Here is a 57671-nt window from a genome sequence, read left to right on the forward strand (position 1 = left end):
GCTATCGGGAAGCCCTCTTTCCCATCGTTTTATGCCCCGCACCGTCGGCAGCTGTGGATTCGCCCTCTGGGTGGGCGGGGCCGGGTTCATCAGGAAAGGCTTCATCAAACCCGCGTTTTTTAGCTGGTTGCGGTTCAGGGAGTTTTTTCAGGTTTTCCATGGCCGAGGTATCTCCCAGTCCAGCCGCTTTGAGAAACCAGGCCCTCGCCTGGTGCAGGTCTACCTCAAAACCCACGCCACCGTCCCGGTACAGGCAGCCCAGGTTGTACATGGCAGAAGTGTTCCCAAGCCCAGCCGCCTTTAACAACAAGCGCTTTCCTTGCTCCGGATTCGCTGGCAGGCCCTCTCCACCATGCTCATACAGGGTGGCCAGGTTGTACATGGCCATAGAAGACTCCAGCTCAACCGCCTCCAGGTACCAGTGCTCCGCTTTACGCAGGTCTACCGGAAAGCCCTCGCCACCATGATGATAGAGGTAACCCAGGTTGTTCATGGCCATCTCATCCCCCATTTCAGCCGCCTCTAGATACCATTGTTCTGCTTCATGGAGATCTTTCCCAAAGCCCTCGCTACCATCTTGATAGTGGGAGCCCAGATTGTACATGGCGCAAACATCCCCCAGCCCAGCCGCCTTGAGCAACAGGAACTTCCCTTGCTCCGGATCCGCTGGCAAGCCCTCGCCACCTTTCAAATTCAGAAGGCCCAGGTTGTTCATGGCACCAGTATGCCCATGCACAACCGCCTTCAGGTACCAGCTCTCAGCTTTGCGCAGATTGACCGGAAAGTCCTTGCCGCCATACTCATACAAGCTGCCCAGGTTGTACATGGATATGACATCTCCCAATCCAACCGCTTTAATGTACCATCGCTCCGCTTCACAAAGATCTACCGGAAAGTCCGCTCCACCATGCTCATACAGGCAGCTCAGGTTACGCATGGCAGAAGCGTTACCCAGATCAGCCGCCTTGAGCAGCCAGTATTTTGCCTTGTGCAGGTCTGCCGGAAAGCCCTCGCCACCATTGTTATACAGGAGGCCCAGGCTCATCATGGCTAAAGCATCCCCCAGCATGGCCGCCTTCATATACCAGCGCTCTGCTTCATGCAGATCTACCGGAATGCCCTCACCACCATCCTGGAAAAGCTCCCCCAGGTCGCTCAGACCGATCGGGTCGGATGCTCCCCGTCTGGCCAGCTGCAGGGCAGCATCGAGGTGCTTATTGGCAACGGCCAGGGCCAGGGGAGTTTCACCCGCAGTTCGACCCGCATCCACCTTCGCCCCCCGTTGCAGCAGGGCCTGGATGATCTTGATATCACCCTCCTCTGCCGCGTTGACCATCTGATTCTGCCAGTCCCGGGGCAGGGGCAGGTTTTTCACCACCATATGTTTAATGACTCCCCGCCCGTAAGGGCAGGTCAGATGGTCTTTTGTCCAGCGGGAAAGGCACTTAAAGTGAAACTTATGCCCACAGGGCCTGGCAATAGCGACGCGCCTGCCCACAAACTTCCGATTTTTGGGTGAGTAGAGGCCATCATGGCAGATCGGGCAGATTGGGGGCTCAGTGGGTACAACAACGGCTGCACTGGAGGGAACGCTGTTCATGCCAGGTAACTCCCTTACGTTTTTGGGATTGTTACTCTGACTGTGTTGATCTCAAAAATATCCCGTATCAGGTTCTGGAAATATCAAAAAACAGCTTTATGGATTTCATGAATTCCAGAACAGGTCAAAATATCCGAAAAGAGGGCGGTTATACGGTTATAACGTACACAATTTTATGGATGCAGGAGGTATATAGATACAGATTTATTGTCGTTTAAGTCGACCTGAACTTTAACAGGCCAGCATTGGTTACCGGATTCATGGCCCCTTTGATGATCCCGGGATAATCCTGAAATAACCCTGAACAGCCTCCCGGGGGACGCAAAATATTGTCACGTGCCATGGGCATTTGGTGGATCTATCGGGAAGCCCTCTTTCCCATCGTTTTATGCCCCGCACAGCCGGCAGCCATGGATTCTCCCTCTGTACGGATGTGGTCGGGTTTATAAGGAAAGGCTTCATCAAACCCGCGTTTTTTAGCTGGTTGTGGTTTAGAGACTTTTGCCAGTTTTTTGATGGCCAGGTCATTCCTCAACTCAGCCGCCTTGAGCAAAAGGCGTTTTCCCTTGTACCGATCTGCCGGAAAGTTCTTGCCACCACGCAGATACAGATGACCCAAGGTACTCATGGCCAAAGGAGACCCCAGCTCAATGGCTTTCAGGTACCAGCGCTCCGCTTCACGCAAATCTACCTCAACGCCCACGCCACCATACTGATATAGGCGACCCAGGTTGTACATGGCTAAAACATCCCCCAGCCCAGCCGCCTTCAGGTACCATCGCTCTGCTTCATGCAGATCTACCCCAAAGTCATCGTCAGCGTAGTGATGAAGGTAACCCAGATTGTACATGGCTAAAGCTATAGTGGCTGGATCTTTCCCCAACTCATCCACCTTGAGCCACCAGGATTTCGCCTGGTGCAGATCTTTCGGAAAGCCATTGTTACCATTGAGGTACTGCCAGCCCAGATTGGTCATGGCTTCAACATCCCCCAGTCCGGCCGCCTTGAACAACAGGGACTTTCCCTGATCCTGATGATCTGCCGGTAAGCCCTCGCCGCCATCCAGATACAGTAGGGCCAGGTTATTCATGGCGCAGACATTCTCCAATTCAGCCGCCTTCAGGTACCAGTGCTCCGCTTTGCGCAGATCTGCCGCGAAGTCCTTGCCACCATCATGATACAGGTAGCCCAGGTTATTCATGGCTGTAGTATCCCCCAGCTCAGCCGCCTTCAGGTACCAGCTCTCGGCTTTGTGCAGATCGGCTGGAAAGCCCTCGCCACCGTCTTCATACACGATGCCCAGGTTGCACATGGAATCAATATCCCCCAGTTCAGCTGCCTTAAGGTACCAGCTCTCGGCTTTGTGCAGATCGGCTGGAAAGTCCTCGCCACCATCTGCATACACGATGCCCAAGTTGCACATGGCATCAATATCCCCCAGTTCAGCTGCCTTAAGGTACCAGCTCTCGGCTTTGTGCAGATCGATTGGAAAGCCCTCGCCACCATACTGATACAGGTAGCCCAGATGCCACATGCCTTCAATATCCCCCAACTCAGCTGCCTTGAGATACCAATGCTCCGCTTCATGCAGATCTACCGGAATGCCCTCACCACCATCCTGGAAAAGCTCCCCCAGGTTGCTCAGACCGATCGGGTCGGATGCTCCCCGTCTGGCCAGCAGCAGGGCAGCATCGAGGTGCTTATTGGCAACGGCCAGGGCCAGGGGAGTTTCACCCGCAGTTCGACCCGCATCCACCTTCGCCCCCCGTTGCAGCAGGGCCTGGATGATCTTGATATCACCCTCCTCTGCCGCGTTGACCATCTGATTCTGCCAGTCCCGGGGCAGGGGCAGGTTTTTCACCACCATATGTTTAATGACTCCCCGCCCGTAAGGGCAGGTCAGATGGTCTTTTGTCCAGCGGGAAAGGCACTTAAAGTGAAACTTATGCCCACAGGGCCTGGCAATAGCGACGCGCCTGCCCACAAACTTCCGATTTTTGGGTGAGTAGAGGTCATCATGGCAGATTGGGCAGATTGGGGGCTCGGTGGGTACAACAACGGCTGCACTGGAGGGAACGCTGTTCATGCCAGGTAACTCCCTTACGTTTTTGGGATTGTTACTCTGACTGTGTTGATTTCAAAAATATCCCGTATCAGGTTCTGAGAATATCAAAAAAACAGCTTTGAAGATTTACTGAATTCCAGAACATATCAAATTATCCGAAAAGAAGGCGGTTATACGGTTATAACGTACACAATTTTATCGATGCAGGAGGTATAGATATATATATTCATTGTCGTTTAAGTCGACCTGAACTTTAACAGGCGAGCATTGGTTACCGGATTCATGGCCCCTTTGATGATCCCGGGATAATCCTGAAATAACCCTGGACAGCCTCCCGGGGGACGCAAAATATTGTCACGTGCCATGGGCATTTGGTGGATCTATCGGGAAGCTCTCTTTCCCATCGTTTTATGCCCCGCACAGCCGGCAGCCATGGATTCGCCCTCTGTACGGATGTGGTCGGGTTCATCAGGAAAGGCTTCATCAAACCCGCGTTTTTTAGCTGGTTGCGGTTTAGAAGCTTTTTCCAGTTTTTTGATGGCCAGGTCATTCCCCAACTCAGCCGCCTTGCGCAACCAGGCCTTCGCCTGGTCCAGATCTACCGGGAAGTCCGCCCCACCATGCTCATACAGATGACTCAGGTGGAACATGGCCTCAGCGTTACCCAGGTCAGCCGCCTTGAGCAACCAGATTTTCGCCTGGTGCAGATCTACCGGAAAGTTCTCGCCACCATTCAGATACAGGGAACCCAGGTAAAGCATGGCTTCAGCATATCCCAGCTCAACCGCCATGAGCCACCAGGATTTCGCCTGGTGCAGATCTTTCGGAAAGCCCTTGACACCTTCCTCGTACAGGTTGCCAAGGTTGACTGTGGCTCCAATATCCCCTAGCCCAGCCGCCTTGAACAACAGGAACTTTCCCTGATCCGGATCTGCCGGTAAGCCCTCGCCACCCTCCAGATACAGCAGGCCCAGGTTGCTCATGGCGCAAGCATCCCCCTGTTCAGCCGCCTCCAGGTACCAACGCTCAGCTTTGCGCAGATCTACCGTAAAGTCCTCGCCACCATAATGATACAGTTGGCCCAGGTTATTCATGGCTACAACATTCCCCAGCTCAGCCGCCTTCAGGTACCAGCTCTCGGCTTTGTGCAGATCGGCTGGAAAGCCCTCGCCACCATCTGCATAGACGACGCCCAGGCCGCACATGGCTTTAATATCCCCCAGCTCAGCCGCCTTAAGGTTCCAGCGCTCCGCTTTGTGCAGATCTATCGGAAAGCTCTTGCCACCATACACATACAGGTAGCCCAGACTGCTCATGGCTGAAATATCCCCTAACTCAGCCGCCTTGAGATACCAGTGCTCCGCTTTGTGCAGATCTACCGGAATGCCCTCGTTACCATTCTGGAACAGCCCCCCCAGGTTTCTCAGACCGATCGGGTCGGATCCTCCCCTTCCGGCCAGCAGCAGGGCAGCATCAAGTTGCTTATTGGCAACGGCCAGGGCCAGGGGAGTTTTACCCGCAGTTTGGCCCGCATCCACCTTCGCCCCCCGTTGCAGAAGGGCCTGGATGATCTTGATATCACCCTCCTTTGCCGCGTTGACCATCTGCTTCTTCCAGCCCCGGGGCAGGGGCAGGTTTTTCACCACCACCATATGTTTAATGACTTCCCGCCCGTAAGGGCAGGTCAGATGGTCTTTTGTCCAGCGGGAAAGGCACTTAAAGTGAAACTTATGCCTGCAGGGCTTGGCAATAGCGACGCTTCTGCCCACAAACTTCCGCTTTTTGGATGAGTAGAGGCCATCATGGCAGATCGGGCAGATTGGGGGCTCGGTGGGTACAACAACGGGTGCACTGGAGGGAACGCTGTTCATGCCAGGTAACGCCCTTACGTTTTTGGGATTGTTACTCTGACTGTGTTGATCTCAAAAATATCCCGCACCAGGTTCTGAAAATATCAAAAAACAGCTTTATAGATTTCATGAATTCCAGAACAGGTCAAAATATCCGAAAAAAAGCGGTTATACAGTTATAAAGTACACAATTTTATCGATGCAGGAGGTTTATAGATACAGATTCATTCAGGAAAGGCTTCATCAAACCCGCGTTTTTTAGCTGGTTGCGGTTCAGGGAGTTTTTTCAGGTTTCTCATGGCCGAGGCATCTCCCAGCCCAGCCGCCTTGAGAAACAAGGCTCTCGCCCGGGGCAGATCTACCTCAAAGCCCACGCCACCTTCCCTGTAAAGGGAGCCCAGGTTGTTCATGGCTGAAACGTTTCCCAGCCCGACCGCCTTGAACAACAAGTGTTTCCCTTGCTCCGGATTCGCTGGCAAGCCCTCACCACCGGACAAATACAGGAGGCCCAGGTTGTTCATGGCCACAGAATACTCCAGCCGAACCGCTTCCAGGTACCAGTGTTCCGCTTTGCACAGATCTACCGCAAAGTCCTTGCTGCCATGCTCATACAGGTAGCCCAGGTTGTTCATGGCCATAACATCCCCCAGCTCAGCCGCATTTAGGTACCATCGCTCTGCTTCATGCAGATCTACCTCAAAGCCCACGCCACCATGCTGATACAGTAAGCCCAGGTTGTACATGGCTGACTCGTCATCCAGCCTGGCCGCCTTGAACAACAGGAACTTCCCTTGCTCCGGATTCGCTGGCAAGCCCTCGCCACCTTCCAAATACAGGAAGCCCAGGTTGTTCATGGCACCAGTATGCCCATGCTCAATCGCCTTTAAGTACCAGAGCTCAGCTTCGTGCAGATTGACCGGAAAGTCCTTGCCACCATGCTCATTAAGGTAGCCCAGGTTGTACATGGATATGGCATCATCCAGCCTGGCCGCTTTAATGTACCATCGTTCTGCCTCACGGAGATCTACCGGAAAGTCCGCTCCACCTTGCTCATAGAGTTCGCCCAGGTTGTACATGGCAACAGTGTTATCCAGATCAGCCGCCTTTTGCAGCCAGTATTTTGCCTTGTGCAGATCTGCCGGAAAGCCCTCGCCACCATTGTTATAAAGGAGGCCCAGGTTGTTCATGGCTAAATCATTCCCCAGCATGGCCGCCTTCATATACCAGCGCTCCGTTTCATGCAGATCCACCTCAATGTCCTCGCCACCATCCTGGAACAGATCCCCCAGCTTGCACAGACCGATCGGGTCGGGTCCTCCCCTGCTGGCCAGCAGCAGGGCAACCTCAAGATGCTTGTTGGTAGCGGCCCAGGCCAGGGGGGAAGGCTCACCTGGCTGGCCTGCACACACGTCCGCCCCCCGGTTCAGCAGGGCACGGATGGTCCTGATATCGCCCTCCTTTGCTGCCGTGATCATCTGTTGCCGCCAGTCCGGGGGCAGGGTGAGGATTTCCACCTCTACATTCTCAATGACTCTGCGCCCCACGGGGCACGTCAGGTGACCATCGGTCCAGGGGGTAAGGCAGTTAAGGTGGAATTTATGTCCGCAAGGCCTGGCTATGGTGACGTGCCTGCCCGCAAATTCCGGGTCTTCAGATCGGTAGAGATCATCGTGGCATATCGGGCAGATTGCATTCTCAGTGGATATGGCTTCTGCCGGACTGGAAGGAACGCTGTCCATGTAAGAGACTTTTTCACTTACGTTTTCTGGGTTGCTTACTCAGACCGGGGAAACGCCAAAAAGATCCAATAACCAAGCGCTAAAAACTCAAAAAAAGGCCTACAGTTTACGATACCTGTCGTGTTTTTTAACGACCGTGATGAGCATGAAGATTTGTACCTTGAGAAAAGACGACGATCACCAACTAAAGCGCCAATCTTCAGCGCACTAGGGCGTCAGAAACACAGGAGTTGCCAGGGGTGCGGGTGCATGCCAGTGAGTCCACCGCCCCCTGACCGCTATGGACCCCACCTTCAGAGGCTGTTGCAGGTTTGCTGCGTACCAGGTAACCGGCGTACCCCATATCACTGGTCAGGGAGTGGCCGTCCAGGTGCAGGGTGAACATGCCGATCTCACTGATCAGGTTATCTACCGGTTGTGCTTCACCATTTCGAACCACCAGTGCTTCATGAGAACGGTGTCGTGGATGCAGACGACGCATCAGTGACCAGGCCGAATACTCTTCAGACCTGAGGCTGCTCAGGCGAGGCAGGATATGATGGTCAAAAACACAGTGGCCGCCGCCTTCTCCCTGGTTCTTAAGCACCCAATCGTTGGTTTTCTGCCCGGCAAACCAATGGGCTGACTGATCATCCACTGGTCGCATCTCTCCCAGGAACGGCTTTACCCGTTGGGCCTCTGCCAGTGTCAGGCCAAACCGGGTCAGCTGTTCTTCGTTCATATCACAAAGCAGCATTTGTACCCGCTTACTGGTGGCCAGTTGCTGGCTGATGGTGGCGTTCACTGCCACCCGGTGCTGTTCAATAAGGATTCTGACCCTGCCCAGCTCGGAGCAACAGCGGACACCATCCAGATCATGGGCAACATAGTCGCAGTGTTGATAACCGGCCCGCAGGTAGATGGCATCGATACCGCCAAGCCCTTCCAGCAGCAAACGACTATTCTCTCCTGAAGTGAGCTGGTCGTATAACTGGCGGAAGGTACGACGGATGGTTTTGACCCCCTCTCTCTGGATGGCTTCTTCCAGCAGGTGCTGGTCATAGACATTGCTTTCATCGGGCTGAACAACCATCAGGAACAACGGCTGGCCCTGTTCACCGGATTGGGAACGTACCATCGTCGCAGCGCCGGCAATACCCCTGGCCAGATGTTCTATGCCATGGTTTGGAATCAGTTGAAGGTCATCTGCCTCGGACCAGGATTGAAAGGCCGCTGGCCACTGATACTGCAGATAATGGTGCAGCTCATGGGCCCGTTGACCAAAAGGCCCCATACCGGCAGCAATGCCATTAAATTCGATCAGTTTCGGGCCAGACTCAGCATCGTCCATAAAGTCTGTGCGCATCAGCAGCATGGGCAGCCGTCTGGCAGGCTTTGTGCTGCTGTGGATGTTCTGGTGCAGCTCCAGCAGGCTGGCAAAAAAGACATCACCACTGCACAGCGGCTCAATGGCATCCATAAGAAAACCATGGTCTTCTGAAACACCGTGAATCAGCTTGCCCATCAATGGCACAATGGATTTCAACAATTCAAAGCGTTCACGCCCGATCAGGGTGGGAGCAAAGCTGAAGGCACAGTGTCGTGCAGAATCTTTGGCGGTTTTTACCGCCATGCCGTGCATCAGTGACCACTCAATGGCGTCCTGAACGGCATAGTTGATTTGGGTGTTGTTCATCAGTGAATCCTCAGCCAACAGAACCGCTACCGGGTTGGCATCAGTTTAACAATAGAGACGGGGACGGACGGGAAAAGAGCTAAAGGTCGGTGAGCTGCCTTTTATTACCCATAAAAAACCTTTCCGGGAGGGCAGAATTGCCAACCGGTTTTTTATTCCTGAAATGGATTGCCAGTAAACCTGAATTCAGGGCCATGACTTTAACGGTATAGCCCAATTTTTCCAAGTTCTTCCGGGTTAACGGAAAGCGCTTGCCATCTTTTTCACAAGTAGAGAACCCATGCTGGCTATGGCCCTGGGGCACCCTCCCCTGGCAGCCTTGTTTAACCAGTATTTCGCCTGCTGAAGATTTATCGGGAAGTCATTGCCACCTTTGAGATAAATGGAACCCAGGCAGGACATGGCCTTGACACTCCCCAGCCCGGCCGCCTTCAGGTAACAGCTTTCCGCCTGGTGCAGATCTGCCGGGAGGTTCCTGTCACCATGGTGGAACAGATTCCCCAGTTTGAACAGACTGATCGGGTCAGATGTTCCCCTGCTGGCCAGCAGCAGAGCTGCATCAAGGTGCTTTTTGTCCACAGCCCAGGCCAGGGGGGTATCACCCTCGGCCTGGTTCGCATCCACGTCCGCACCCCGGTTCAGCAGGGCCTGGATGATCTCGATATTGCCCTCTTTTGCTGCAATTACCATCTTCTCCTGCCAGTCCCGGGGCAGGTTCAGCATTACCTCTACCTCCTTAATGACTACCCGATCGAAAGGGCATGTCAGTTTCTCTTCTATCCAGGGAGCATTGCACTCAAAGTGGAATTTATGTCCGCAGGGCTTGACTATGGCGATGTGTCTGCCCGCAAATTGCGGATGTCCGGGAGGTAAGATTTTTTCCAAACAGACCGGGCAATTAGTGAAATAGTCCACTGGGACCACTCCGGCACTGGGTGGAGGGTTATTCATGTCACACATTCCTTTACGTTTTTACGACTTGGTTATTTTGAGACGTAAAGTACTTGATCATTTGCTTTCGCAAAAATCACTGACCGATTGGTTAGTTATGCTAACGTGTCGATCCACAAAAAATGTGTTGCTTATTACGCGGATAAAATTGATTCGGCTTTGAGATATACCCCGGGGAAATATGAAACGATAGTGCATTTTTTCGATGAGGTTGATGGGGAGGTCAATGGCAGGCCAATGGTTGAAAAAATATTCGCTCCCGGCAGGAGCGAGTATTCTTATCCACTTTTATGCTGTTTCAACAGTCACTTTGAAGAAGATGGGATAAAACAGTGGAATAACCACCAGGGTCAGAATGGTGGCAAACAGCAGACCAAACATAATGGTCACTGCCATGCTTTTGAAGAACGGGTCAACCAATAGCGGAGCCACGCCCAGTATGGTGGTCAGGGCACCCAGCAACACCGGGCGGGCACGGCTGAGGGCGGCATCAATAATGGCATGATATGCCGGTTTCCCACATTTGATTTCCACATCCGCCTGGTCCACCAGAACAATCGCATTCTTTACCATCATGCCGATCAGGCTTAAAAAGCCCAGTATCGCCATAAATTCGAAAGGTGTCTGAAAGATCACCAGCCCGATAGTGACGCCCACCAGTGCCAGTGGTGCGGTCAGCCAGATGACCAGGGGCTGGCGCAGGGCGTTGAACATAAAGATGACCGACAGGATCATGGCGGCAAAACCATAAGGCGCAGAAATGACCAGCCCTTCATTGGCGTCCCTTGAGGCTTTGTATTCACCATACCAGGTCAGCTCGTAGCCGGGAGGCAGTTCAATCGCTTCGATTTTGCTGCAGATATAACTGAATGCATCCGCCGTCAGGATACCGGGTGCCGTTGCTTTATTTGCCCCGTTCTCACGCAAGGCGTGGAAATAGCAGAGTTCAAAGTTGAAAAAGCCGACGCGCAAAGTGATAAAAATCGAAAAAAACAAATATATTTTTCACGGCAAAAGGAATTGATGACGGCTTTATGTAGTCCAAAACAGTCTTACCAAAACTGAAATAACGAAAAAAAACCATCTAGCCTCCAAGCCGTGTGCCTTTGTTTTTTACTCATACGACAATGGCACTCTCAATGTCTAACCGAGACAACATTTATGGAGCAAATTGTGCAACCATTTTCTTCAACTCATGTACCACTGACAGATGTAACCAGTAATCCCTACCTTGACGAACCAGCAAAAACCAAACCCACAGGTACATTAGGAAGGTTTTCAGTTGCTGTCCAGTCAGGTGTTACCGCCTTCTTCAGCTCTCTCTCTCCCAATTATACTCCTGAGCATCAACGACACATCAACCAGCCATCTGCTCCGGTTGCCAATACGCTGCCTGCTGAAAATAGAAACGACAAAACAAGTTTAGTGGCGAATGTCTTACAAGCGGGCGGGTTGGCCAGCAAGGCACTTTCCTGCTGGGCACCCAATGTCAGTGCAGTGAGCGATGCGGTAGGAACACTCTGTTCTTCCTTTTACCTGGCTCATAGCCTGGACAATATGGCCATGTCTGGCAAGTCGGATAAAGGATCTACCAGCGGTGCGGAAAATGTGTCAACAAGCCATTCGCAAAAGATGACTGATAACAACCGGAAAGATGAAAAGCCGGGCAAGCCGGTAACTGCTTTTGGCACAACAAACAGTGTGTCCGGTCCGGCCATAGCAACTGTTACCCTGATGGCGATGGATCGGCTGGCAGGAGCTGCGGCTGAGTCCGATGCTCCTAACACTACCTCGGGCAACAAGACACTGGGCGGCTCAAATCAGACTATCTCGACACCACCCAGCAACGTGACAAACAACACGATAACTCTGGCTACCTCGGAACCACCCAGCAACGCGACAAGCACCACGACAACTATGGCTACCTCGGAACCACCCAGCAACGCGACAAGCAACACGACAACTCTGGCTACCTCGGCGGAAGCATCAATGACATTCTCCGGCATGCCCCCGGCAACGGCACTGCCCATCACGTCGGCTGGAGTCCTCAGTACCGAGGTTGTCGTCAGCCTGGGTACAGCTTTCACGCTCCTTGCAGGCATTGGTCTATACCTTTTCTACCAATACCGTCATCGTCAGGGTGAGGCACAGCAACAAGCGGAACCCGAAGTACCTCAGGAACACTTAAGTCAGCAGGCCAATAACTGATTGAGCCCATTTATGCAGGTTATGCTGCCCGCATGGTGTGAAATAATCTTAAACAAAACGGATCTTGGCGTGATAACCAATATCTACCGCAGTCTGTTTCAGGGCATGCTATTCTGGCCCCGGGTGGTTAAGGAAGAACCGGTGCCTGAAGGCAAAGCGCTGGAAGAAAAAGTTGAGATTGTAGTATCAACGGTGTTGGGTGCCTGTGCCAGAGTATCATAGCGCCGGGATCGGCGAACAGCAGTATGGGTGCCTGATAAGGCTCAGGAAGCCATGCGTGACCTCACCCGTGCACGGGATGACATGAAAGGTCAGGAGCGCAAGGCCCGACAACAGCTCAACGCCTTTGTCCTTCGCCATGGACACAGTTGGCCAAAAGGGAAAACTCGCTGGACACAAAGCCACTTCAACTGGCTTGAGTCCCTGAGCTTCGACCAGAGCTGGCAGCAGATTGTCTTGCAGGAATATGTCGATGCCGTCAAAGCAGCGACCAAGCGGGTTGCAGGCATGACTGACCAGATCATGAAAGCATTGCAGGACTGGAATCTGTCACCTGTCGTTGATTCTCTGGTGGCGCTCAGGGGAATCGACAAAATTGCTGCTACAGTTTTGCTGGCAGAGCTGGGTGATATCAGTCGCTTTGACTCTCCCCGTCAGTTAATGGCCTTTCTCGGGGATGAACACACCAGTGGCGACAAAAGACGACAAGGTGGCATTACCCTGACAGGCAACAGCCATGCGCGACGAATGCTGGTTGAGTGTGCCTGTAGCTATCGTTTCCCAGCAAGGCAGACAATGCATTTGAAACGAAAGGCGGTCAATGCATCCGAAGAGAAGCGAAAGCTATTGCATGGAAGGCACAGAAGCGACTGTGTGGTCGATACCGTACACTGACACAGGCGGGCAAGAATACCAAATTTGTCTGTGTTGCCATTGCCCGGGAACTGGTTGGGTTTATCTGGGATGTTGTACGACAAGAGATGTCTAAGGTGGCTTGAGCGAATTTACGGGTATTCAGGATAAAAGCGGTTAATCAGGAGGTTGTTCAGACACGTTGATTCAGGGCATAGCTGGCCGGTGTGGAGAACCCTTGACCGGGCTATACAGGTACCAGCCAACGGGATAATCCCTAACGGGCATTCCTCGGCTGATGATCCCTGATCTTAGACAAAGGCCAGCTCCGCGACGCAGTGAAGTCCGGTGGTAACCAATCCACGTATATCAGCATGATCCACCGTCGCAATCTGCTGGCTATGCCTTGAACCAACGTGCCTGAAATTAATTTGGGAGCCAGGGGTTGACAGGTCAAAACATATCAGCCCGGATATTTCATAAACGTGCTGCCGCTCTCGCTTGTCCTTTGCCGCTCTGAGGGAGTTTTGCTCAGTCGACCGGACTCCCCGGTACGGCGCTCCCTCACAAAATCCCTCAGAGCGACAAAGTCCCGCGCGAGATTCGGGGCAGTTTATGAAATATCCGGGTTAGGTAGGAGGAAAACTATTTCCTGAAGTTGTTTTCGGGAGGCTTATAACTCAGAAGTCAACTTTTGAGTTTATAGTATTTGCGTTAGATAAATGTAAATTTCGCAGTGTACGTGTCGTGTTGCTTTATTTGCCCCGTTCTCACGCAAGGCGTGGAAATAGCAGAGTTCAAAGTTGAAAAAGCCGACGCGCAAAGTGATAACAATCGAAAAAAACAAATATATTTTTCACGGCAAAAGGAATTGATGACGGCTTTATATAGTCCAAAGCAATCTTACCAAAGCTGAAATAACGACAAAAAGCCATCTAGCCTCCTAGTGCAGGAAATCGCTAATACACGCACACCCCGTTCATCCTGAGTGGAGTCGAAGGATGGGAGCACCGCACTTCGACTCCGCTCAGGATGAACGGTATGGATATCAACGCTTGCCTGAACCAGCCGTATGCCTTTGTTTTTTACTCATACGACAATGGCACTCTCAATGTATAACCGAGACAACATCTATGGAGTAAATTGTGCAGCCATTTTCTTCAACTCATGCACCACTGACAGATGTAACCAGTAATCCCTACCTTGACGAACCAGCAAAAACCAATCCCACTGGTACATTAGGAAAGTTTGCAGTTGCTGTCCAGTCAGGTATTACCTCCTTCTTCAGCTCTCTCTCTCCCAATTATATTCCTGAGCATCAACGACAAACCAGCCAGCCAACTGCACCGGTTGTCAGTACGCTGCCTGCTGACAATAAAAACGACAAAACAAGCCTGGCGGATAATTTCGTTCAGGGGGTTGGGCTGGCCAGCAAGGCACTTTCCTGCTGGGTACCCAATGTGAGTGCAGTGACCGATGCGATAGGAACAATCTGTTCTTACGTTTCTCTGGCGAATAGCCTTGATAATATGGCCGTGTCGGGAAAGTCTGGAAAGTCAGGTAAGGAGCAAGCCAGCGGTTCAGAAAATGTGTCAAAACACCATTCGCAAAAGGTCACTGATAAAAAACAGGAAGATGAAAAGCCGGGCAAGCCGGTAACCGCTTCGGGCACAGCAAACCGTGTATCAGGTCCGGCCATGGCAACCGCCACCCTGATGGCGATGGATCGGCTGGCGGGGGCTGCGGCCCTGCCTGCTGAAGGCAGGCCCGGGGCCTGGAACAACCCAATACTCGTTGAGGATAGCGCAACGCTAAGCAAAATCGGGCGTAACGACAGCTATCCCATGGCCGCCTACTATCAACAGACCCGCAGTTTCAGCCATAACACCAGTGTTCCGGTTGGCAGTGACAGCAAGCCATTTAAGGGCCATTACGACGGTGGGTGTCACACCATAAGCGATCTGCAGGACTGTTTGTTCGGTGAACTCGGGTCCGGTGCCGACGTTAAGAACCTGCGTATTGCCAACGCCGCCATTGATCAACCCGGCAGGCAGCACTCTGCCGTATTGGCCTGTGAAATGTCCGGTGGCTCTGCGGTCAGTGATGTCCGGATTGAACATGGCACTGTTTCAACCAGTAAAGAGGGAAGAGCGGGGGAGCGGACCCGCACAGGGGGGATTACCGGGCTACTGGGTAAAGAGAGCGTTCTGAAAGACATTGAGATTGTTAACTGCTCAGTCACTTCTTCAGGGCGGAACACCCATACCGGAGCCGGAGGGGGATGGGTTGATGGTGACATTGAGCGCATGACCGTCAGAGACAGCCAGGTTTCCAGCGCAGGGCCCTCTTCTCCAGCTGCTATAGGTGGTGGCCTGGTCACTGGCCACATAAAACAACTCACCGTAATCAACAGTCAGGTCACAACGACGGGAACCAACGGGCATGCTGCCATTGGTGGTGGGCAGGTTGGCAGGGTGTTTCCCCCTGTTGCTGGCAAGGTCAGTGAACTTGTTGCCCTGAATAGCCATGTCAAAACAGAAAATACTCGCAGCGTTGCTGCTATTGGCGGTGGGCTTGTAGCTGGTCAGCAAAGTGAGATCAACGGCATAACGGCTATCGATTGTTCTGTTTCAGCCAGTCACGACTTTTCCTGGGTTGCGATTGGTGCAGGTTGGAACCTGGGGCAAGTTGCTGATACCACCGCAGTGAACAGTTCAGTCACCGGCCGTTTTGCAGATATTGGTAAGGCACTCGGTTCAGGCAACGTGAAGGGTACCGCATCCCTGAACAGTCGGGTTAACGGTGAACCGAAAAACCTCGGCAATGTTACTTTACCCGGTTTATGTCGTACGGCTGATGCACGTTTTGTGACCAGTGATTGCCAGCTGAACCCTGATTCACTCACCGAAGATCATTGGAATTGTTCAAGTACCTCCACGGCTACTTCGGACCCGGTTCCTCAGCCAACGACGTTACCCATCACGGAAACTGTGACAGCTAATCCAATGACACAACCAGCAACCGATGCACTGACAACGCCGACAACCATGCATAAAACAGCGCTGTCCCATACCACCACACCGCTTCCTGGCAGCAAACCATTGACCGGAACGCCGGCTGCGCCGGACAGTCTGATACTGGTCCCAGATAGCGAAACACTGGGCAAAATCGGTCAGCCAGGGTATCCCCTGAACGGTCACTACCTTCAGACAAAAAGTTTCAGCCATAACAGCGGTGTGGCTATTGGTAACGAGGGCACACCATTCACAGGGGATTATGATGGGGGTTGTCATACCATCAGCGATCCGGAGGGCTGTCCATTCGGCAAGCTTGGACGTGATGCCGTCGTGCATGACCTGCATGTAGCCAATGCAGCCATCAAAAACAGTGATTCACGGTCAGCGGCACTAGCCTGTGAAATGTCAGCACAATCGACGGTTCGCGATATCTTTATCGAGGATACCAGTATTATCAACGAGCGGGTCTCTGATCGTTCAGATCTTGCCTCCTATACTGGCGTCATCAGCGGATTTCAGCAAACAGACAGCCTGATTGTGGACGCTGATGTGAAAAACTGTTCGGTCACAACTACAGGCGACTATTCCCCGGTCGGCATTGGCAGTGGTAAGACCGAGGGACAGATGAAGCATATAAATGTCGCAGACAGTCAGGTCAATACCTCTGGCCTTCACTCAGATGCGGGTATTGGCGCTGGCATAATGGCTGGACTGATCAAGCACCTGGCAGTAACCGGTAGTCGGGTAGAAACCCTTGGTCACCACGCTAATGCCGGGATTGGAGGGGGCAAAATCGAAGGGGATATTGAGCATCTGACGGTTCTGTCGAGTAATGTCAACACTGATCAGTTCTCATCCGATGCCGGCATTGGCGGCGGCGAAGTGTTCGGTGATATCCGGGACATGACGGTGGTAAAGAGCCGGGTCACTACCTATGGTGCCTTGGCGCATGCCGCCATTGGTGGCGGGAAGGTTGGTGGCTTCGAAAGGCCGCTTGACGGAGGCAAGCTTGATGGTTCCGTCAATGATCTCGTTGCCTTGGACAGCCACGTGAGAACGGAAGGCCGCTTGGCCTTTGCCGGCATTGGTGGCGGGTTTGTGAATGGTGAGGTCGGGGGGGTCAGCGCCATTAACTGTTCTGTTTCAACGGCGGATAAGAATGCGGGTATTGGTGCCGGTTATGATGCCGGTAGTACAGCGGATATCCGATCATTGAACAGCCGGGTTAACGGTGAATTACAAAACCTTGGCTCTGTAGATTCATCCGAATTATGCCGTACCGCCGATTCCCGTTTTGTAACCGATGATTGTCAGCTAACGCCTGAATCACTCACTGAAGACCATTGGCATTGGAACTGTTCAGCAACATCGATTGCTGCTACACCTGCGTATTCACATGCTGTCCGGCAATATAGCCCGCAGATAGCGGCATCCTCTATCAATAATACCCCGATGGCTGATACAACCTCACAACAACCGGCAATGACATCACTCAATAAAACAACAATGGACAGCACAACCAGCCCGCTGTCCAGCCATACTATGACTACCCCGGCACCATTCAACAAAACGACAATGGACAGCATAACCAGTCCGCTTTCCAGCCATACTCTGACTAACTCGGCACCATTCAACAAAACGGCAATGGACAGCACAGCCAGCCCGCTGTCCAGCCATACTCTGACTACTCCGGCACCACTCGACAAAACGACAATGAACAGGACAACCAGCCCGCTGTCCAGCCATACTCTGACTACCCCGGCACCACTCGACAAAACGGCAATGGACAGCACAACCAGCAGTCCGCTATCCAGCCATACTCTGACTACCTCGGCACCATTCAACAAAACGACAATGGAAAGCACAGCCAGCCCGCTGTCCAGCCATACTCAGACTAACTCGGCACCATTCAACAAAACGGCAATGGACAGCACAACCAGCCCGCTGTCCAGCCATACTCAGACTAACTCGGCACCATTCAACAAAACGGCAATGGACAGTACAACCAGCCCGCTGTCCAGCCATACTCAGACTAACTCGGCACCATTCAACAAAACGGCAATGGACAGCACAACCAGCCCGCTGTCCAGCCATACTTTGACTAACTCGGCACCATTCAACAAAACGGCAATGGACAGTACAACCAGCCCGCTGTCCAGCCATACTCAGACTACCCCGGCACCATTCAATAAAACGACAATAGACAGCGCAGCCAACCCGCTGTCCAGCCATACTCAGACTACCCAGGCACCATTCAACAAAACGACAATGGACAGCGCAGCCAACCCGCTGTCCAGCCATACTCAGACTACCCCGGTACCACTGGGCAAAACGGCGATGGCCAACACAAGCACTCCGTTGTCCAGTCCTGCTCTGACCACCCCGGCATTGCTCAACGAAATGGTAATGTCCAATACAACCATTACAGGAAACACCATCTCAACGCCGTTACCGTCCATTAATGCCACGATCACAACCACAACACCATTGGCAACGGCGGCAATGACAACCACAGCACCAGTGACGGAAACCGTGGTGACGTTACCGGAAGCATCAATGACATTCTCCGGCATGCCCCCGGCAACGGCACTGCCCATAACGCCTGCACCATTGGCTGGAACCATCAGTACCGGGGTTGTCCTGGGTGTCAGCCTGGGTACCGCTGTCACGATCCTTGCGGGCATTGGTCTATGTGCTCTTTACCAACACTATCATCGTCGGGACGAGGCGCAGCAACCAGCGGATCCTGAAATACCTTTGGAACACTTAAATCAGCAGGCTAATAACTGATTGAGCCCATTTATGCAGGTGATGCTGCCCGTATGGGGTGAAATAATCTTGAACGAAACGGATCTTGGCGTGATAACCAATATCTACCTGAGTCTGTTCCAGGGCATGCTATTCTGGCCCTTGGTGGTTAAGGAAGAACCGGTGCCTGAAGGCAAAGCGCTGGAAGAAAAAGTTGAGATTGTGGTGTCAACGGTGTTGGGTGCCTGTGCTAGAGTATCATAGCCTCGGGTCCGGTGAATGCATCATGAGAAATTGTAAACTTCCCTTGAGTTAGTCCGTTCTCAGGGAGTAGGCTTGCAATAAGAATAAACCAGTGTGAAGCCACGCTGCTGACAAAACGTGCTGCTGACAAAAGCGGTAACAAAAGTGGTGACAAAATCTATGACCGATATTATTACAACAGCCCGCGACCAACTGCTGACTCCAGCCAATATCGGCGACAGTGAACTCAGCAGGATTCTGGATAACATTCTGGGTCACAATGTGGATGCCGCTGACCTCTATTTTCAATCCATGCGCCATGAGTCCTGGGTGCTGGAAGATGGCATCGTTAAGGAAGGCAGTTTCAATGTCGACAGCGGGGTCGGTGTTCGCGCCATGAGTGGCGAGAAGACCGGTTTTGCCTACTCCAATGAAATTATTCTCCCGGCACTGGAACAGGCTGCCGGTGCCGCCCGAAGTATTGCCCGGGTCGGTCAGCAGCAGCAGGTTCAGGCATGGCAGCGCAGCCAGCCACTGTCGCTCTACGGAACCGCCAACCCTCTGGATTCTTTAACCAGTGAAGATAAAGTTGATCTGCTGAAAAAGCTGGACCAGGAAGCCCGCAAGGCCGACCCCAGTGTCAAGCAGGTGACAGTGAGTCTGGCCGGTGTCCATGAGGTGGTGCTGGTAGCCGCCTCCGATGGCACGCTGGCGGCGGATATTCGCCCGCTGGTTCGTTTGAATGTCAGTGTTATTGCTGAAAAAGAGGGGCGTATTGAGCGTGGATCTGCCGGTGGCGGCGGTCGGGGTGACTACCTTCAGTTCCTGCTCAACGACACTGGTCTTGAGTATGCCCGCAAAGCCGTGCGTCAGGCGATGACCAACCTTGAAGCAGTAGCCGCTCCGGCAGGCTCCATGCCGGTGGTATTAAGCGCTGGCTGGTCCGGTGTGCTGCTGCACGAAGCGGTAGGTCATGGACTGGAAGGTGACTTTAACCGCAAGGGTTCGTCTGCCTATGCTGGCCGGATTGGCGAACGGGTAGCTTCTCCACACTGTACCATTGTTGATGACGGTACGTTGGGCGGTCGTCGTGGTTCCATGAATATGGACGATGAGGGAGTCCCCACAGAAAGCACCGTCCTGATTGAAAATGGCATTCTCAAAGGCTATATGCAGGATAAGCTGAACGCTCGTTTAATGGGTGTTGCACCCACCGGTAACGGACGTCGTGAGTCGTATTCTCACCTGCCCATGCCAAGGATGACCAATACCTATATGCTGGCTGGCAAGCATGATCCTGAAGAGATTATCAGTACCGTTAAAAAAGGCATCTATGTGGAAAACATGGGTGGTGGTCAGGTAGATATTACTTCCGGTAAGTTTGTCTTCTCCACCAGTGAAGCCTGGTTGATCGAAAATGGTAAGAAAACTGTGCCCGTCAAAGGAGCAACCCTGATTGGCAATGGCCCTGATGTGATGAACAAGGTGTCCATGGTCGGCAATGACCTGGAGCTGGACCCGGGTGTGGGTGTCTGTGGCAAGGATGGTCAGTCCGTTCCGGTGGGTGTTGGTCAGCCTACATTGAAGATTGATGAAATTACCGTGGGTGGTACGGCTTAAAAGGGGGCTCCGTGCAGGTCGTTTCCTGAAGGAACCGTCATGCACGGGATATCGGGGGTTTATGGCGGTTAGGTCACGATTCGGCTTTTTGCCCTGTAGGTGCGCATCCGAACCGATCTGCATCAAGACTTTTCTCCGGGGGTTGCGACACCCTAAGATGGTGGCAGCGAGGGGAAATCGTTGCCGGTCGGGTTATCCTTGCTTCGGAAAAAAATGGCACCATCAATAATGGCGGTGTTAATGCCCCGTTGATCAATGGGCAGTTTGAATGACCGGTCCAGACAGAGAACGTTTTTTGTACTGCGTCTTCTGCTCCTGTCGATAAGCAGACCTTCATCAAGGCTGACAACGCTGTGATTTTTTTCCTGGCAGGCCGCAGTGTGTGCTCTTCCTGCAGGGTCATGAATGGCCATTTCACCGTTGCCATTACATCCCGCCAGTGTCACCCAATGGCCCGAGATTCGTGTGTATTCACCGGTGCTCTCATCGTAAACGTAAAAACCGATGTTCAGCCAGGCTCCGTCTGATATCCGGATATTGTCGATGATTTGCTGTTGATTCGGTGGTTGCCTGGATTGTATATGGTCAAATGATGATTTGTCAGAAGCGTACTCAGCCCGCCAGCCATAGTAGCGGATGACCGGTGTCTGCTGATGATGTTTTTCCATAAAGGCACGCACACCTGCCATCAGTTCAATAGCACCAGTGCCGTATTCAATCTTGTCATTCATACCAAACGCTTCAGCCAGACTGATGACCAGGGCATGCTGGTCTTCAGGTTTGATAATTCCCAGTAATGGCACCAAGGTATTGGCAACAGCGGCAGGGCCACAGATATGATTGAAATGGAAGTTTTTCCCGTCAGTGTTGATGTCATTTTGACAGAGATTGGCAGGCAGGCTGGAAAAATTTACCGTGGTTGTGGCTGATCTCTGGGTAATGGGGGTTTCAGGAAATGTGGTTTTGTCAGTTTTACTGTCGGTGATGTTATTGCTTTTACAATCAACCACGCCTGAACTTTTGTTTTCCGGGCCTGATCCCGGATTTATGTACAATCCATTAGTGACCTTTAAACCATTCATCAAACTATTCATTTACAAACTCCCTTTGGTTTTCGGAATTCCTTTTATTTCAATTGTCTGTCTTTAGACCCGGCAATCACTAAATGGTTCCCTAGTCAAAAACGGTGGGCAATTCGTGGTTGTTTTTGTGTTCAAATAATAACCGGATATCTTCCGGCAAGGTTCTTCCCCCGGAAAGCTCCGGCAGATCGTCAATATCAAAAAAGCCGATATCAGAAATTTCAATATTCTCTTTTGGGGCTCCACCGGTCAGCTCGCAGAGAAAAATCAGTTTGTAGATATGATAGGGGCTTCGTGGGCAGTAGGGGTGTCTCTGGGTATCCCGAACAGCCACCAGCTTTAATACCCTGGCGGTATAGCCGGACTCTTCCACAATTTCCCGCTCGACCCCATAAGCGGGAGGTTCACACACATCGCCCCAGCCGCCGGGCAGAGCCCAGCGCCCATCAGATCGCTCTTTGACCAGCAGTATTTTATTATCGAGGAATACGCCACCACGGAGGTCAATCTTCGGGGTGGCGTAACCATGATCCGGCAGAAAGTAGTCGTTCACTTTTGCCTTGGGCGCTCCGGTCAGCAGTGCGGTCATATCATGGGCAATAGCCTGTAATTGCTGATATCGCTCAAGGTCAAACTCACCTCTGGAGAAGGTGAGTCCATTCTGGGCAATGGCCCGGATCTTTTCTGCCCAGTCGATCCATGGATTTTTATCCGGGGCATTCTTTTTCAGATCAACGTCAGGTTTATCAACCATCACCGGCTCCCTTGATTAGCAGTTCTTCTGTTCGTGTTGCTCTGCACTGTCATCAGGTCCTAACAGAATAGCCATGTTCCGCCACTGTCTGGAAGATTCCATCATGATTTTAATAAACATGGTCAGTGGGACGGAGAGAATCATCCCTACAGGCCCTAACAGCCAGCCCCAGAAGATCAACGACAGAAAGACGACCAGGGGCGACAATCCCAGCCCTTGTCCCATAACGTTAGGCTCAATGATATTACCGATAAACACGTTTATCGCCAGGTAGCCCGCCAGAACCAGCATGGCATCGCCATAGCCAAATTGCAGCAGTGTCAGCAGAATACCGGGAATAGCTGCCACGATGGAGCCGACATTAGGGATAAAGTTAAACAGAAAAGCGACCAGCCCCCAGAGCACATAAAAGTTCACCCCTTTCGCCCAGAGCATGGTGCCAACCAACAGGCCAGTGATCATACTGATCAGCGTTTTCAGGGCCACATAACGGTTAAATGAGTGGAGAAAGCGGCGCATGCTCTGTAATTCATGGTCCGGGGATGACAGTGCTATGCGCAGCTTACCCGGCAGCAGCGGGGCTTCCAGCAGCATGAAGATGGTGGCGATTAAAATCAGCAGGGCAAAACTCATGGTACTGCCGAGTTTGCCAAGCATATTGGTCAGCAGACTGACCAGCGCCGATGGGTCAAAGGAGTCCATAAAGGTTTTCAGGTCAACACGGATATTTTTCTGTGCCAGGAAGGCCTGAGTCCTGTTAAACGACTCAGTCAGCTGTTCACGATACCCGGGCAGTGCGGCGGTAAACTCCTGAACCGTGCTGGCAACATTACCCAGGAATAACAGGGCGAAGATGACAAAGGCTGTTAAGGTGAACAGGATTCCGACGATTCGGGGGACCCTGAACCGCGCCAGCAAATCAACCACAGGATTGGCCAGCAAGGCAAGCAGGGCAGAAAGCAGCAGGGGAATAACCAGTGTGCTGCCCAGTTTGATGCCCGTTATGATAATGATCAGTGCTGCCAGCCCCTGAAATATATGACGGACATGTGTCGTTTTGATGCCCCGCATCAGATATAACCTCAATGATAATAATGGAGAGATTCAGTGGATTTCATCATAGTTAACCCGGGCGTGCTATTGATGAAAATGCTATTTATTAAGGAACTGTCAGCCAAGATATCTTTCTTTCAGGTGTTGTTGGAAATAACTGGCCGTTAATGGCTCCCCGGTCGCCCTGGTCATCAGTTCTGCCGTGGAATACTTTCGTCCCTGTGACCAGATGTTGTGTTTCAGCCAGTCAAAAATCGGTGAAAGGTTGCCCTGTTGAATCAGCTCTGCACTATCCGGCATGGCTTTTTTCCGGGCGGCAAACAGCTGGGCTGCGACCATGGCACCAAGGGTATAGCTCGGGAAATAGCCGAACGACCCCATGGGCCAGTGAATATCCTGCATGCAGCCATTCTTGTGATCACCGGCTACATCCAGGCCCAGGTAATCCTGCATTTTCTGCTGCCAGAGTTCGGGGATATCATCCACCTCGATGTTCCCTTCAATCAGGTCTCGCTCGATTTCATAGCGCAGGATAATATGGGCCGGGTAGGTGATCTCATCGGCATCAACCCGGATAAAGCCCGGACGAACCCGTTTGTATATTTTTTCCAGATTATCCAGTGTCATAGCGGGCTGTGACGTGCCAGCGCAGAGGTGTTTGACGATCAATGGCTGGATCAGTGACAGGAATTCGCTGCTGCGGCCCAGTTGCATTTCAAAGAACAGGCTCTGTCCTTCATGGATTCCCATGGAACGGGGGAAGGCAATGGGGAGTTCACGGTTCTGTTCTGGCAGATTTTGCTGGTAGCGGGCATGGCCGGTTTCATGGATGATGCCCATCAGTGCTTCCACAAAGTTATCTTCTTTGTAGCGGGTAGTCATCCGGACATCTTCGCTGACACCACCACAAAATGGGTGAGTACTTACGTCCAGTCGGCCATGGTCAAAATCAAAGCCGAGCAGTTTCATCACCTCCAGTCCCAGTGCCTTTTGCCTGTCGATTGGGAAGGGTCCTTCAGGCTGAATGATGTTCACCGAAGACTGGCGATCCAGGGCATCCTGAATATAGCCAGGCAGCCAGGTTTTCAGGTCACCAAACAGCTGGTCAAGCTCCCGGGTATTGACGCCGGGTTCATAAAGCTCCAACAGGGCGTTGTAAGGGGAAACATGGCTTTTTTCTGCCCGAACAGCAGCTTCCTGGCGGGAAAGGTTAACCACCTCTTTCAGATTCCTGGCAAAACCCGGCCAGTCATTTGCAGGCCGCTGGCTGCGCCAGGCATGTTCACAGTTTGTGGATGCAATGGTTTTGGCTTTCACCAGATCATCAGGAATGGCACTGGCCTGTTGCCATTCAACCGCCATCTCTGCAATGGATCGGATGGTGTCTGGATTGGTTTCCTGAGCCTGTGCTTCCTGCAGCCAGGATGCCACTTCAGGTGCCGTCAGCAGCTGATGCAGAAGGGTGTTCAATTCCGCCAGCGCTGCACCACGGGCCTGATTGCCGCCGACAGGCATCATGGCGGCCTGGTCCCAGCCAGCGATAGCTCCCAGATGGGAAAGGTGATACATCTGCTGGAATCGGCTCACCAGATTCTCATAAGCAGTGGTCATCGTTGAACTCCATAAACGTTATTATGAGGTCCATTGTATGACGTGATAGTTCACAGGGACAGGCTGCTTTCCCCTATTGATAAAAAAGCCGATAAAAAAAGCCGGTAAAAAAGGGCTCCACCGGGAGGTTAATTAAGTCCTTATTTTTTCTCAGTGATTTGAGGCGTATATAACTGCTCGTTTTTGATCTGGCCCGGGCCAGGTTGCATAGATAGGGAACAAAAAAGGCTTTTCGTTGTCAAAGTTAAGAAATATTCGCGATTATAAAAGGTAATGGTTATGGAAAGTATAAAGCCTTCTGCTGTCAGTGCACCTGATGTGGTAAGGGATGAAAATCAATTACCGGCAGCAGCCATAACCAATAATGCCAGCAAGACCATTGACTCCGTCGGTCCGAATGTTAGTAAAAGCAGCAAAAAAACACCCACGGAATACCCTGCTGCAAAAATGCCTGACAAAAGCCTGGCTAAGAGAAAGGTTGTCCGTCATGAAGAATCATCCAAAGTAAAAAGTTTTGATGAATTATTTTCTTTTTGCATCAAGACTTTCAGAGATATGAAGTTTTCCTATGATTTAGGTGGCTTTACGCCTAAGTCAATGAAAGATCTCGAGATTATGGAGCGTTTTCGAGAGGATGTTGCTCTTTTTGAGGAGATGGTAACTAATGAAAGAGAGAAGGTGGGTAGAAAATCAGGTGGCCGAACAAGTGCAAGAAAAAAATATGAAAAATATGAATTGCTTAGAGATCAGTTGTTTCGTTTGAAAGAAGAATACTTCGCTCTGTGCCACAAACGCTTCAGTCCTGTATCTAAAGTGGTGTTAGATTTACACTATGTGTCATCATTGCGTTATAGTGATGAGCCAGACGTAAACCAAATAGCACATCTCGCAAAAAAGTATGGACAAACCATCAGTATTAGCGAGCAGTTACTGTCGAATGTTCTCAATGGTGATCGTTTGTCACAGCACTGGCAGGTCTTCATGTCACAATCCATGGAGTTTCTGAATGTCTGTGACGGTATGGCCACTTTGAATGGCAAGATCCCGATCAAGCCTGATGGTCTGCTTGGCAAGGATGCGTATAAGCATAAACGGTATATTGCCCTGATATCCCAAATCAGTGACACAGTCGGTTTGTCTCTGATAAAAACCCTGGATGATGCTGTCAATCACTATCCACATTTGAAAGAAAAAGCAGACCTGAATCGTGGATTAGGTTCTGACGTTAAAGGATTCAGCAATTGGTTAAATTCAGCGTCGAACAAAGAACAGCCGTTCCAGTGCTATAAAATTACCTCGGTGATACAAATGATCAGTGCTTCACTGTGTATTGGCGAATATGACACAGCAAAGACGCTGTTAAGCAAGTTTATCAATCTGATTGATGGCAAATATGATGGCAAAAATGCTGACCTGGACGATATCGAATTGTTGTTTTATCTTGCTTCGAAGGCGTTAGCGTGCCTGGTTTGCATCAACTTGTCAGACATTGACAATAATGATCTTAAAAGTATCGAAGCAAGCAAAAAGTTGTTTAAAGACGTGACGCAAAAGGTTAAGCAGACGTTTTCCCTGTCTGAAGCTGAGTGCGCAAATCTTGATGAGTGTTTTCAAAGATTCATAGAAGCTCCCTACAGAGATGTTTTACTGATGCACGCCTTGAAGGCAGAAGAATCTGCCAGGCAATTAAACCTTCTGATCAGTGAAGAAGAATCAGAGAAAACCAGGAAAAAACAGGAGATCAGGGGGAAGCTTAAACGAAAAATGACCAGGGGCTATGGTTACCGGAAACCGGTGGAGCCAACAGCACCTGTACCCGCTGCTCAGTCGACACCCCGGCAAGATTCACAAACCCCACCACGGGAAACACCTTTGCCACAGGGGGTGCAGGATGCGGTAAAGGCGTTTATTGCTGGTCGACCAATGGCTGAGGTCATGGCAATGATTCAATCAGTGGTTGATGATCCCGAGAGTACGCCAGTGGTTAAGGCTGAGTCTTATTTCGCTCTTGCTGATATGCTTGACAGAAAAATAAATAAAGAATTCAACCGGTTTATTTCTCATACGTCCTTCATTTATTCCTATGCGCAGTTAATTCGAGCAGGTGTTATGCCATCGTATGATTTGGGTGTGGAATTCAAAAAGGCCATCCAGGACGTTACTGATATAACGAAGATTTGTGGTTGGCTTGACAGTGTCAATGATGTGCTGAGCACCTTGTCGGAATTAATTCTTCGTACTGATGGGCTGGACAAGGAATTTCTGGATGAGCTGGCATCTTTGCATGAGCGTGTCAGGGCAGAGGTAGGGCTGGTTAGTGAGATTGAAGCCACTTTTGCAGAGATAAAACTCATCTGGAGAGACCGGTTCCAGTTTTTGAAAAGAAACAACAAGTTGCCAAAAGGTCGAAGAAAACCTGTACAAGATCGGCAAGGTCAATCGCAAATGGCCGCCTTCGATCTGTCAACATTGCAAGAGGTCTGGGGTAAACTGAAAAGTCAGGTAGCCCCGTTGAGAATGACACTGGAAAAAACCGGGGAGGAAATAGACAGGCATCTTATGTCCAGACCGGCAGCCTGTGAGCAATGGGAGGCTGGCGGTGACGATGATTCCTCACTTGCAGCCAATGATGATTCCTCACTTGCTGCCAATGATGCTTCCTCACTTGCTGCCAATGATGATTCCTCACTTGCTGCCAATGATGATTCCTCACTTGCTGCCAATGATGCTTCCTCACTTGCAGCCAATGATGATTCCTCACTTGCTGCCAATGATGATTCCTCACTCACTACCAATGATGAACCGGAGGTGCCTTCTGCGCTTGTCAGGCAGCAGGTTCAGCGGGCGCAATTAGCAGGCAGTTGTTACGGGCCTGAATACTGGTCAAAATTTACCCCTGAGGACTGGTTACCAGGCAGTGAGTTGCCCGACAGACATCCACTGACACTGATCGCCGAGGCATTGCACAGACCTCTGTCGGTCAGGGCTGGTGGGCAGCAATGGTTAATTAGTGAAGATGGCACAGCAACCATCAAGCCCGGAGCCATTCCGAAAAATTCGCTGAACCTGACGGTTGATGAACTGGCCGATCCACTGACGCCTTATAACAGCCGTGCTTTATAAATAATACTTTTCTTGAGGATCCATACTTGTGAGCAAGATTGATAGGACTCATGCCTGCATGCCAGTCCTGTATTGCTTTAAATCGAATTTTTTCTCTATGGGAATCTGAAACCGACGGCCGTCAAGATTCTTCATTACTGCCTCATCTGAGAAAGGCGGTGGTAATTAAATGCGACATTTGTTGTATGTAACAGGTATAAAACAATATTCGTGATAGTTCACAGGGACAGGTCAGCCTGCACAATCAGGGAACAAAAGAGGTTTTACGTTGTCCTTATTAAGAAATTTTCCCGGTTATAAACTATACGGGTAGCAGTTATGGACTATGTACAGCGTTCTGTTGTGAGTGCACCTGGTGGTGAACATCAATTACCGGGGGGAGCTATAGCTGATAATGTCAGCAATAAGATTGACTCCGGCGGTTCTTTGGCTGAGATGCCCGGGGTTTTGAATGTAAGCCAAAATACTCCGTTGAAAATACCCGCCGAAGAAGTGCCTGAGAAAAGCTTGACTAAAAGAAAGGTTAAGCACCATGAAGAATTATCCTGTTCCAAAAGTTGCGATGAATTAATGACTTTTTTCAAGGCACATCTCCAAAATCTGGAGTTTTCCTATGACCTTATGGGCTTTACAGCAAAGTCAACTAAAGGCCTCAGGCTTATGGAGTGTTATCGAAAGAAAGTTGATCAGTTCAAAAAAATGGTGACTGAAGAAAGACTCAAGCTGCCTAAAATCCCGAGTAACCTGAGAAAAGACGCAAGAATAAATTGTGAAGAACTTAAATATCAACTCTTTGATTTGCAATTTGAGTACATGAATTTGTGCTTTAAACGCTACCTGGCGGTAATCAGGATAGTGTTTGTGTTGCAGTCGGTATCTGCAAAATATCAAAGCGATGAGCCAGTCGCATACCAAATGGCGATGTTCGCAAAGAAATATGGCAATTGCTTAAGTGATCTTGGCCAGGAGTCATACTTGAACTCCGTCAGTGATCTTGGCCAGGAGTCATACCTGAACTCCGTCAGTGATGATCGTCTGGCACAGCACTGGCATGTCTTCATATCACAATCCATGGAACTTCTGAATGTCTGTGCCGAGCTGGCCAGTTTGCATGAACAGCTCCTGGGCAAGCATGAGAACTGTGATGTGCACATGAAATCAGTTTCCAATAGTCATAACGTTGTTGCTTTGTCTCTGATCAAAATCCTTGATGATGCTGTCAGTCACTACGCACAGCTGAATGACAAAGATGGCCTGAATCGTGGATTAGGTTCTGATGTTAAAGGGTTGAGCAGTTGGTTAAAGACCGTGTCGAACAAATCAGACCTGTTTAAGTGCTATAAAATTTTTGAAGTAATACAAATGATTAGCGCTTCACTGTGTATTGGCGAATTTGTTGCAGCGGGCAAGCTGTTAAGGGAGTTCATCAAACTGATTGATGGCAAAATTGATGGCATAACTGCTGAATTAGACGATATCGAATGGTTGTTTTATCTTGCATCGAAGGCGTTAGCCTGCCTGGTTTGCATCAAGTCAGACCTTGGCAATAATGAATTTAAGAATATCGAAACTATCAAGAAGTTGTTAAAAGATGTGATGGAAAAGGCTAAGCAGATGTTTTCCCTGTCTGAAGCTGAGTGCTCAGAGCTCAATGACTGTTTTCAACGATTCGTAGAAGGGCCCAGCAGAGACGTTTTATTGATTCATGCCCTTAGGGAGGGAGAATCTGTCAAGCAAATAAATCGCCTGGTCAGTGAAGAAGAGCGTGAGAACACCAGGAAAAAACGGGAGATCAGCGGGAAGCTGAAACAAAAAATGGCCAGGGGCTATGGTTTTCGGAAACCGGCGCAGCCAAAAGCGCCAGAACTCGCTGCCCAATCGATAGCCCGGCAAGATTCACAAGTCCCGAAGGAAGCACCTTTGCCACAGGGGGTGCAGGATGCAGTAAAGGCGTTTATTGCTGATCGACCAATGGCTGAGGTCATGGCAATGATTCAATCAGTGATTGATGATCCCGAGAGTACGGCAGTGGTTAAGGTTGAGTCTTATTTCGCTCTTGCTGATATGCTTGACAGGAAAATAAATAAAGAATTCAACCGGGTTATCTCTCATACGTCCTTCATTTATTACTATGCGCAGTTAATTCGAGCAGGTGTAATGCCATCGCATGATTTGGGTGTGGAATTCAAAAAGGCCATTCAGGACGTTACTGATATAACGAAGATTTGTGGTTGGCTTGATAGTGTCAATGATGCGCTGAGCACCTTGTCGGGATTAATTCTTCGTACTGATGGGCTGGACAATGAATTTCTGGATGAGCTGGCATCTTTGCATGAGCGTATCAGGGCAGAGGTAGCGCTGGTTAGTCAGATTGAAGCCACCTTTGATGAGATAGAACGTATCTGGAACGACCGGTTGCAGTTTTTGAAAAGAAACCACAAGTTGTCAAAAAGTCGAAGAAAACCTGCACATGGTCAACAGGATCAACCGCAAATAGCCCCCTTCGATCTGTCAAAATTGCAAGAGGCCTGGGGTAAGCTGACAAGGCTGGTAACCCCGTTGAGAATGACACTGGAAAAAACCGGGGAAGATATAGACAGGCATCTTATGTCCAGACCGACAGTCTGTGAGTACAGGGGGGCGAGCGGTGATGATTCCTCAGTTGCTGCCAATGATGATCAAGAGGTGCCGTCTGCGCTTTTCAGGCAGGAGGTTCAACGTGCGCAATTAGAAGGACGTTGCTACGGGCCTGAATACTGGTCAAGCTTTACCATAGAGGACTGGTTACCAGCCAATGAGCTGCCCGAAAACCATCCACTGACACTGATCGCCGATGCTCTGCACAGGCCGCTGTCGGTCAGGGCTGGTGGGCAGCAATGGTTAATTAGCGAAGATGGCACAGCAACCATCAAGCCCGCAGCCGTTCCGAAAAATTCGCTGAACCTGACGGTTGGTGAGCTGGCCGATCCTCTGATGCCTCATAACAGTCGTGCTTTGTAAATACCGTTATTCGTCTTAAGCGGAGTCGAAAGGCGCAAACGCCATCCCCTGAATACTGTGCCAATCACCCTTCGACTCCGCTTCAGGGTGAACGGAGATTGTACACATCATCCTCCTGATTCAATTAACTATTCGCCTTGTCAGGATCAAAGTGCTCACGCACTCTTTGCAGCAGCAGATAGAACACCGGAATCAGCAGGGTGCCAAAGATAGTGGCCGCCAACATACCGGAACTTACCGTGATACCGATGATCTGACGGCTGGCGGCACCGGCACCCGTGGCAAGTACCAGTGGCATTACCCCGAGAATAAAGGACAGGGCGGTCATCAGGACGGCACGGAAACGCAGGCCAGCGGCATTGATGGCTGAGTCAAAAATACTGTTGCCTTCCCGACGCTGAACCATGGCAAATTCCACGATCAGAATCGCCGTTTTTGCTGCGATACCGATTAACAGCACCATCCCGATCTGGGCATAGATGTCATTGGCCAGCACCGGATTCCACTGTCGCATGATATTGATCCCCACAAAGGCACCAAAGGTAGCAATAGGCACGGCGCTGATGATGGCCAGTGGCATGGTCCAGCTTTCGTACTGGGCGACCAGGAACAGGTAGGCAAACAGGAAGCACAGCGCAAACAGGATGGGAGCCAGGTTTCCTGCTTCGATTTCCTGTAAAGACTGGCCTGACCAGGAATAGGTATAACCCTGGGGAAGATTCTGTGCCAGTCGGGCCATTGCCTCAATGGCGTCACCGGAGCTGTAACCCGGAGCAGCCTGACCACTGATGTTGGCGGATTGATAGAGGTTGTAATGGCCGATGCTGCTGGGGCCCAGCACGGGTTTCAGGGAAGCAACCGTGGTCAATGGCACCATTTGTCCCTGACTGTTACGGACATAGAACTTGCTGAGGTCAGCCGGTCCTGCCCGGTCAGCACTTTCAGCCTGCAGGTTGACCTGATAGTTCTGGCCAAACAGGGTGAAGTTATTCACGTACAGTGAGCCCAGCTGGGTTTGCAGCGTCATGAAAATCTCGGATAACGATACATCCTGGGCTTTGGCTTTCTGGCGATCTACTTCCAGCAGGTATTGCGGTACATTGGCCTGCCAGGTTGAAAACACCCGGGCGAGTTCCGGCTGCTGGTTGGCCTGGTAAATCAGGCCGTTCATGACCTGGCTGAGCTCTTGGGGTGAGCGTCCCATGGTGTCTTGCAACCGGAAGTCAAAGCCACCGGATGACCCAAGACCCGGAATGGGTGGGAAGGCAAAAGCCATGACCTGTGCTTCTTGCAGTGACCACAATTTTGCCTGGGTTCTTTGCAGAATGGCGTCCTGATGCAGCTCGGGACTCTGTCTCTCTGACCAATCGTTCAATACGACAATGGCCAGCGCCGCATTACTGCTGGAACCACTGAAGATACTAAAGCCGGAAATGGTGATAACACTATCCACACCCTGTTCGGAGCGAATCTGGTCGGTGATTTCCCCCATCAACTCCTGGGTGCGATTTAATGAAGCCGCATCTGGCAGCTGAATGTTGACCGCAAAGAAGCCCTGGTCTTCATTTGGGACGAAGCCGCCAGGTGTGGTAGTAAACATAAAGCCGGTACTGCCCAGCATCACCGCCAGAAGGCCAACGCCCAGAATGGAACGGCGCAGTAAAAGTGTTACCCAGCCCTGGTAACCCCCGGTCAACTTGTGAATAAAGGTGTCTACCGGCTTCAGCCAGGCAATCTGGTCAAGACTTCCTTTTTTCAGTAATACCGAGCAAAGCGCGGGACTTAAGGTTAACGCGTTGACCGAGGAGATCAGTACCGCCACAGAAATGGTCACGGCGAACTGGGTATAGAGCCCCCCGGTAATGCCCGGCATAAATGCCACGGGCACAAAAACCGCCAGCAGTACCATGGTAGTGGCAACAATGGGACCGGAAACCTCTTTCATCGCCAGGCGGGTGGCCTCTTTTGGTGCCATGCCCTCTTTTGTGATCAGTCGTTCAACGTTTTCAATAACGACAATGGCATCGTCCACCACAACACCGATGGCCAATACCAGGCCAAACAAACTGATGGTATTGATGGAGAACCCCAGTGCCTGCATGACCGCAAAGGTACCAATCAGCGACACCGGGATGGCGATGGCAGGAATGAGAGTTGCACGCCAGTTCTGAAGAAACAGGAATACCACCAGAATAACCAGAAATACGGCTTCAAACAGTGTTTTCACCACCTCATTGATGGACTCGTTAATAAACTCCGTGGTGTCAAACTTGATGGTATAGTCCATGCCCTGGGGGAAGTCCTTCTTCAGCTCTTCCATCTGGGCTTTCACGCCTTTGGCCACGTCCATGGCATTGGCATCCGGTTGCTGGTAAATAACCAGAAATGCCGTAGGTTTTTGGTTCAGCCGTGCATCACCCTCATAGTTCTGGGAGCCAAGTTCCACTTTTGCAATGTCTTTGATGCGGACAAAAGAGCCATCCGGGTTTGCCCGGATAATGATATTGCCAAAAGCGTCAGGGGATTCCAGCTGTCCCCGGGTACGTATCGTGTAGGTAAATTGTTGATCAGGCTGATTGGGCGCTTGTCCAAGTTGTCCGGCGGCAACAATGGCATTCTGCTCATTAATGGCGTTACTGATGTCGGATGTGGTGACACCCAGTGCCGCCATGCGACTGGGGTTCAGCCAGATGCGCATACTGTAGGTCATGGCACCCATCACCTGAGCCTGCGCTACGCCCTTGATACGGGTCATTGGGTCTAACAGGTAGTTACTGGCGTAGTTGCTCAGGTAGACCTGATCAAACTTGCCGGATTCAGACACCAGGTTGACCCCGAGCAGCATGTTGGACGACTGTTTTCGTACATTGATGCCCAGTCGGCGAACCTGTTCGGGCAAACTCGGTTCGGCAGCGGCTACCCGGTTCTGCACATTGACCATGGCGATGTCCTGGTCGGTGCCGGAATCAAAGGTGACGGTGATGGACACACTGCCATTGTTGTAGGCTTTGGAGTCCATATAAATCATCCCTTCAACCCCGTTTACCTGTTCTTCAATGGGGCGCATAACCGCTGATTCCAGGGTTTCTGCATCGGCACCCGGGTAGGTGGCGTTGATGGTTACCTGGGGCGGCGTGATTTCCGGGAACATACTCACTGGCAGCGTTGTCAGCGAGATCAGACCGACCATGGTGATCACAATCGAGATGACGAATGCGAACTTGGGCCGGTTAATAAAAAACTGGCTGATCATCTCAGATATCCTGCTCCTGTGGCTTGGCGGAAGCGGGTGATGAAAGCGTACCGGTGGTTGGGTCTACGTTAACCAGGGTTGGCGATACTTTGCTGCCCGGACGCACTTTCTGAAGGCCCTGAACGATAATCTGCTCACCTTGCTTAAGGCCAGATTTTACCGCCCACATGGCATTGATACGACGACCGACTTCCACCTGTCGGGTTTCAACGACATTTTCCGGCGTTACAACCAGGACAAAATAGCCGGACTGATCCTGCTGAACTGCGGCCTGGGGAATCAGGGGCATGGGCGTTTTCTGATTGCTTTCTGCCTGCAGCGTGACGTAGAGGCCCGGCAGAATAATACCCTGAGGGTTCGGGAAGGTGGCTCGCAGGGTCAGGGTACCCATGGTTTCATCGATCTGGGTGTCGGCAAAGCTGAAGGTGCCTGGCTGGTCGTATTCAGTGCCATTTGGCAGTCTGAGAGAGAGTTTGAACCTGCTTTTTTCTTCGACCTCAACGCTGGCTTCCTGCGCCGTTATGGCTCCGGGGTGTTCTGCCAGATGGCTGATCAGCTGTCGTTCATCCACCTGAAAGGTAACATAGATTGGATCCATGCTGGTCAACGTAGCCAGAGGCTGGCTGGTGGGACCCACCAGATTGCCAACACTGTAGGTTGATTTGCCAATTTCCCCCGTGAAGGGTGCGGAAATTTGCGTGTAGCCAAGATTCAGCCGGGCTGTTTCCAGACTGGCTTCTGCTGCTTCCACCGCAGCGACCGCCTGGGCTTCCGAGCTGGTTTGATTATCGTAGTCAGCCTGACTGATCGCTCCCCGTTTTAGCAGATCCCGGCTACGCTCAAGGTTTTTCCGGGCGTTAATAAGGGAAGCTTTGCTGCTTGCCAGCTGGGCCTCGGCACCTTTGAGGGCAGCTGCAAATGGTGCCCGGTCAATTTCGTAAAGCAGCTGGCCCTGTTCAACCATACCGCCTTCCGTAAAGTTTCTTTTGACCAGAAAGCCTTCTACACGAGCACGGATGTCTACCTCATTGATCGCTTCTGAACGGCCAATGTATTCATAATAGTCGCCTACTTCCTGATCGATGACACTGAAAACCGATACACCGGGTGGCGGCATTTGATGTTGTGGCTGCTGCTCCTCCGAGCAACCGGCCAGAAGGAAAATAGAGGTGGCTAAAGCGCCTATCGGAAGCCATTTTCCGAGTTTACGATCAGTGATGTTAGTGATCATTGATAGCTCCGTACTGTTTGCATTCAGCAAAATACCTGCCACTTATTTGTCTTTGCAAACGTCATAACCTGTTAGGGGAAGAAGGTATTGGCGGTCTTAAGTATTACCCTGTATGACTCAGGGAAAGGGCGTGTGCCTTTGGCTTTAGATAGGGAAATGCCCCGTGCAAAGCGCCGGATAGTATACAGGGTTATATACTGTGACGGATAGTATGAGGTTCATCCATCGAGAACCATGTGGAAAACCACTATTGGCGAATCCTTTACTGTTTAAAATGGAATAAGTCAGGGCTTTACACTGCTTTTACCGGATCTATTGACCCGATTGAGATGCAAGTCAATAAACTGAATCCCAGATCAACGTCGTTACTGCCCGGGGCTGATGTGATGCCTTGCCGCTGTTTAACTAAGCATTCCTGTTTGATGAGTGATATGATGTCCCGCGCTTTGGGCAAGCCTCTTTATTAAACCAATGAGCAGAGGCAGCCAGAAAACCCGGGCGGGGGGCAGGCTGGCCATACCATCAGTTACTTTACGAGCTGTACCTTTAACCCCGCTTTCCCCCAAGGCGGGGTATTTTTTTTTATGGAGCACATCCTATGAGTCACTCTATAAGTACAGGCAAAACCAGTGCCAGGCTGTTGCTGATTGATGATGATATCGAGCTCTGTGAATTGCTGGTGGAATATCTGGCCACAGAAGGGTTTACGGTCTCTGCGGTTCATGATGGTGAAGCCGGGGTCGATGCCGCTCTGTCCGGGATGCATGATCTGGTGCTGCTGGATGTAACCTTGCCGAAACTGAACGGTTTTGATGCCCTGAAGCAGATACGCCAGCAGTCGGACATCCCGGTTCTGATGCTGACTGCCCGTGGCGATGATGTGGATCGGATTATCGGTCTGGAAATTGGTGCGGATGATTATTTGCCCAAGCCCTACAATCACCGTGAGCTGGTGGCCAGAATCAAGGCTATTCTGCGTCGTGGGCGCACACCATTGATTCCGGAAGGCACCAGCCGAACCCTGCAGATTGATGATATTGCCCTGAATCTGGCCAACCGTGAGGCCGCCATTGCCGGTGAACCACTGGAGTTGACGGCCACTGAATTTCTGGTGCTGAAATCGCTGATTGAAAAGGCCGGTGAACTGATTTCCCGGGATGACCTGACCCAGATCGCCCTTAACCGTAAGTTGACACTTTATGATCGGGCCATTGATATGCATGTGAGTAATGTGCGCAAGAAGATTGGTACCCGGCCTGACGGCAATCCAAGGATAAAAACCGTGCGTGGGTCTGGTTACTTTTATATTCTTCCGGGCTGATGGGGTTGCCAGTGCGAGTTAAAATCCCCGGGCTGGTGGTCTGGCCATGGCACAGTGTCTTCTGGAAGATTTTTCTGTGGTTCTGGCTGACCATGATTGCCATGCTGGTGACGTTGTTTCTGGCCTTTGCCATCACCGTGGACCCTTCGGACTTTCTGTCCGAGCGGCGGGCGCTGTTTCGTGAGCTGGAAATAGCGGCCCGTAAAATGGAACTGCTCTCCCGTACTTCCGTACATTTACCCATTCCCCGGTTCCCCGGCAGTGGTTACTACCTGTTCGATACCGAGGGAAATATTCTGGGCAGTGCGTCGATCTCTGAAGAGTTGATTTCTGCCTACAATAAAACCCGGAATCTCAGCGATCCGACCATTACCTTTCGCAGGGGGGTGGTGGTAGTCGGCCCACAGCGCATTACCCTGAATGATGCCCCCTACGAACTATATCTCACCAAAGAGATGCCAATGCTGGTGCACTGGCGGGTGCAGCAGGTTATTGCACGTCAGTGGCATCTTATTATTCTGGCGTTGGGTGTCAGCTTCTTTCTCTGTGTGGTTCTGGCCCGCTACCTGGTGGGGCCGATTCGGAACTTGCAGCGGGCCTCCAGAAAGCTGGCCCGTGGCGACCTGAGTGCCCGGGTAGGCGGCAAGGTTGCCAGGCGCCGGGATGAGCTGGGTGAGTTGGCCAGGGATTTTGACCACATGGCGGAGCAGGTCGGGTCTCTGGTGTTCAGTAAAGAACGGTTGTTGCGGGATGTCTCCCATGAGTTAAGGTCGCCGTTAACCCGGTTGCAGATCTCTCTGGCGCTGGCCAGACGAAAAACGCCGGATGCCGAGGCAGAGCATGCGCGCATCGAGCGGGAGATAGAACGCCTGGATCAGTTGATCGGGCAGATCATCCACTTTTCCCGTATTCAGCATAATATGGCCAACATGGCCTGCGAGAAAATAGCTCTCGAAGGTATGCTGAAAAAGCTGGTGGACGATGGCAGCTTTGAAGCCCAGGCCCGTGATAAGGCCGTGGTATTGAAAGAAACCGCTAACATTGAGCTGGTGGCAGTTCGTGAGTTTCTCTCCAGTGCGGTGGAAAACATCATCAGAAATGCGATTCGTTTCACTCCGGAAGGCTCGGAAGTTGAGGTGCGACTGTTGCGTGACAATGATGTGGCACTGATTGGTATTCGTGATTATGGGCCGGGGGTGCCTGAAGAGACCCTTGACGATCTGTTTGAACCCTTCTTCCGGGTGGATGAAACCCGGGGTAAGGAAAATGATGGAACGGGTCTTGGAATGGCCATTGCCAGTACTGCAGTATCACAACATAACGGCTCCATTGCTGCCCGCAATGCCCACCCGGGTCTTGAGGTCACCCTTCGCCTGCCGTTAAGGAATGGGTTGAGTGTCTGAGTTTGCTGACCTTCGCTGGGACCTTTCCTATGCCGAAGCCATATCCATTCAAACGACACTGGCCAGTCAGGTGATCCAACAGGATGACCTGCCTGAAATCACCCGTGTTGCCGGTGTTGATGTTGGCTTTGAAGATAACGGGCGGGTAACCCGTGCCGCCGTTGCGGTTCTGGCTTTTCCCGCCCTGGAGCTGCTGGATTACACCATTGCCAAAGTACCGACCCGGATGCCCTATATCCCCGGATTGTTGTCATTTCGGGAGTGCCCGGCGATTCTGGATGCACTTGGCCAGTTGCGGATAACGCCTGATCTGTTGCTGTGTGATGGTCAGGGAATGGCCCATCCACGGCGCTTTGGCGTTGCCTGTCATGTTGGTGTGCTCACCGGGCTGCCCGCCATTGGGGTTGCCAAGAGCCGACTTTGTGGACACAGTGATACCCTGCCAGAGGGGAAAGGGGCCAGGGTTGAACTGCGGGATAATAATGAAGTGATTGGCAGCGTGCTGCGCACCCGAAGCGCAACCCGCCCACTGTATATCAGTATTGGCCATAGAATATCGTTGAACACGGCGGTGCATTATGTTGAATCATGTCTTACCCGCTTCCGGTTGCCGGAAACCACCCGTTGGGCAGATGCACTGGCTTCCAATCGGGGGCAGGCTGTTGCCAGGGCCAACCAGATTCTGGCTCGCTAACGTTTTCTGCGCTCTGGCACTTATTCTCCTGGGGGGCTGTGCAGGAAATGACCGGGAGGTCTATAGCCAGCAGCAGTTTCAGCAGCTGGTGGATAAAGGCTTTCTGTCACCACAGATTCGCAATCTGGATATGCTGCCGATGATGGCGGTGCAGCTCTATCTGGACACGCCGCAGATTTTTCTTCAGGGGGATGGCAAGCCCCTGATGTTCCATATCGATGGCAAGGTGGATGCGGATATCTTTGGGGGGATGGTCACGGAAAAACTGCCGGTGCAAATTACCGGCTTCACCCAGCTGAGATATTCCAGGGAAGATGAGGCCATTTATTTTACTGAGATAGCGTTTATGGAAGCCCGGATTGACCTGGAAGTGGCATTGTTCAAAACCATGATCGTGGACAGCTTTCAGAAGGCATTGCTGAAAGAGCTGGCCGGGATGCCATTGATCTCGTTGGTCAAAACACCGGAACTGGCGGCAACCATCGAATCACTTGCCAGACATAATGCTGATGGGCAGATTCAATTTAATATCCGGGAAGGCAGCCTGGTGATTGAACCGGTTCCGGGCCACAGTGATCGTTCTTCTGGCTAAAGCTTGTTCTGGCAGTCATCACTTTTCCCGGGAGCCTGTTGACGTTTTGTTACTGAGCTCACAACTAAACGTCAACAGGTCCTATATACAGTTTTCATGCAAATGGTGTATCAGATCAATGCGTAAGCCCTATATTTTAATGATGTCCCTGATGAAGAGCAGACATCATGAACAGTATCAGCAATACGCCAGCACTCAGGATTGAAACACCGGCAAGCCAATCCCCCCTCTCCGACCCTGTTGACCAGGCCAGCGGAAAACAAGATACCAGTCCCCATTACCAGACACCGACTGCACATGGGAAACGTAAAATTACGGTTCGGGACAAGCTGGACCTGGTCATGGCTGTCAGATCCGGACGCCGCAATGAAGTTGAACGGCTACTGCATAAAGGCGTGAACATTCGCAAAGAATACTATTTGAAATATCAGGATTCCCCGTTGAAAACGGCGGTGAACCATCGTCGTATCAAGATCCTGGAATTGCTGCTGGAGCATGGGGCAAACCCTGACGATCATGCCGTTGGTGTCAAAACGCCGTTGAACTCTATCCTTAAGGAAAAGCCTATCAGTATTAAGGTCATGAAGGTATTGCTAAAACACGGTGCGAATCCTGACGCCAAGACCAAGGGACGCTACACCCCGTTGTTTTGGGCTGTCTACCATAGGCATATCGGTGCCGTAAAGCTACTTCTGCAGCATGGGGCAGACACTAATAGCAGAAGCTCGGGCTACGAAACGCCACTATACAAAGCGGTGAGATTGGGGGATATCAAGATCGCGAAGCTGTTGCTGGAGTCCGGTGCGGACGTTAATGGCAAGTCAGCCGGCTTGACCACCCCTCTGGCTATTGCGGTGCACACCGGGGGTTTAAGGAGTGTGAACTTGCTGTTGGATTATCATGCGGATGTTAATAGCGTCGATGGCGACAGGATAGCCCCCCTTGAGTTAGCTGCCTGGAAAAAGCGGGTTGATATTGCCTTTGAACTGCTCAGGTGTGGCGCTCGTGCGGATAAAAAGCTGACCAGAAAGTTGGTCAGCAAGGTTATCCGTAAATATAAGATAAACCCGAAAACCACACCGCTGTCGCTCAAAGGTGCCAGCTTACGTGCCATTGGGAAACATCTCAATGGACGTGATCCGAGAGTTTTGCCTTTGCCCGAGGCCACACGGAAGGAATTGCGATTACAGAGACGAGGAACAATATTTCCGTGAATCTCGTCTTCCGGGTTAACTCGAAGGCTTGAAGGAACCCATCATAATATTGAAAGTATCCATGACCGGATAGAGCGGGTAGAACGTGCGCGGGCTGGCAAAGTTTCGGGTCAGGTCATATTTAAAGTCGCTGAGAATAAAGTCCGGAACCTCCGGAACCCATTGGTTCCCCGCTTTCCTGAAGGTGAACACTTCGCTTCTGGTCTGATAGCCGGAGTATGACTCCGGGAAGATGGTTAAAACGGTTACAATCTCTCCATCATCATCTGCCCGCATACGAAACCTGGGGGGCACATGAATTTCGTAGGCCCGGGAAATACCCACATTAAATTTTGATTTGGAAATAATTCGCACATAAAAATCCTGTGGACTCAGTTCATTGGCCTTTGCCCGTCCTTCAGGAAAAATAATTTGAAACAAATGACTTGAGTGGTAGCGTTGCACCTGATGCTTTAACAGTTTTAATGCGTCTTCAGCAAAGAAGCTGGCGAACTCGTCAAAGTCAAACGTGTTCAGGTTTCGAACCATCTCAAGGACAGTAGATTTGAGCGCTTCTTTATCTGATTCAGATAGTGACGAATCCCGGTGCGGCATCGGTGATGTTATTTCTGCAAGGAGCGGTTTGTTTTTATCGTTGGTTTCTGCCCCACCAAGGCATGACTGGACAGTGGCGAAGACGGCAATCATGCCAATAAGACATAATTGAATGACTCTGGACACTTGAACCTCCTGACAAACCAATATGGACATAAGATAGCCAGTAATTCCAGTTTCTGCAGGTAGAGATGTGATTGCCAGAAAACATTATGGAAATGCAGATATCTGTAGCCATTGTTTTAATCAGGGCTATCAGGACGTTGTTGCTCCGTTTCCTGTTCTGTGCTCGCCATGGGGTTACTGACTGTTGCCATATCCGTCAGCTCTATCATCACCGATTCGTCATGGTCATCGGATTCATACCTGGTCAGCACATGGTATACAGGGCTGTCAGGACTATGCGGGTCAGGTTATCGATACGGCCCTCAAGGTTTTCTACCAGGCATTGGGAGAGCTTGCCAATGGTATGACCCTGACCGTCCAACTGGCCGGTAAACGGATGGGCTTCATTACCAATGGGGCGGGTTAACTGGCTACCATCAATATCCTTAGTCAGCCGATATTTTTTGCTGCATGATTCCGCATCATGGCAGATCTTGCCCAGAGTCTCGGCATCCGCCACGTCAACCGTGGTGTCAGCGCCGGATGCTGTTGACGCGCCTGCAAAGGAAAGGCTCGCCAGAGCGCCCAGTGCCAGAGGCATGTTTGGCAGCTGGCCTGCCCGGAGTGTCGTGGTCACGGGGCTTCGGGCTGTGGTGGTGGGATCCGGGGCGCTTTTCCGGGGTTTTCTTTAGCTGTTTCCGGTGTTTCGCCCGGCGTATTTTCTCTGTGTGTGTCAGGCTCGGGTAGAAAATCGGCACGGGCTGTGAACGAATTAAACTGATCCCTGGCAAACCGACCCGCAACCGAAAGGTTGGCAAGATTGCTCAGCAGGCTAATGACTTCTGAGGGCAGGCCGGTATAGGCAGATATTGCCCGTCCAGCCAGTGCGGTGAACTGCAGGAAATGACTGGCCCGGCCATCAAGGCTCTGAGGATTCATGTCGGCAGCAGGGCTTACGACACCGGATACCGGAGGGCTGGAACTGGATAAATCAGAGAAAGGGTTCAACGACTGGAGAAGCGCAATCCCCCCGGATTGGATGGTCACACCCAGCCCTCTCCATCGACCCTCCGGTTCTGTGGGCGGGGGTGCCAGAGTTTGCGGGTCGATGGCTGTGCCTGTTGGGGGGACGTCCGGTTGCCGTATCAAATCAATACCTTAATAACCAGGTTGTTTGCAGTTATATCAATTCACTGTTGTGTAACAATTGCTGATTTCTATACGTTAAATGGGGAGGAGATAATCGCCAGTGTTATCGTCATGGTAAGAATGGTTTGAGTTACATAGGCCTTTTTTTACTAAGAAAAGGCAGTTCTGCCACTTTGCATCCGCCAGGCAGTCAAGTCCCGGAATTATTTTCAAGAACTTTTCCGTTGTTAATGTTGTCAAAATGTCGCACGAAACAAACGCTGGCCAACTCAGAGTATTCAAGCATGATCAACCACCATTTGGCTGTCCGGCCAGATTTCCCCCGACCGCTACCAGAAACCTCTGAAACATTGCCGACTGAGGCTTCGGTTAATTCTCTGTTGAGCACTCAGCAGTACCACCAGTTTGCCGGTAGCACTTTGAGAGAGCGAAACGTTGAATGCTCAGAACATTCGGAATCAGTAAAACGTGATGCTTCGGGAGGTACAAGCGACACTGGGCCGATAATTTGGTGGTATCGATATCCTGAGGATCCATTCGAGGAGAGAGACGATATCTACAAATGGATTGCCAGTGGGGCGAATGACAAAATTGTTGAACTGCTTGATCAGGGGTTTAACCTGGACCAGAGCGATAGCTGCGATGAACCACCGTTATTTTATGCCCTGAATTTCGGTTCTCTGGAAACCGTTTTGCTGTTACTGAAACACGGGGCGGACCCGAATTTATTCCGTGTTCGTCCCAGTTTTACATCCGTGAGCATTGGTGACTACAGTTTACGGGAGACCGACAAATTATCACGGTTGGTACTGCTGCTCAGTTATGGTGCCAAACTATTGGATGATAACAAAGCTTTCGGTGACGTGTTTGAAGATAACCGGATTTTCCGGCTGGCTGTCTATTTCTTCTGGGAAAAATATCGTGAGGGTCATGCTGGTCCCATACCCGAACCAAAATCGGTTGAAGAACTGAATCAGTTGGTTTTTAAGCTACCTGTTCTGCAAATCATGGCATATATTTCGTTGTTTAATGACCAGTTCGGGATATTACGCCGACCATCAGGCAACTTGCCCGCTAATTTACAGGAGTTTTTTGACTTTATTGGTGCCTGACTGTTGGCAGTTATATGCCGTGGAGATTAACAGTCAGGAATCTCCCGGGGCGGCCTGAACCTTCTCAGATGGGGGTTCAGGAGTCATTAGACCACTTCATAAATAATGGTTCATGCCTCTGAACTTTTTATGTTTTTTAAATCTACATCGCCTTAATTGATTTGCTATTCAGAAGGCAAAATATTTTGGAATTTGGTGTTACAGCGAGAGTAATAGACTATCTGGGTCTGCCCGGTGATCAGGTGCAGGATGCAAAACCAGCAGCCGTTTCTCTTCTTCGGGTGCGCTCAACAGATAATCTTCGTGGAGGAGGGGAAACCTGTAAAAACTACTTTGAAAATAAAGTGTATGAGCAGGCAGGGTCGAAGGTCAGTGAGGGTTCAACACCAGATAAATATGCTTCAAAGCAAGATGAGAGATGTTGTGTAGTTTATAAGCTGGCTTCAAGTTGGTCATATTTATTAAAGTACATGAGTCAATGCAATGAGGTAATGCCCGCCCCATCGTCAATCAGTGGTTTGGATTTACCGGATATGATGCACCCCTTTGATTTGAGAGAGCCCGCACTGGACTCCATCGCTGAGTTGAAAACGAGACTGTCACAACTGAAGGGCTGCTGGCAGAAGCTTAACCAATGGTGATTGGTGTCACCAGCCAGGCTTTTTGTGAAAAAAGAGGATCATACCCACCATGTTATGTTGCGGGTTGATAGTCAATTTATTCCGGGAACGCTGGACCTGCAGGAATTAGTCACCGGTGGGAAAACTGGCGGTGACCGGCGGGCAAAAGCGACAGAAAGTGCCCGCTGGCTGGTGCCTGAAAAGGTCTGGAGCTTTTCAGGGAAGGATCCTTTAGCCGATGTTGCAGGCCCGGGTAGCCAAAGTCATTACGGTAATAAACCATTCGTTAATATAGAGCGTCCGGCAGCGTGCAGCTCAACCGGTAATACGAAATATTCTGTAGCATTAAAGCCCGCAGACTATCATTTGTATCAGCCGGTCATGAAGAAGCTGATGACGGATATTTGTGGAAGGAACTTAAAAAAATTGAGCAGTTTGCAAGACAGGGTGCACTTTTTCCGGGATGACAGCCATGTTGAGCCACTGACAACGGATGAAAAAAAACTGCTGAAAGAGTTTGCTGAAGTGCTGGAGACTTCACGGATATGGTGGATAACTGAATCACCATCAGTGAGAAGTATTTTTGACCAGATTTTTCTGGCAGAAAAACATAAAAGCCCGCTGACAAAGGGCATGATGAGTGTGGTGACTAAATTTAAATCCCACGTCAATCTGGTGCGCAGTCTTAGCAGTAATAAAATTTTTGATAAACGACAGAAAGAATTTTTATCAGTAAGGCAGACTTCACTGGGGGAGCGTGATACAGGCCTGAAAACGTTTGAGCTGCCAAAGATAACGTTCACTCCTGGCAGTCCTGAACGTAAACCAAAAGTTTAATTATATGGTGTTTACTTATGACTTATCCTACCGGGTCACCATTACCATCCGCTTCACAACCTGTTGTCACAGCCGATCAATTACCGTTGCCGCCAGATCAGCAAGCCGCCTGTTCTGCAGACGTAGCAAGCTTCGACGCACGGCACGCCACCCTTGCATTATCTGAGCGTCTGCAATTGAAGTATCAGGGGTATTCTGACCAGGATATCTGCGCCGCAGAAAAAACATTGCAGCAACGGTCAACCGAACCACTGACGGTAGATCGCATTCTTCAGGAGCTGACTGACAGACGTGTTGATATCACCACCATACTGAACAGCCTTGATGAGGCAGTTGACAACACTCCCGGCACTAATAGCAAGCTCCGTCTGGCAAGTCAGGTTATGGATTTCGCCCAGTCACTTAAAAAACGTGTGCACTGCGAATTTAACCAACATTTCTCCGCTGCGTGGCCAGACCGGCAAAAAGTGGCTGAAATTGTCAGCCAGTGGCCAGAGTCACTGAAGGAATCAGCAATCTATATCCGCTATGGGTGGCCAGTTTTGAAAGTTGGCAGAGGTGTTGATATTTTGTGTGATTTCAGGTCTGCCATGCAGGTTTGCAACAGTCCTGACGATCAATACGAGGGTCTTCATCCAAAGGTTCACCCTGATCTTTGGGCATGTTTTGATCCCGGGGAGTTCAAGGATTTTTCTGATGATGACTTTCGACGTGCTTTCAAAGAGAGTGCTCCAAAGTATCAGGCCTTGATTAGAAGTCTGCCTGCAGATTTTCCGGTAATCAGTCGAAACGCGTACCTGGATTATCCGGTCTTTTTCCGTCTGGTGAGGGAAATCTGGCTTGACGCATTACATACTCGCAATACCGGAACCATGGAGAGAATCAGTCATTTGATGGTGTCATTTACGGATCAAATAAACCGCCATAGCCATCGCTTTGGCAGTTACAACAACCACATAAAAGCACTGGATGACCAGTTAGCGTGTAGCTATGCAATGAAATATGAAGAGTTGTCCGTTTTACCATTTCTGCTGGCAACGCACCCCCGTAGATGGAATGAAAACTATAGTTCTGTTTCCCGGCGGTTGATCCATTATGCTTTATCTGATCAGGAAAGTGAGCTGAAGACATGCCCTGTCACATGGGGAGCAGATCTGACACAGCAACTGAGTATCTGCTGTTGGGTAGAGTCAAAGTTGATTCCGGATACCATCATGACCCTGCGTTTTCTGAGTGATATTGTGCAGTATATTGATAAGGATAACCGTAGATTCGTTTCAGGCACTCTCTCGGATCAATTATACTGGACAGAGAGTGGCAGGCCGGGACGGTACTTTGATAAAGAAACGCATCAGCTGCTGTCACCCATCATCGCATCGGACCCGCAAACATTATATCCGATGGAGGGAACCAGGCAGGTGCTCACTGATTTTTTCAGTAGAAGTATTGGGTCGACCGGTGCTACTCCAGCAAATGGTTGAAAAGCATACCAATCACCGGTCAGCCCATTCACCAGTGCAGGAAGGCTACAGGTCCGGGAATAGACTGCCCTGCACGGCGCTCCCTCACAAATCCCCCAGAGCAACAAAGTCCCCGGCTTTGGCATCCTGCGTTGCCCTATCTCCCACATCCATGTGATCGTGCGCAAGATTCGGGGCAGTTTATGAAATATCCGGGTTAAAACAAAGATCAATGGTTTCTTCAACTACCATTTAATCAAATACTGTCGTTTTAATGCCTGACTCTTCGCTGAATATTCTTACCATGCTCAGAAGGGGTAATTCGTCTGTTTAGATTGTAAACGACGATAGATTATTAATATGGAAAATAACAGCTTGAAGATTACGATGACAGATTAACATCGTTTGTTCCTGATCACTCCTGTAATTAAATTTATAATACTTTCGTCGTAATAAAGCTCTCGGAATTTTTCTTTACCAGCGGCAGCTATTTATATTGAATTATTGTTTATCCTTTTTCTCCAGGCTTTTTCAACCATTTACCAATACGACTGTTTTATGAATGCCGTTGGCTGTTACTCTTATCCTGTATCCACTGATACTTCAGGGTCATTCAGTGATGATGAGTGTTCCATTTGCAAAGAGGATTTCCATGGCCGTAGTGTGGTACCCGTTGTCGTCAAAACCAAATGCGGGCACAGGTTTGATCTGGACTGTATTTCGAGATGGATCGGTTCCGGATTCGGGCAAGGGACCTGTTGCATTTGTCGCCAGGCAGTGTTGCCGCTGGTACGGGAGGCCGGTGCCTGTGTTTATGAGGACTCACCCTTCTGCGAAGCCCTCCCACTGCAAGCCTGTCGTACTGGTGATGTCGAGAAATTAACCGCGCTTTTGAGGCTGGACCCCAGCACTGCCCGGAAAACGTTCAGGTCTGCTGTTACTGGGCAGCAAGTTAATCTAATGATCGTCGCTGCCCAGAACAATAACGTCGCCTGCCTGCAAGCCCTGATGGCTTCCGGGGCGGATCCCAACACGGTCCGGTCTGCGGATGGTGCCACCCCTCTGTTAATCGCTGCCCAGGACAATAACACCGCCTGCCTGCAAGCCCTGTTGGCTGCCGGGGCGGATCTCAACGTCACCTTGGCTTCGGGTGCCACACCACTGTTCATCGCTGCCTGTCACAATAGCACCGCTTGCCTGCGCCTCCTGATCGCTGCCGGGGCGAAACTCAATGCCACTCAGGGTCCGGAGGATGCCACCCCGCTGTACATTGCTGCCCAGAACAATAACATCGCCTGCCTGCAAGCCCTGATCACTGCCGGGGCGGAGCTCAATGCTGTCCTGAATACAGGTGTTACCCCGCTGTTCATCGCTGCCCAGAAGAATCACATCGCCTGCCTGCAAGCTCTGATCACTGCCGGGGCAGGGCTTGATGTCGCCAGGATTTCGGATGGTACCACCCCGTTGTTGATTGCTGCCCAGCAGAATAGCACCGCCTGCCTGAGAGCCCTGATCGCCGCAGGGGCAAAGCTCAATGCCGCCATGACGTCGGGTGCCACCTCGCTATTCACCGCTGCCCAGAATAATTACATTGCCTGCCTGCAAGCCCTGATCGCTGCCGGGGCCGATCTCAACGCCGCCCGGACTTTGAATACCACTCCGCTATTTATCGCGGCCGAGAACAATCATATCACCTGCCTGCAAGCCCTGATCCTTGCCGGGGCGGATCTCAATGCCGCCCGGACTTCGGGTGCCACCCCGCTGTTCATCGCGGTCCAGAAAAATAACATCGACTGCCTGCAAGCCCTGATCACTGCCGGGGCAGATTTCAACGCCGCCCTGAATTCGGGCACCACCCCGCTGTTCATTGCTGCCCAGGACAATCACCTCGCCTGCCTGAAAGCCCTGATTACTGCCGGGGTGGAGCTTAACACCGCCCGAAATACAGATGGTGCTACCCCGCTGTACATTGCTGCCCAGAACAATAACATCGACTGCCTGCTTGCCCTGCTTATTGCCGGGGCGGATCCCGACATTGCCTGCACGGATGATGGGGCCACCCCACTTTACATTGCTGCCGAGGAGAATAACATCGCCTGCCTGCAAGCCCTGATTGCAGCCGGGGCGGATCCCAACATTGCCTGCACGGATGATGGGAGTACTCCACTGATGATCGCTGCCGAGACCAATAACATCCCCTGCCTGCAAGCCCTGATTGCGGCAGGGGCAGATCTCAACGCCCGGACTACGGATGGTCTCACCGCGCTGTCCATCGCTGCCGGGAGCAATAATATCGCCAGCCTGCAAGCCCTGAGCGCTGCCCTGGCCAGGAAGAAAGACTGAGACAGCATCAAGCCAGCCTGTGCTCCCAACGCCTTTAAACAGTTGTTATTGCATTGAATTTTTTTGTTTATTGTTCATCTAACCCTGTCACTGATTAACACATGCGGGTGTTTGCTCTATGGATGTCACTTCCGATTATTCATCCTCCGTTCCCATGGAGGTCTCCGGGTCGTCGGATGAGGTTTCTGATTCCACTGGACATGGGGCTTTTCATGGCCGTGACGCAGTACCCGTGTTCGTAAATACCCGGTGCGGGCACCGCTTTGATCTGGATCGTGTTTCCAGGGATTTTGCCAAAGAACTGGCCGGGACACGAAAGTGCGCGGCTTGTCAGAATAATCCGATGCCTCTGGTGAATGAGCATACCGGTGAATATTACCGGGATGAACACTTCCCTGATCCGATATTTTTTTACGCCTGTATTCGTGGGGATCAGTCTTTGATTCGTTCCCGGTTGTTACAAGGGGTTAATGTTAATGTTCCTATGGAGCATGACTTAACCGCCCTGATATGGGCATCCCAGAACGGGCGCCTTGAGGTCGCAAGGCTGCTGATCGACAGCGGTGCTGACGTCAATGCCGTTACGGACAAAGGCATCACCGCCCTGATGTCAGCATCCCTGATCGGGTGCCGGGAGATCGCCAACCTGCTGATCAATAACGGCGCTGACATCAATGCCGTTACCAACAAAGGCACCACTGCCCTGATGCTGGCAGCCAGCAGGGGGCACCGGGAGATCATCGTACTGCTGATGGACAGGGGAGCTGAGGTCAATGTCTGCCGGAGTAATGCCGACAATCTCAATGGCTGGACAGCCCTGATGTCGGCATCCGATAAAGGGCACGTGGAGGCTGCCAGGCTAATGATCAATAGGGGGGCTAAGGTTAATGCCGCTATGGAAAATGGCTCCACAGCCCTGATGTTGGCATCCGGGAACGGGCATTGCGAGACCGCTGAGTTGCTGATCGACAATGGTTCCGAGGTCAATGCCGTTATGGATGATGGCTCAACAGCCCTGAAGCTGGCAGCCAATAACGGGTACCGTAAGGTTGCCAGGCTGCTGATCGGCAACGGCGCAGATGTCAATGCCTGTGCAGACAATGGCTTGACTGTCCTGATGTCGGCATCCCTGTACGGGAAGCGTGAGGTCGCTGAACTGCTGATTGACCGCGATGCTGAGGTCAATGCCGTCAGTGAAGATGGCTTGACTGCCCTGATGTTGGCATCCCGGAATGGGCATCTGGAGATTGTCCGGCTGCTGATCGGCAGGTTCGCTGATGTTAAAGCCAGGATGGATGATGGTGCCAATGCCGTGATATTTGCAGCCAGGAACGGGCATTGGGAGATCGTTAAACTGCTGGTCAACAGCGGTGCTGAGGTCAACGACAGTATGGACGGTGGTTACACTGTCCTGATGTCGGCATCCTGGAGCGGGCAGTGGGAGGTCGCTGCGCTGCTGATCCACAAAGGTGCAGATGTCAGTGCCAGGCTGGATAATGGCTTGACTTGCCTGATGTCGGCATCCCGGAACGGACACCGGGAGGTCGCCGTGCTGTTGATCGGCCACGGTGCTGATGTCAATGACAGTATGGAAGATGGTTCCACTGCTTTGATATTGGCTTCAGAGAGCGGGTGGTGTCAGGTCGCGGAGTTGTTGATCGAAAGTGGCGCTGAGGTCGATGCCGTAACTGACAATGGCTTGACTGCCCTGATGTCGGCATCGGAGAACGGGCAGCGGGAGGTCGCCAGGCTGTTGATCGTCAGGGGAGCTGAAGTCAATGCCTGTATGGTTGATGGCATCAATGCCTTGATGTTGGCAGCCATGAAAGGGCAGTTGGACACCACTGAGCTGCTAATCAGCAGGGGGGCCGAAATCAACGCCAGTAACAACGATGACTTCACTGCCCTGATGTTTGCATCCCGGGGCGGCCACAGTGATATTGTCTGGCTGCTGATCGACAAGGGCGCTTCTGTCAATGTCTGTATGCCCGACGGTTTCACTCCTCTGATGTCGGCATCCCGGAATGGGCACCAGGAGGTTGCCCGGCTGTTGATTGACAACAACTCTGAAATCGATGTTGCCATGGATGATGGTTCCACTGCCCTGATGTTTGCATGCGAGAAAGGACACCGGGAGGTTGCCAGGTTGCTGATTGACAGGGGGGCTGGCGTCAATACCGTTATGCACACTGGCCTCACTGCCCTGATGTTTGCATGTCAGAATGGGCATGTGGAGATTGTCAGGCTGTTGATCGACAGGGGGGCTGAGGTCGATGTTGTTTTAGAAAATGGTACCACCGCACTCATGTTGGCGTCCCTGCACGGGCGTCGTGAGGTCGTCGAGCTGCTGATCGATATCGGCACTGAGGTCAATGTTGCCAGGAACGATGGTTTTACTGCCTTGATGTCGGCATGCGAGAGAGGGCATCGGGATGTTGCCGAGCTGTTGATCGACAGTGACGCCAAGGTCAATGTACGCATGGGCAATGGTGCCACTGCCCTTATGTGCGCATCCCGGAATGGACACGTGGAGACTGTCAGGCTGTTGATCGATAAGGGCGCTGAGCTCAATGCCGGTATGGAAAATGGCATCAGTGCCCTGATGTTTGCAGCACAGAACAGGCAGTGGGAGGTTGTCGACCTGCTGATCAAAGCTTTGATACGGGAAGGGAGAGGATAAAATATGATGTCATTTGGTGAACTACTTGCTATTCGCCAGGCGACTCTCCCTCATTTTCCTGCTCTTTAATTTCCTGTACCCAGCGGAATACTTCAGCAACGGGCTCAATCAGCTCGCCGGGAATAAAATCGGCAATGTTTAAATGGAACAGGGCATGAGCCAGTGGCACGTTTTCAAGAACAGGAATGCCTTCTTTTTCAGCAATTTTGATAATAAACCGGGCATGACCACCACGACCTTTAACCGTGACAATGGGCAGTGGCGTCTTACCCTGGCGGTACTGCAAACCAATGGCCAGATGGGTCGGGTTTTTAATAACAACGTCTGACTTGCCGGTGTTTTCCGCCTGGTTGAGTATTTCCTGATGAATCTCCTTCCGCTTACCTTTGATTTCCGGGCTGCCTTCACTCTCTTTATGCTCCCGTTTGACCTCATCCTTGCTCATCCGGTTCTGTTTCATAAAGTTGTAGCGCTCAAACATATAGTCGAGGATGGCAATTATCACGAAAGCAACCATGGCGTAGAGCAGCAGCTTTTTAATCAGATGGGCAGCGACCGGTAATATGCATGAAGTGCCGCAATAGGGCATGTCAACCATGTCGCCCACACTGCTGTATATGACGTAATACACAACAAATGACAGAAACAGGATTTTGATCACCGACTTGAAAAACTCCATAAGGTTTTTCATGGCGAAAATCTTTTTCAGCCCGCCGACCGGGCTGATTTTTCCAATATCCGGTTTTATACCTTCAGGCGCAAACAGCAGGCCAAACTGCATGACGTTGCCGATAATGGCAGAAAACATGGAGACGGCGACCAGGGGAATCAGCAGGTCCATGGTTAACTCAAGAATACCGTGGGTAACGATTTTGAAAGAGACTTCAAAGGGTTCGTTGTAGCTCAACGTGGGAAACACCACCATCTGCTTGATCTTGTCAATAAAGGTGTCACTCATGTACCAGAGCGTTGCCAGTACCGCGATAAGGTTAAAGGTGCCGGATACTTCTTTACTTTTGGCAACCTGGCCTTTTTGCCGTGCATCGCGGAGTTTTTTGGGGGTGGGCTGTTCGGTTTTTTCTGCACTCATTTCCAGATCACTCCCAATGATTCAAACATCTCAGGGATTCCCATCATGTGCTGTTGGGATAATTCCAGAATGGTTCCTATGTAAACCACCAGAATAGCAAGGGCAACGCCAGATTTAATGGGCATGGCCAGGATGAACACGTTCAGCTGGGGAGCCGCCCGGCTGATCAGGGCAATGCCAAATTCGGTAATAAACATGCAGATGATGACCGGCGCGGAGAGCCACATGGACAGTTTGATAATCAGGTCAAACTGGCCAAGGAAAAACGTTACTGCGTCCTGATTGATATTTGGGAAGTAGCTGAATACTGGCCAGACCTGATAGGTGAGCATCATGCTTTCCAGCATCAATAGAAACAGCCCACTGGTCATGATCATGGCAATAAAGGCCTGGCTGAACAGGATGCCCATCGGGGAGGTTTCCGCGCCGGAAAACGGGTTGAGGGTACTGGCCATGGAAGCACCCCGCTGGTTATCAATAAAAAAACCGGCAGCTTCCATTGCCCAGAATGGGATCGCCAGGACGAAACCCATGATGGCACCGATAAAGACTTCTTTGATCACGATGCCACCGGTGTCGTAGATTGACAGTGTTTCGTCGGGCTTGGTCTCAGACAGCATGGGGTGCATGAACAGCACCAGGCTCATGCAGATGCCGTTGCGAATCATGGACCCACCAAGGTTCCGCTTGTGCAGCATGGGCAGAACGGTAAACATGGCAACGATGCGGGGCATCCCCATTGACAGGATGTAAAACCACTCTTTCAGATCATCAATGGGCAGGATCATGGTCAGAGCCTTTCGAACATATCCATCACAGCCACTGAGAAGTTATAGACCTCGATACCCATCCAGCGGGATGTCAGGAAGATACTGATAATGACCGCGACGAGTTTGAAGGCAAATGGCAGTGTCTGTTCCTGAATCTGGGTCAGTGCCTGAATCAAACTGATCAGCAGACCAACCGCCGATGCCGCGATGATAGGAGGCATGGACAGTAACAGTGTCAGCCAGAGTGCCTGGGCTGTGAGTGTCAGTATATGCGGGTCATGCATAACTTAGCACCAGTCCGTGGATTAGCCGGGTCCAGCCATCCAGCAGTACGAACAGCAAGAGCTTGAAGGGCAGGGATATGGTCATGGGTGACACCATCATCATACCCATAGCGAGAAGGATGTTAGAGACGATCAGGTCAATAACGATAAACGGCAAATAGAGCAGAAAGCCAATCTCGAACGCCTTGGTCAGTTCAGTGATACAGTAGGACGGCATCAGAACCACCAGGTCATCTGCGCTCAGTTGTGCCTGGTACGCCTTTGGCCACAATATTCTTGCGGTTTTCAGAAAGAAGTTTCTTTCCCGCTCCGTGGTATTTTTTTTCAGGAAGTCCCGATAGGGGGCTATCAGCAGTTCCATGTTATTTATCAATTCTTTACTGTCTTCACCCTGAAAGCTGATATTCTCCTCTTGCGCGATATCCCATGCCTCAAAACCTACCGGTGCCATGATGTACAGTGTCAGGATAATAGCCAGGGCATTCATGGCGATATTGGGAGGAATCTGCTGCAGACCGGTAGCGTTTCTGAGAATGGAAAATACCACCACCAGTTTCAGGAAGGATGTACCCATCACCGCAAGAAAGGGCACCAGCGCCATCAGCGCCAGTGGGATCATCAGATAAAATGGACTGGTAAGAGTAATTGCGCCGCTTTCCATAGTCGCCTTTTCCAGTCTCAGAGTATGAACAAGAGACTTTGTTGTTTAGGTAGTCAGTCAGTCGACAATTCTGGTAATACGTGCACCCAGTCGATTATTTATTTGTACCAGCTGGCACTCGGCAATCAATTTGCCGCCGGCACGAACCTTAACCGGTTGTTCGATGGGACGATCCAGCTCAAACACATGGCCAGGCTGAAGAGACTGGACTTCCTGTGCGGTGAACTGCTGTCGCCCCACTTCGAATACCAGGTCAATCTCAATATCTGACAGGTCGATAGGCTCCTGTTCATGATGCATTTGATCGTCTTCCATTGAGTTCATCCTGTGCTTGATGGTGATGTGAGAACCCTCTGCTTCCCCGATGAAAGCCGTATCCGGGTTAACTCTGATAATCAGCTGCTGTCCGGTGACGTGGTAATTAAAAAATACAATGTCACCGACACCCAGGGCGCTGGTTTCCTCTTTAGACAGTTTTGCCCGTCCAAGTTCAAGGCCTGCCCAGATAGGTATATCGGTGGATTGCTCCCGGATATGAGTGGGGAGTAGTTTGAGCAGCTCAAAAACAATGGGCGTGGTTTCCAGGTAAATGGGGTACTGTGTACCGCCTATCCGGATATTCATCGCCAGTTCTGCACGCTTTGATTTATCTTTATTCGGTGCCAGGTCGGTGAACTGGATGGCAATGCCAATCCCCTGCATCAGATGCTCCAGCAGGTTTTGCAGCCTGTTTCCCAGGGCGGCCAGCATCAAGTCTTTTGGCAGTTTCAGCAGTATCTTGCTGTTCAGATTGTCCGGCATGATCAGGTCAATGAAGGCACTGCCGGTGTACAGAGAAACGGGCTGGTGATTGATTTCCAGCTGCATGCAGATAGCAGGCATGGTTTCCGGGGCAATACTGCCCAGGGAAATGTCCCACCTGTCCTCATTAACCGGCAGTGCAAGCTCTGTCTGGCGGTTGCTGAGGATTTGGCCAAGCAGCAGCTGCGACGGTGAGACAGAGGGTAGATCAAGAGTTTCTGCTGCCATGGTTCAACCTATGCCCGGTCGTTTCTGGAAGAGTTCTGGTCGTTATCATCTTCTGCCGCGTACTGGTTACGGGAGCGGCCATCACTGTCCTGGTTATCGCCACCTGACATGTTGATATTTACCTGAACCTTGTCGTTGGAAAATCGCTCAGCCAGCATTTTCTGCAGGTTGGCTTCATGCTGGGCCAGAAAATTTCCGGCTTCTGCTGATGTGGTGTTCATGGTGACTGTCAACTCGCCACCGTGTCTCTGGATTCTGATCTCGGTACCCGGCAGCACATTGTCTTTCAGGGATATGCGAACCTCTGCCCCATTCACCGCATCCTTGGCAGAAACCTGTATTTGATCGGCCATCTTCTGAAGTGCAGCATCGACTTCTTTTACGCTGCTGGTCTGCTGGATCTCACGAATCTGGGTCTGAAGCTGGGTATCGGCTTTAATCGGGTTCTGGGCGTTATTGACCATGACCTGCTCAGAGGCGTCTTCGCGGGTATTCTTGAACATGTTCTCATTGCTCTTCTCTTCCTGAGAACCTTCGCGAGAACCTTTTTCCTGGCGTCCCCTTATGGCATTCTTAGAGCTTTTGTTCCGCTCGGCCAGCAGGTTTTCCAGACTTTCCAGGCTTTGCTCCTTATCGCCACCCGTTTTTTTCTCTTTGCTACGCTTGTCTTTTGCCATGCGATCCGCAAAGTCGTTAGCCTGCTTATCGGACACATTGCGACTTTGCTGGTTAGCATCATTCTGTTGCGGGGGTGGAGTTGGCTGAGTGTTGGTTTGATTCACGCCGTGCGTTGACATGATGATTAACTCCTATTCCTTGGATTTAACGGTAAATTCTTCCATTTCCAGATCTTCAAGACGTTTGGCCTCTTTCTCAGCCTCTTCATCCTGAACCTTGCAGAACTCCTCAAATTTCTCCACAGCCATCTTGGCTTTAAAGTGAGCCTGTCTCGCTTCTTCCAGGACCTGCTCCGCTTTGACTACCTGTTGTTGTGCTTCTACCACCCGTTGTTCTGCATCGGCAATGGCCTGTTCCAGAGAGGCATCTTTCTCCCGTAACATGGCAACTTTCTGCTTCAGCAGATCCAGATCATGCTGCTGAACACTGGTGTTCATAATATTATCGTATAGCCGCTGTTCTTCTTGACTGCGCCATACAATATACTCTTCCAGATCCTTTTGACGTTGTGCCACTTCCTGCTTGCGTTGTTCGACCTCCTGATGGGCAAGATCCAGCTCATGCTGACAGCGCTTCACCTCCCGTTCAGCCGATTCCTCCCGTATATTTTTAACCTTCAGCAGATCATGCAGCATCTTCTCAGTAACCTACGATTTGCTGTAATTGGGCAATTGTCTGGTCAAGGGGCATCAGTTCATCCGTTCTCTGCTTGAGAAAGGAGCGGATGGTTTCAATTTTCTGAATTGCCTCGTCGGCCAGTGGGTCAGCACCCTGTTTGTATTCCCCGACTTTTACCAGTAACTCAATATCTTCATATTTGGACATCAGGGCTCTTGCCCGACTGACCGCCGCCCGGTGGTCTTCGGTAGTAATGGCATTCATGACACGGCTGGCACTGGCCAGCACATCAATCGCCGGGTAGTGCCCGGATGCGGCCAGCTTTCTGGAGAGAATAATATGACCATCAAGAATCGAGCGGGTTTCATCCGCTACCGGCTCTGTCATGTCATCCCCTTCAACCAGCACGGTATAGAGTGCCGTAATAGAGCCTACATCTGACATCCCGGTACGTTCCATCAGCTTGGGGAGGGTGGCAAATACCGAAGGCGGGAAACCCCGGCGGGTGGGTGGTTCTCCGGCGGCCAGTCCGATCTCACGCTGGGCACGGGCAAAACGGGTGACAGAGTCCATGAGCAGAAGAACCCGTTTGCCTTTATCACGAAAAAACTCAGCAACGGCTGTTGCGGTGTACGCGGCTTTGGAACGCTCCATGGAGGACTTGTCGGAGGTTGCCACAATAATAACCGATTTCTTTACTCCCTCCGGGCCAAGGTCGTGCTCGATAAACTCCCGCAGCTCC

Annotated in this window: 44 protein-coding genes (1 of these 44 running past the window's edge); 19 read left to right on the forward strand and 25 right to left on the reverse strand. The window is 51.1% G+C overall.

Annotated features, from left to right (window positions below; translation table 11 throughout):
• Window position 1: 1 nt before the first annotated feature.
• The 7 genes from J7438_RS02120 to J7438_RS02150 form a co-directional block, all read right to left on the reverse strand.
• Window positions 2-1600, reverse strand: a complete 1599-nt coding sequence (locus tag J7438_RS02120; RefSeq protein ID WP_209275256.1) for an RING finger domain-containing protein — start codon at window positions 1598-1600, stop codon at window positions 2-4.
• Between the two features lie 358 nt (window positions 1601-1958).
• Complete coding sequence (locus tag J7438_RS02125; protein WP_209275257.1) at window positions 1959-3686, reverse strand: RING finger domain-containing protein; 1728 nt, start codon at window positions 3684-3686, stop codon at window positions 1959-1961.
• Between the two features lie 359 nt (window positions 3687-4045).
• Window positions 4046-5536, reverse strand: coding sequence for an RING finger domain-containing protein (locus tag J7438_RS02130; protein ID WP_209275258.1), 1491 nt, complete (start codon window positions 5534-5536; stop codon window positions 4046-4048).
• A 203-nt stretch (window positions 5537-5739) separates the two neighbouring features.
• Entirely contained in the window at window positions 5740-7254 is a 1515-nt protein-coding gene (locus J7438_RS02135) for an SEL1-like repeat protein (protein ID WP_209275259.1), read from the reverse strand.
• 199 nt (window positions 7255-7453) lie between these two features.
• Window positions 7454-8929, reverse strand: coding sequence for a glutathione synthase (locus tag J7438_RS02140; RefSeq protein WP_209275260.1), 1476 nt, complete (start codon window positions 8927-8929; stop codon window positions 7454-7456).
• A gap of 237 nt (window positions 8930-9166) precedes the next feature.
• Window positions 9167-9880, reverse strand: coding sequence for an SEL1-like repeat protein (locus tag J7438_RS02145; protein ID WP_209275261.1), 714 nt, complete (start codon window positions 9878-9880; stop codon window positions 9167-9169).
• Window positions 9881-10168: 288 nt separating this feature from the next.
• Window positions 10169-10807, reverse strand: a complete 639-nt coding sequence (locus J7438_RS02150; protein ID WP_503003881.1) for an efflux RND transporter permease subunit — start codon at window positions 10805-10807, stop codon at window positions 10169-10171.
• A 246-nt stretch (window positions 10808-11053) separates the two neighbouring features.
• On the opposite strand from J7438_RS02150, the gene J7438_RS02155 reads away from it, so the two are divergent.
• From J7438_RS02155 to tldD, 6 genes are all read left to right on the forward strand, one after another.
• The gene (locus tag J7438_RS02155; RefSeq protein ID WP_209275262.1) at window positions 11054-12088 is read left to right on the forward strand and encodes a hypothetical protein; all 1035 of its coding nucleotides are present in this window, start codon (window positions 11054-11056) and stop codon (window positions 12086-12088) included.
• Between the two features lie 69 nt (window positions 12089-12157).
• Entirely contained in the window at window positions 12158-12310 is a 153-nt protein-coding gene (locus tag J7438_RS02160; RefSeq protein ID WP_209275263.1) for a hypothetical protein, read from the forward strand.
• 27 nt (window positions 12311-12337) lie between these two features.
• Complete coding sequence (locus J7438_RS28170) at window positions 12338-12982, forward strand: transposase (RefSeq protein WP_209275264.1); 645 nt, start codon at window positions 12338-12340, stop codon at window positions 12980-12982.
• 1103 nt (window positions 12983-14085) lie between these two features.
• On the forward strand, window positions 14086-18747 hold the full coding sequence (locus tag J7438_RS02170; RefSeq protein WP_209275265.1) for a hypothetical protein: 4662 nt from the start codon (window positions 14086-14088) through the stop codon (window positions 18745-18747).
• Window positions 18748-18795: 48 nt separating this feature from the next.
• Window positions 18796-18969: a hypothetical protein gene (locus tag J7438_RS02175; RefSeq protein WP_209275266.1), complete on the forward strand. Its 174-nt coding sequence runs from the start codon at window positions 18796-18798 to the stop codon at window positions 18967-18969.
• Between the two features lie 159 nt (window positions 18970-19128).
• Entirely contained in the window at window positions 19129-20568 is a 1440-nt protein-coding gene (tldD, locus tag J7438_RS02180) for a metalloprotease TldD (protein WP_209202799.1), read from the forward strand.
• Between the two features lie 152 nt (window positions 20569-20720).
• On the opposite strand, the gene J7438_RS02185 is transcribed toward tldD, so the two are convergent.
• The 4 genes from J7438_RS02185 to J7438_RS02200 form a co-directional block, all read right to left on the reverse strand.
• A complete protein-coding gene (locus J7438_RS02185) occupies window positions 20721-21662 on the reverse strand; it encodes a hypothetical protein (RefSeq protein WP_209275267.1) in 942 nt (313 codons plus the stop codon).
• Window positions 21663-21741: 79 nt separating this feature from the next.
• Entirely contained in the window at window positions 21742-22404 is a 663-nt protein-coding gene (locus J7438_RS02190; RefSeq protein WP_209275268.1) for an NUDIX hydrolase, read from the reverse strand.
• 15 nt (window positions 22405-22419) lie between these two features.
• Window positions 22420-23475 (reverse strand): AI-2E family transporter, encoded by a 1056-nt coding sequence (locus tag J7438_RS02195; protein ID WP_209275269.1) that lies wholly within the window; start codon window positions 23473-23475, stop codon window positions 22420-22422.
• A gap of 99 nt (window positions 23476-23574) precedes the next feature.
• Complete coding sequence (locus tag J7438_RS02200; RefSeq protein WP_209275270.1) at window positions 23575-25068, reverse strand: carboxypeptidase M32; 1494 nt, start codon at window positions 25066-25068, stop codon at window positions 23575-23577.
• A gap of 279 nt (window positions 25069-25347) precedes the next feature.
• On the opposite strand from J7438_RS02200, the gene J7438_RS02205 reads away from it, so the two are divergent.
• Both J7438_RS02205 and J7438_RS02210 read left to right on the forward strand, forming a co-directional pair.
• Window positions 25348-28191 carry a hypothetical protein gene (locus J7438_RS02205; RefSeq protein ID WP_209275271.1) on the forward strand — a complete coding sequence of 948 codons (2844 nt, stop codon included), beginning with the start codon at window positions 25348-25350 and terminating at the stop codon, window positions 28189-28191.
• A gap of 318 nt (window positions 28192-28509) precedes the next feature.
• Window positions 28510-31191: a hypothetical protein gene (locus J7438_RS02210; protein WP_209275272.1), complete on the forward strand. Its 2682-nt coding sequence runs from the start codon at window positions 28510-28512 to the stop codon at window positions 31189-31191.
• Window positions 31192-31315: 124 nt separating this feature from the next.
• Here J7438_RS02210 and J7438_RS02215 read toward each other — a convergent pair whose 3' ends face one another.
• Both J7438_RS02215 and J7438_RS02220 read right to left on the reverse strand, forming a co-directional pair.
• A complete protein-coding gene (locus J7438_RS02215; RefSeq protein ID WP_209275273.1) occupies window positions 31316-34444 on the reverse strand; it encodes an efflux RND transporter permease subunit in 3129 nt (1042 codons plus the stop codon).
• A gap of 1 nt (window position 34445) precedes the next feature.
• Window positions 34446-35675: an efflux RND transporter periplasmic adaptor subunit gene (locus J7438_RS02220; RefSeq protein ID WP_209275274.1), complete on the reverse strand. Its 1230-nt coding sequence runs from the start codon at window positions 35673-35675 to the stop codon at window positions 34446-34448.
• A 598-nt stretch (window positions 35676-36273) separates the two neighbouring features.
• Here J7438_RS02220 and J7438_RS02225 point away from each other — a divergent pair.
• The 5 genes from J7438_RS02225 (at window position 36274) to J7438_RS02245 (ending at window position 40899) form a co-directional block, all read left to right on the forward strand.
• Complete coding sequence (locus J7438_RS02225) at window positions 36274-36996, forward strand: response regulator (RefSeq protein WP_209275275.1); 723 nt, start codon at window positions 36274-36276, stop codon at window positions 36994-36996.
• 11 nt (window positions 36997-37007) lie between these two features.
• Window positions 37008-38399: an ATP-binding protein gene (locus tag J7438_RS02230; RefSeq protein WP_209275276.1), complete on the forward strand. Its 1392-nt coding sequence runs from the start codon at window positions 37008-37010 to the stop codon at window positions 38397-38399.
• Entirely contained in the window at window positions 38392-39093 is a 702-nt protein-coding gene (nfi, locus tag J7438_RS02235; protein ID WP_209275277.1) for a deoxyribonuclease V, read from the forward strand. Before J7438_RS02230 ends, nfi begins: the two co-directional genes overlap by 8 nt.
• Window positions 39062-39685, forward strand: coding sequence for a hypothetical protein (locus J7438_RS02240; protein WP_209202789.1), 624 nt, complete (start codon window positions 39062-39064; stop codon window positions 39683-39685). Before nfi ends, J7438_RS02240 begins: the two co-directional genes overlap by 32 nt.
• Window positions 39686-39852: 167 nt before the next feature.
• Window positions 39853-40899: an ankyrin repeat domain-containing protein gene (locus tag J7438_RS02245; protein WP_209275278.1), complete on the forward strand. Its 1047-nt coding sequence runs from the start codon at window positions 39853-39855 to the stop codon at window positions 40897-40899.
• A 15-nt stretch (window positions 40900-40914) separates the two neighbouring features.
• Here the strand turns inward: J7438_RS02245 and J7438_RS02250 are convergent, their stop codons facing one another.
• From J7438_RS02250 to J7438_RS02260, 4 genes are all read right to left on the reverse strand, one after another.
• Window positions 40915-41619, reverse strand: coding sequence for a hypothetical protein (locus J7438_RS02250; protein WP_209275279.1), 705 nt, complete (start codon window positions 41617-41619; stop codon window positions 40915-40917).
• 116 nt (window positions 41620-41735) lie between these two features.
• A complete protein-coding gene (locus tag J7438_RS27555; RefSeq protein WP_286196331.1) occupies window positions 41736-41870 on the reverse strand; it encodes a hypothetical protein in 135 nt (44 codons plus the stop codon).
• Window positions 41864-42235: a hypothetical protein gene (locus J7438_RS02255; protein WP_209275280.1), complete on the reverse strand. Its 372-nt coding sequence runs from the start codon at window positions 42233-42235 to the stop codon at window positions 41864-41866. Before J7438_RS02255 ends, J7438_RS27555 begins: the two co-directional genes overlap by 7 nt.
• The gene (locus J7438_RS02260; RefSeq protein WP_209275281.1) at window positions 42232-42747 is read right to left on the reverse strand and encodes a hypothetical protein; all 516 of its coding nucleotides are present in this window, start codon (window positions 42745-42747) and stop codon (window positions 42232-42234) included. The genes J7438_RS02255 and J7438_RS02260 overlap by 4 nt, the downstream gene beginning before the upstream one ends.
• Window positions 42748-43031: 284 nt before the next feature.
• Here J7438_RS02260 and J7438_RS02265 point away from each other — a divergent pair, with 284 nt between their 5' ends.
• The 6 genes from J7438_RS02265 to J7438_RS02290 all read left to right on the forward strand — a co-directional run bounded on the left by J7438_RS02265 (window position 43032) and on the right by J7438_RS02290 (window position 51799).
• Entirely contained in the window at window positions 43032-43859 is an 828-nt protein-coding gene (locus tag J7438_RS02265) for a hypothetical protein (RefSeq protein ID WP_209275282.1), read from the forward strand.
• 185 nt (window positions 43860-44044) lie between these two features.
• A complete protein-coding gene (locus tag J7438_RS02270; RefSeq protein WP_209275283.1) occupies window positions 44045-44500 on the forward strand; it encodes a hypothetical protein in 456 nt (151 codons plus the stop codon).
• A 24-nt stretch (window positions 44501-44524) separates the two neighbouring features.
• Window positions 44525-45316 (forward strand): hypothetical protein, encoded by a 792-nt coding sequence (locus J7438_RS02275; RefSeq protein ID WP_209275284.1) that lies wholly within the window; start codon window positions 44525-44527, stop codon window positions 45314-45316.
• 17 nt (window positions 45317-45333) lie between these two features.
• A complete protein-coding gene (locus tag J7438_RS02280) occupies window positions 45334-46797 on the forward strand; it encodes a hypothetical protein (RefSeq protein WP_209275285.1) in 1464 nt (487 codons plus the stop codon).
• A 537-nt stretch (window positions 46798-47334) separates the two neighbouring features.
• Window positions 47335-49119, forward strand: a complete 1785-nt coding sequence (locus J7438_RS02285) for an ankyrin repeat domain-containing protein (RefSeq protein ID WP_209275286.1) — start codon at window positions 47335-47337, stop codon at window positions 49117-49119.
• A gap of 118 nt (window positions 49120-49237) precedes the next feature.
• Window positions 49238-51799: an ankyrin repeat domain-containing protein gene (locus J7438_RS02290; RefSeq protein WP_209275287.1), complete on the forward strand. Its 2562-nt coding sequence runs from the start codon at window positions 49238-49240 to the stop codon at window positions 51797-51799.
• Window positions 51800-51827: 28 nt separating this feature from the next.
• Here J7438_RS02290 and sctU read toward each other — a convergent pair whose 3' ends face one another.
• The 8 genes in view from sctU to sctN are tightly spaced (at most 57 nt apart) and all read right to left on the reverse strand, a layout consistent with a single transcriptional unit that may run on beyond the window.
• Window positions 51828-52889: a type III secretion system export apparatus subunit SctU gene (gene sctU / locus J7438_RS02295; protein ID WP_209275288.1), complete on the reverse strand. Its 1062-nt coding sequence runs from the start codon at window positions 52887-52889 to the stop codon at window positions 51828-51830.
• Window positions 52886-53677: a type III secretion system export apparatus subunit SctT gene (gene sctT / locus J7438_RS02300; protein ID WP_209275289.1), complete on the reverse strand. Its 792-nt coding sequence runs from the start codon at window positions 53675-53677 to the stop codon at window positions 52886-52888. Before sctT ends, sctU begins: the two co-directional genes overlap by 4 nt.
• A gap of 2 nt (window positions 53678-53679) precedes the next feature.
• Window positions 53680-53943 (reverse strand): type III secretion system export apparatus subunit SctS, encoded by a 264-nt coding sequence (gene sctS / locus J7438_RS02305; protein WP_101748640.1) that lies wholly within the window; start codon window positions 53941-53943, stop codon window positions 53680-53682.
• Window positions 53936-54604: a type III secretion system export apparatus subunit SctR gene (gene sctR / locus J7438_RS02310; RefSeq protein WP_209202777.1), complete on the reverse strand. Its 669-nt coding sequence runs from the start codon at window positions 54602-54604 to the stop codon at window positions 53936-53938. Before sctR ends, sctS begins: the two co-directional genes overlap by 8 nt.
• 57 nt (window positions 54605-54661) lie before the next feature.
• The gene (gene sctQ, locus J7438_RS02315) at window positions 54662-55633 is read right to left on the reverse strand and encodes a type III secretion system cytoplasmic ring protein SctQ (protein ID WP_209275290.1); all 972 of its coding nucleotides are present in this window, start codon (window positions 55631-55633) and stop codon (window positions 54662-54664) included.
• Between the two features lie 8 nt (window positions 55634-55641).
• Window positions 55642-56430: a type III secretion HpaP family protein gene (locus J7438_RS02320; RefSeq protein WP_209275291.1), complete on the reverse strand. Its 789-nt coding sequence runs from the start codon at window positions 56428-56430 to the stop codon at window positions 55642-55644.
• A gap of 12 nt (window positions 56431-56442) precedes the next feature.
• Window positions 56443-56946, reverse strand: a complete 504-nt coding sequence (sctO, locus tag J7438_RS02325) for a type III secretion system stalk subunit SctO (RefSeq protein WP_209275292.1) — start codon at window positions 56944-56946, stop codon at window positions 56443-56445.
• A 4-nt stretch (window positions 56947-56950) separates the two neighbouring features.
• On the reverse strand, window positions 56951-57671 hold the 3' portion of the coding sequence (gene sctN / locus J7438_RS02330) for a type III secretion system ATPase SctN (protein WP_209275293.1). The gene runs 623 nt beyond the window's last position; only the last 721 of its 1344 coding nucleotides appear in the window; the start codon falls outside the window, past its right edge; the stop codon is at window positions 56951-56953.

This window comes from Thalassotalea sp. G20_0 (genome assembly GCF_017744175.1).
In the GTDB taxonomy this organism is placed as follows: domain Bacteria; phylum Pseudomonadota; class Gammaproteobacteria; order Pseudomonadales; family Endozoicomonadaceae; genus Endozoicomonas.

Excerpts from the sequence above, each read along its gene's own strand:
- J7438_RS02220 (WP_209275274.1), bottom strand. The coding sequence starts at position 35,675 with ATGATCACTAACATCACTGATCGTAAACTCGGAAAATGGCTTCCGATA.
- J7438_RS02285 (WP_209275286.1), top strand. The coding sequence starts at position 47,335 with ATGAATGCCGTTGGCTGTTACTCTTATCCTGTATCCACTGATACTTCA.
- J7438_RS02200 (WP_209275270.1), bottom strand. The coding sequence starts at position 25,068 with ATGACCACTGCTTATGAGAATCTGGTGAGCCGATTCCAGCAGATGTAT.
- J7438_RS02145 (WP_209275261.1), bottom strand. The coding sequence starts at position 9,880 with ATGAATAACCCTCCACCCAGTGCCGGAGTGGTCCCAGTGGACTATTTC.
- sctR (WP_209202777.1), bottom strand. The coding sequence starts at position 54,604 with ATGGAAAGCGGCGCAATTACTCTTACCAGTCCATTTTATCTGATGATC.
- J7438_RS02140 (WP_209275260.1), bottom strand. The coding sequence starts at position 8,929 with ATGAACAACACCCAAATCAACTATGCCGTTCAGGACGCCATTGAGTGG.
- J7438_RS02195 (WP_209275269.1), bottom strand. The coding sequence starts at position 23,475 with ATGCGGGGCATCAAAACGACACATGTCCGTCATATATTTCAGGGGCTG.
- J7438_RS02280 (WP_209275285.1), top strand. The coding sequence starts at position 45,334 with ATGACTTATCCTACCGGGTCACCATTACCATCCGCTTCACAACCTGTT.
- J7438_RS02320 (WP_209275291.1), bottom strand. The coding sequence starts at position 56,430 with ATGTCAACGCACGGCGTGAATCAAACCAACACTCAGCCAACTCCACCC.
- sctU (WP_209275288.1), bottom strand. The coding sequence starts at position 52,889 with ATGAGTGCAGAAAAAACCGAACAGCCCACCCCCAAAAAACTCCGCGAT.
- J7438_RS02215 (WP_209275273.1), bottom strand. The coding sequence starts at position 34,444 with ATGATCAGCCAGTTTTTTATTAACCGGCCCAAGTTCGCATTCGTCATC.
- sctT (WP_209275289.1), bottom strand. The coding sequence starts at position 53,677 with ATGATCCTGCCCATTGATGATCTGAAAGAGTGGTTTTACATCCTGTCA.
- sctS (WP_101748640.1), bottom strand. The coding sequence starts at position 53,943 with ATGCATGACCCGCATATACTGACACTCACAGCCCAGGCACTCTGGCTG.
- tldD (WP_209202799.1), top strand. The coding sequence starts at position 19,129 with ATGACCGATATTATTACAACAGCCCGCGACCAACTGCTGACTCCAGCC.
- J7438_RS02130 (WP_209275258.1), bottom strand. The coding sequence starts at position 5,536 with ATGAACAGCGTTCCCTCCAGTGCACCCGTTGTTGTACCCACCGAGCCC.
- J7438_RS02265 (WP_209275282.1), top strand. The coding sequence starts at position 43,032 with ATGATCAACCACCATTTGGCTGTCCGGCCAGATTTCCCCCGACCGCTA.
- J7438_RS02120 (WP_209275256.1), bottom strand. The coding sequence starts at position 1,600 with ATGAACAGCGTTCCCTCCAGTGCAGCCGTTGTTGTACCCACTGAGCCC.
- J7438_RS02290 (WP_209275287.1), top strand. The coding sequence starts at position 49,238 with ATGGATGTCACTTCCGATTATTCATCCTCCGTTCCCATGGAGGTCTCC.
- sctO (WP_209275292.1), bottom strand. The coding sequence starts at position 56,946 with ATGCTGCATGATCTGCTGAAGGTTAAAAATATACGGGAGGAATCGGCT.
- J7438_RS02185 (WP_209275267.1), bottom strand. The coding sequence starts at position 21,662 with ATGAATAGTTTGATGAATGGTTTAAAGGTCACTAATGGATTGTACATA.
- J7438_RS02205 (WP_209275271.1), top strand. The coding sequence starts at position 25,348 with ATGGAAAGTATAAAGCCTTCTGCTGTCAGTGCACCTGATGTGGTAAGG.
- J7438_RS02125 (WP_209275257.1), bottom strand. The coding sequence starts at position 3,686 with ATGAACAGCGTTCCCTCCAGTGCAGCCGTTGTTGTACCCACCGAGCCC.
- J7438_RS02190 (WP_209275268.1), bottom strand. The coding sequence starts at position 22,404 with ATGGTTGATAAACCTGACGTTGATCTGAAAAAGAATGCCCCGGATAAA.
- sctQ (WP_209275290.1), bottom strand. The coding sequence starts at position 55,633 with ATGGCAGCAGAAACTCTTGATCTACCCTCTGTCTCACCGTCGCAGCTG.
- J7438_RS02210 (WP_209275272.1), top strand. The coding sequence starts at position 28,510 with ATGGACTATGTACAGCGTTCTGTTGTGAGTGCACCTGGTGGTGAACAT.
- J7438_RS02245 (WP_209275278.1), top strand. The coding sequence starts at position 39,853 with ATGAACAGTATCAGCAATACGCCAGCACTCAGGATTGAAACACCGGCA.
- J7438_RS02225 (WP_209275275.1), top strand. The coding sequence starts at position 36,274 with ATGAGTCACTCTATAAGTACAGGCAAAACCAGTGCCAGGCTGTTGCTG.
- J7438_RS02135 (WP_209275259.1), bottom strand. The coding sequence starts at position 7,254 with ATGGACAGCGTTCCTTCCAGTCCGGCAGAAGCCATATCCACTGAGAAT.